Below are 54,649 nucleotides of genomic sequence, written 5' to 3' on the forward strand. Positions count from 1 at the left end.
CCAGTCCGAGGCGGTCGCGGAGGAAGGCGAAGTCGATATCCGCTGCACCGGCGGGCTGATCTGCCCGGCCCAGCGGCTCGAACGGCTCAAGCATTTCGTCAGCCGCGGTGCGCTCGATATCGAGGGGCTGGGCGAGAAGACCCTGGCCGAATTCCTCGATCTCGGCTGGATCGCCGAGCCGGCGGACATCTTCCGCCTCGCCGCGCACCGCGAGGAACTGCTCGGCCGCGAAGGCTGGCAGGAAAAGTCGGTCGAGGCGCTGCTCGCGGCGATCGAGGCCAAGCGCCAGCCCGATGCCGCCCGCCTGCTCTTCGGCCTCGGCATCCGCCATATCGGCGCGATCACCGCGCGAGACCTGCTGAAACGCTATGCGACCTTGCCGGCGCTCCAGGCGCTTGCCGACCAGGTCATCGCGATGCGTGATGCAACCCCGCCACAGATCGGCGAGACCGAGGCGAAGCACCGCGCGCGGCTCGACAAGGCCATCGCCGAGCATATCGGCGTCGAGAATGTCGGCGGCGCGGTCGGCCAGGCGCTGGCCGATTTCTTCCACGAGCCGCACAATCGCGCGGTGTGGGACGATCTGCTGGGCGAAGTCGCACCGCCACCGTTCATCGTCGAGACCCGCGAATCCGAAGTCTCGGGAAAGACGCTGGTTTTCACCGGCACGCTGGAGGCGGTGAGTCGCGACGAGGCCAAGGCGCAGGCCGAGTCGCTGGGCGCCCGAGTCGCGGGATCGGTGTCCGCGAAGACCGATCTGGTCATTGCAGGCCCCGGCGCCGGGTCGAAGCTCAAAAAGGCCGCGGATCTCGGAATTCGCGTAATTACGGAGAGCGATTGGCTGCAAATCGTCGGAAACACTGAGTGACTTTTTTGCAACGCAACAATCCTGAATCGTGGATTAACAGCCTGCCCCCGCAGGACTCGGATTGACTGTCACAGGACCGACATAAATTAATCGCATGGGCGGCGACGACGGTGAACCACACCGCGTCAGTGCAGACGACAAGCACACACCGAAAGGGAAACACCTCTAATGCGCACCAAGCTTTTTGCGGGCGTGGCTTTTGCCGCGCTGATGGTTCCGGGGGCGGCGTTCGCGCAGTCGACCGGCACGCAGGACTTCGAGGGCGAAACCGAAATCGTCGTGACCGGCTCACGCGCCGACAATGGCGTTGGCGGCATCATCGTTCCGGACACCTCGAAGGCCAAGGGTGTTCTCACCCAGGAATTCATCCAGCGTCAGGCGCCGGGCGCCACGGTCAACGACCTGATCAACCAGCTGCCGGGCGTCAGCTTCCAGAACAACGACGCGTTCGGTTCGTCGGGCGGCTCGATGAACATCCGCGGCTTCGACGCTTCGCGTATCTCGCAGACCTTTGACGGCGTTCCGCTGAACGACTCGGGTAACTATGCGATCTACTCGAACCAGCAGATGGATCCGGAGCTGATCGAGCAGGTCAACGTCAACCTCGGCACCACCGATGTCGACTCGCCGACCGCCGCCGCGACCGGTTCGACCGTCAACTACCGCACCCGCCTCCCGGGCAAGGACTTCGGCGTCAAGCTGGTCGGCTCGGTCGGTCAGTTCGGCTTCTTCCGTACCTTCGGCATGGTCGACACCGGCGAGTTCACCTCGTTCGGCACCCGCGCCTTCTTCGCGGCCAGCCACGCCGAGAACTACCAGCCTTGGAACCGCAACGCGCGGGTCAACAAGGACCAGTACAACGCCCGCATCTATCAGCCGCTGGGCGACAATGGCGACTTCCTGTCGGTCGCCGGCAACTGGAACGAGAACCGCAACAACTTCCAGGGCTCGGTTCCGCTGCGTTGGGACACCGTGCAGCGCTCGGTCACCGGCACCGCGCCGAACCAGGTGGTCTCCACCACCCCGCGCAACGTCGGCCCGAACTCGAGCGACCGCTTCCCGCTGAGCCGCGACGAAGCGTTCTACAACGTCCCGTCCTGCACCATCAACACGGTGGCCCGCGCCGGCATCGCCGACACGGCGAACAGCTGCGGCTCGGTCTTCGACGAGCGCTTCAACCCGTCGAACACCGGCAACATCCGTGGCTCGTCGCGCTTCACCCTGTCGGACGGCCTCGTCCTCACGGTCGATCCGTCGTACCAGTATGTGAAGGCCAATGGCGGCGGCACCGTCGTCGCGCAGGAAGCACGTCGTGACGTCAACCCGTCGGGCGGCAACGCGAACTGCAACACCACCGCCAACAGCGCGACCGTGAGCTGCCAGTCGGGCTATTGGGGCGGCACGCCCTATTTCGGCCGCGACCTGAACGGTGACGGCGATCTGCTCGACACCGTCCGCGTGCTCGCGCCGAGCCAGACCCAGACGCACCGCATCAGCGTCACCGCGTCGCTGCGCTACGACCTGTCGCCGGACCAGACGATCCGCGTCGCCTACACCTATGACCGTGCACGTCACCGTCAGACCGGTGAGACCGGCTTCCTCCAGCTGAACGGCAAGCCGTACGACGTCTTCCCGGTGAACAGCCCGATCCTCGACGTGAACGGCCGCGCGCTCGAAAAGCGTGACCGCCTGTCCTTCGCGATCCTGCAGCAGGGCGCGGTCGAGTATCGCGGCGAGTTCTTCGACGGCACCCTGAAGATCAATGCCGGCTTGGCCGCGAAGTTCTTCCGTCGCAACCTGACCAACTACTGCGCCACCTCGAGCGCGGCCGGCTTCGTCGAGTGCTACGGTGACGACACGGCGGCTGGTGCGGCCTGGCTCGCAGCCAACGGTACCCAGACCGTGGTGCCGAGCGCAGCGGCTGCCGCGGGCGCGACCTGCGTCGCCGGCGTCTGCACCTTCCCGACCCAGGGCGCGCAGCAGCGCATCCTGAACTACAAGAAGCTGCTCCCGAACGTCGGCTATACCTGGTCGCTGACCCCGCAGGTCGATGTCTTCGGCAACTACTCGCAGGGCATCCAGGTCCCGGGTACGGACAACCTGTACAACTCGTTCTACTTCCCGGCGACTTCGGAGCGTGCCACGCCGAAGCCGGAAACGACCGACAATTTCGACCTCGGTCTGCGCTATCGTTCGTCGACGCTGCAGGCGCAGCTCGGCGGCTGGTACACCAACTACAAGAACCGTCTGGCTTCGTCCTACGATCCCGAGCTGGACAAGTCGGTGTATCGTAACCTCGGCACCGTGAAGAAGTACGGCTTCGACGGCAGCGTGACCTATCAGCCCATCCGTGAGCTGAGCGTCTATGCCTTCGGTTCGTACCTCCACTCGGAGATCCAGAACAACGTCGAGGCGTTCCGCACCACCGCCGCTGGCCCGCTCGGCCCGATCGGCACGATCGTCTACGCCCCCACCAAGGGCAAGCGTGAGTCGAACGCACCGGTCTACATGTTCGGCGGCGGCGCCACGGTCGACCTCGCGCCGGTGTCGTTCGGCATCGACGTGAAGCGCACCGGTCCGCGCTACCTGTACGACACCAACGAGCCGGCCCGTCAGGCGCTGACCGTCAATGGTGCGGTGCAGACCTGGGAGATCTTCCCGGCCAAGACCCCGTCCTACACGCTGGTGGACCTCAACGCCCGCGTCGACCTCACCTGGGCGGGTCTCAACAAGAAGACCTATTTCCAGGTCAACGTCCGCAACCTGTTCAACGAGTATTGGGTTGGCTCGATGAACAGCGGCAACGGCTCGCTGAACCAGGGCCCGACCTACAATGCCCAGGGTGCGATCACCGGCTACGGCTCGGCGCTGAACACCCAGATCGGCTATCCGCGCACCGTCATCGGTACGCTGGTGGTGGGCTTCTAAGCCCAACGCCGACAAGGCAAGACGAAGCCGCCGCCCTGGGCAACCAGGGCGGCGGTTTTCGTTTGGAGCGGGCTGGTGCCGAAGCTCAGCGCAGCATCAACGAACTACACCTTGGCGTAGATGCTGTTGATCGGCCGCGCGAACACCCGGCGGACCATCGGCTCGAAGAAGTCGAGCGGCGCGCTCTCATAGGCCGGGTCGAACGCCGCCTGGTCGTACTGCTCGCAGAATTCCGCACAGGCCTCGAAATGCGCATGCCCGCGAAAATTCTCGCGGATGTCGCGGTCCATCCCGAGATGGTGGAAGAAATAATAGCCCTGGAAGGCGCCGTGCTTGTCGGCGATCCAGTGCAGCTCCTCGCTGACGAAGGGTCGCAGGATCGCCGCGGCGATCTCGGGATGGTTGTAGCTGCCCAGCGTGTCTCCGATGTCGTGGAGCAGCGCCATCACCACATAGTCCTCGCCCCGCCCGTCGCGGTGCGCCCGTGTGGCGGTCTGCAGCGAATGCTGGAGCCGGTCGATCGCGAAGCCGCCGAAATCGCCGTCGAGCAGCCTGAGGTGGGTCAGCACCCGATCGGGCAGCCCGCCCGCAAAGCCGCGGAACGCCCCGCCGATGATCGCCCAGTCCTCGGCCGTGCCATCGGCCATCGCATGGAATTTCGCCCGCTCGCCGCCGGTTTCCATCTCGCTCTCCATTTCCGCCACCGGTCTGCCGCCGGCGCCGCGAGCCTACCCCTCTTTGCCCCGGCCTGTCAGCGGTGTTAGAGGCAAGGCGTGGCTACCCTGGATCCCAGATCTCCCTTCCTCGCGCAGCCGTCGAAGCCGCCGGCCGCGCTGTCGCGCCCGTTCTTCGAGGACAAGAACCGCGCCTTCTGGATGCTGCAGGCCGGCGGCTGGACCGGCTATCTGCTCCTGCGCACGGTCTCGGTGGTGTCGAACTCGCAGCCGATCCAGAGCGCGATCGCCGGCATCGTCGAGACGATCATCGGCTATTGCCTGACGCTGCTGCTCTCGGCGCTCTATCGCACCTATCGCAAGCTGCCGCGCTTCTCGTCGATCCTGCTGACGCTCGCCACGCTCGGCATCGCCACCACCATCTATGCGATGCTCGACGCCTTCACCTATTCCTTCGTCCGCGGCACGCCGGGGATCACCCTGTCGCTGGTCACCGGCACGGTGTTCATCAACTTCACCGTGCTCGCCGGCTGGTCGGCGCTCTATTTCGCGGTGAATTTCTACCTCGTCGTCGAGGACCAGATCGACCAGATGCAGGCGCTGGAGATCCAGGCGAGCCAGGCGCAGCTGGCGATGCTGCGCTACCAGCTCAACCCGCATTTCCTGTTCAACACGCTCAACTCGATCTCGACTTTGGTGCTGCTCAAGCAGACCGAGCGGGCGAACATCATGCTCTCCCGCCTCAGTTCGTTCCTGCGATACACGCTGGCCAACGAGCCGACCGCGCACGTCACGCTCCAGCAGGAGGCGGAGACGCTCAAGCTCTATCTCGAGATCGAGAAGATGCGCTTCGACGAGCGGCTGCGCACCCATTTCGAGATCGACGAGCGCGTCACCAAGGCGCGGCTGCCGTCGCTGCTGCTCCAGCCGCTCGTCGAAAACGCGATCAAATATGCCGTCACGCCCCAGGAAGAGGGCGCCGATATCACCGTCTCCGCTCGGCTCGCCGGAGAACGAGTGCAGATCGCCGTATCCGATACGGGTCCGGGATTGATCGAAGTCAAGCAGCGGCCGACCCTTTCAACCGGCGTGGGGCTCGCCAATATCAAGGAGCGGTTGGCCCAGGCTTATGGGCCTGACCATCGATTTGAGACGCGTTCGGACCCAGGGAAGGGGTTCAGCGTTGAGATCGAGATACCGTTCCAGATCGAGGAACCTAATCGAGAGGCCGCATGACCATTCGGACCATCCTGGTAGACGACGAATCCCTGGCAATTCAGGGGCTCGAACTGAGGCTCCAGGAACATGAAGATGTCGAGATCATCGACAAATGCTCGAACGGGCGCGAGGCCATCCGTTCGATCAAGACCCATAAACCCGACCTTGTTTTCCTCGACATCCAGATGCCCGGCTTCGACGGTTTCTCCGTCGTCCAGGGCCTGATGGAAGTCGAGCCGCCGCTGTTCGTGTTCGTGACCGCGTACAGCGATCACGCGATCCGCGCCTTCGAGGCGCAGGCGGTGGATTACCTCATGAAGCCGGTCGAACCCGCCCGGCTCGCCGACACGATCGAGCGGGTGCGCCAGCGCCTGAGCGAGAAGCGCGGCGTCGAGGAAGTCGAGAAGCTGAAGGAAGTGCTCGCCGAAGTCGCGCCCGACACGGCCGACGAGATGGCCGCCTCCGCCACCGATGGCGAAATGGCATCCAGCCGCTTCGAGAAGCTGATCAACATCAAGGATCGCGGCCAGATCTTCCGCGTCGACGTCGATACGATCGAGCGGATCGACGCCGCGGGCGATTACATGTGCATCTATACCGGCGACAACACGCTGATCCTGCGCGAGACGATGAAGGACCTCGAGAAGCGCCTCGATCCGCGCCGCTTCCAGCGCGTCCACCGTTCGACCATCGTGAATCTCGACCTGGTCCGCCAGGTCAAGCCGCACACCAATGGCGAATGCTTCCTGGTGCTCGATTCGGGCGCCCAGGTGAAGGTGAGCCGCAGCTACCGCGACGTGGTCGCCCGCTTCGTGCACTAAGCTCTTCTCCCTCTCCCCGCTCGCGGGGAGAGGGCCGGGGAGAGGGGTGTGACGCTCCTCCGTATAGTCCCCAGGCGCAGCTCCGTCGGCCCGCAACCCTTTCTATAATAAGGGGTGCACCCGCCCCCGGCCCTTTCCGCGCCCAGCAAGCTGCGCCCGCGCCTGTCGATCGCGATGGTCTGGCAGATAGCGCTGCTGCTCGCCCCAGGCCTGCTCGTCCTCGCCCCGCCGGTACGCGGCACGATGCTGCTCGTCCCGATCCTCCCGGCCAGCGCTGCCACGGTCGAGGATGTCGGCCTCGCCGCCGGCGCAACCCTGGGCGGCGTCGGACCGCTTCCTCGCTCGCGCTTCGTCGATGGTGACCGCGCGCGCCTGCTCCCTGCCGCGCTGCGCCAGGGCATGATCCTCGTCAGCATTTCGCCGCAGATCTGCGGCGAATTCCGGATGGAACCCCAGCAATGACCGAATTGTCCCTCGATGCGATGCGCCGCACCGGCATGAAGCTGCTCGCCGCACTGATGGGCGTGATGGCGCTCGCCACCGTCGCCGGCACCTTCTTCACCGAAGTGCGCAACGAATCCGTCGCCCTCTTCCTTGCCCTGGCGCTGCCCGCCTGGCCGATCTGGCTGGCGCTGAACGGCCGGACCGACGCGACCGCACGCATGGCCGTGACGATGACGATGGTCGCCCAGCCCGCGGTGATGCTGTTCGTGTTCCAGGGCCAGCCCTGGCAGGTCGACCTGCACATGCTGTTCTTCGCCTCGCTCGCTACCACGGCAATGCTGTGCGACTGGCGCGCGCTGGTCGCAGGCGCCGGCGTGGTCGCGCTCCACCATCTCGGCCTGGGCATGCTGGTACCGAGCTGGGTGTTCCTGAACGGCGGCGGCCTTGGCCGCATCCTGCTCCATGCGGTGATCCTGATCGCCGAGACCGGCGCGCTCGTCTTTCTCTCGGCCCGCCTCGCCGGGCTGATCGACGCGCTCAACGTCCAGACCCGCCAGCGTGCCGAGATCGAAGCGCAGACCGCCCGCGAGCGTGCCCGGCACGAGGCCGAGCTCACCGCCGTCATCGAGACGGTCAGCACCAACCTCGCCGCGCTCGCCAAGGGGGATCTGCGCGGCGGCATCGCCGGCCGCCTGCCCGCTGCCTATGCCGCGCTCGAGGCCGATTTCACCCAGGCGGTGGAGAGCCTCAGCAAGCTGATCGGCTCGGTCGGCATGGGCACCGAGGCGATCCGCCTCGCCTCGAGCGAGATCGCCGCCGCCTCCGAGGACCTGGCCCGCCGCACCGAGAGCACCGCCCACAGCCTCGAGCAGACCAGCGAGGCGATCGGCCAGATGGATCATCGATTGAAGGCGATCGCGATCAGCGCCGATGGCGTCGTCGCCCGCGCCGACGAGGCGATCCTCACCGTGCGCGAGAGCCGCGGCGTCGCGGACGAAGTGGTCAGCGCGATGGGCCGCGTGTCGGACAGCGCCAAGGGCATCGACGACGTCATCGAGGGCCTCGACAAGATCGCCTTCCAGACCCGGGTGCTCGCGATGAACGCCGCGGTCGAGGCCGGCCGGGCCGGCGAGGCAGGCCGCGGCTTCGCGGTGGTCGCCGACCTGGTCTCCGCGCTCGCCATGCGCGCCGAGGAGGAAGCCCAGCGGGCCCGCGAGCAGCTCACCGTCACCCAGGTGGACATCCAGAACGCGGTCGGCGCGGTCGGCAAGGTCGATGGCGCGCTGGGCAGCATCTCCGAGCATGTCGCCCAGGTCCATGAACTGCTCGGCGCCATGGCCGAGGACAACCAGACCCAGGCGGCCGCGATCGGCCAGATCAGCAGCGCGGTGAGCACGATGGACGCCACCACCCGCCAGAACGCCGCGATGGTCGAGGAGACCTCCGCCACTGCGCGCAAGCTCAGCGACGAAGTCGAAGTGCTGGCCGACAGCGCCGCGCAGTTCCAGGTCACCGACGCGATGCCGGCCCGCACCGCGCGTCTCGCTTCGGCAGGCGCGCGGCTGCACTAGGCTTCCTTCAATCCTCCCCCGCCAGGGGGAGGGGGACCAGCGAAGCTGGTGGGGGGAGGATTGAAAATGGCGCGCCCAAGCCGCTCCCAAACCACCCCGGCATCACCGCGAGCGCCGGAACCCGTCTCCCAAGCCGTCCGCGAGCGCTTCGGACGCGGATAGATAACCCAAGAAATGGATCGCCGTTTTCGCGGGTGAAACTGGCGGCATTTGTCAGCAGCATGGCAAAGCGACGCTACGGCCCCCTTGCCCCGATGAACTTACCCTTCTAGAACAATCCGTGAACGAGAGGGGTTCCCGTATGTCCAAGTATCAGAGCTTCGCCGCGCTGCACGTTCCCGGCGATCCGGTCATCCTGTTCAACGTCTGGGACGCGGGCAGCGCCCGCGCCGCCGAGCGCGCCGGAGCGAAGGCGATCGCCACCGGCAGCGCATCGGTCTCCACCGCGCACGGTTTCGACGATGCCGAGTCGCTGCCGCTCGAACTCGCGCTGGCGAACGCGCGGCGCACCGTAGGCGCGGTGGCACTGCCGGTCAGCGTCGATTTCGAGGGCGGCTATGCGGTCGATCCCGACGCGGTCGCCGCCAATGTCGAGAAGCTCGCCGCCACCGGCGCGATCGGTTGCAATTTCGAGGACCAGGTCGTCGCCAGCCACGGCACCGCGGCACGCGTCATGCACACGATCGAGGACCAGTCCGCCCGCATCGCCGCGATCCGCTGGACCGTCGGCCCGGACTTCTTCCTCAACGCCCGCACCGACATCTTCCTGATCGCCAGCGGCGACACGCATGACGCGACGATGGCCGATCAGGCGATCGAGCGCGGCAAGGCCTATGCCGATGCCGGGGCCAGCGGCTTCTTCGTGCCGGGCCTGGCCGATCTCGCGCTGCTCGAGCGGGTGGCGAAGGCAGTGCCGCTGCCGGTGAACTTCATGGCCTTCCCCGGCGCGCCCGAGGCAAAGGCGGTCGCGGAAACCGGCGTGGCCCGCATCAGCCACGGCCCCTTCCCCCACATGGCCGCCCTCAAGGCCTTCGAGGACGCGGCAAGGGCGGTGTTCGCGGGATAAGCCCGACTTCTCAACCGTCATCCCCGCGAAGGCGGGGATCCAGGGTCGCAGGCGATGTCGCTTTTGGGCTCTGGATCCCCGCCTTCGCGGGGATGACGATTAATGGGAAGGGACTGGAAATGTAGGATTTCGCCTGTCACCGTCGACAGGCTCTTTCTCAGCGTCGAACCCCATCCCGGGCGCACGAAGCCGTGCCCCCGCGCACGCGTGGGAGATTCAAGGGATTCAACGAATCGCTCAACCGGTCGGTTGAACGTCAGCCCTCGCTGGTCTCTTCCGCCTCGCCGCCGGCTGCCGGACGCTCGAACCAGGCCTCGACCGGGCCGTTCAGCTTGATGGTCAGCGGATTGCCCTTGCGGTCGACCTTGTTGCCGAGCGCGGCGCGGATCCAGCCTTCGGAAATGCAATATTCCTCGACGTCGCGACGCTCGACGCCCTTGAAGCGGATGCCGATGCCGCGCTCCAGCAGTTCGCGCTGGAAATAGGGGCTGCTCTGGTTGACCGACAGGCGGTCCGGGGGCGTGTCACTCATGGCGCAGCCCTTTGCCGCTATTGGCGCAGGCTTTCAAGGTAGCGGTGGATCGAGGAGACCACCACCGATCCTTCGCCCACCCCGGAGGCGACCCGCTTGACCGAGCCCGAGCGGACATCGCCGACCGCGAAGATACCCGGCTTGGACGAGCAGAAGAAGGTCTCGCCGCTGCCGGTCTTGACGAAGCCGGTGGTGTCGAGCTCCAGGCAGCCATCGAGCCAGTCGGTCGAAGGTACCGCGCCGATCATCACGAACAGCGCGCCCGCCGAGCGTCGGCTGGTCTCGCCGGTCCTGCGGTCGGTCCAGCGCAGCCCCTCCAGGTGCCGCTCGCCCTCCAGCTCGGTCACTTCGGTGAAGGGATGCAGCGTGATCCGGTCCGACGCCTCGATCCGCTCGATCAGGTAGCGCGACATGGTGTCGGCCAGCCCCTTGCCGCGCACCAGGATATGGACGTGCCCGGCGCTGCGGGCGAGGTAGATCGCCGCCTGCCCCGCCGAATTGCCCCCGCCGACGACCACCACTTCCTGCCCGGCGCAGAGCCCGGCCTCCATGTTCGTCGCGGCGTAGTAGATGCCGTTGCCCTCCAGCTCGGCATAGCGCGGCAGGTCGAGCTTGCGGTAGCGGGCACCGGTGGCGACGACCACGGCGCGCGACTTGATCTCGGTGCCGTCGTCGAGCCGGACGGTGAACGGCACGCCCGAGCAGTCGAGCCCAACCGCGCCGCGCGAAATCAGCAGCCGCGCCCCGAATTTCTGTGCCTGTACCTGGGCGCGCCCCGCCAGCGCCTGGCCCGAGATACCGGTCGGGAAGCCGAGATAATTCTCGATCTTGGAACTGGTCCCCGCCTGCCCGCCCGGCGCGATCGATTCGATGACGATCGTGTCGAGGCCTTCGGAGGCGGCGTACACGGCCGAGGCCAGCCCCGCCGGCCCACCGCCGACCACCGCGACGTCATGGACATGATCCGGATCGAGCTCGACGGTCAGGCCCAGCGCATCGGCGACCTGGCCGTTGCTCGGCCGGCGCAGCGTCTGGCCGCGGACAACCACGACCGGCAGGTCCTCGGAGGTGAGCCGGAAGCATTCGAGGAAGCCGCCGGCATCGGCGTCGGTCTCAGTGTCGATCTGACGGTGCGGCAGGCCGTTGCGGCGCAGGAAGCTCTCGATGCGCGCAGTGGCGGCGGCATGGGCCGGCCCGATCAGCGCGATGCCCGCCTCGCCGTGGAGCATCATCCCCACCCGGCGCAGGATGAACGCGCGCATCACCACTTCGCCGATATCGGGCTCGGCGGAGATCAGCCGGCGGAACTCGAGCCGCCCGACCCGGGCGACGCGGGTGCCGGGCTTCGCTCTCGCGGAGACCAGGATCTTGCGGTCGTTGAACAGGTCGAGCTCGCCGGTGAACTGGCGGGCGCCATGGACATGGACGATGCGCTCATGCCCCTTGGCGTCGATGTCGAGCACCTCGACCGCACCTTCGAGGATGAGGAAGAAGTCGACGCTGCGGTCGCCCCGATCGAACAGCGGACCGCCCTCGGGCAGTTCCTCGACGCTGCCGAATGCGGCGACGCGCCCGGCCATGTCGTCATTGAGTTCCGGAAAGGTCTGGGCCTCCCGCTTGTACGGATCGGAAGGATCGGCGGTCAGCTGCGGCTGAAAATGCGAATCGGTGCCCATGCCCCCAGCGTAACGAGGGGGACCGGCGAGGCCAGCCCCCCAAAAGTGTTATCGGCAGTAACGGACGCGCACCGGCCGATCGAGATACGGATCCCAGACGCGGCGGGTCTCGCAATAGCCGCGATAGGAGCGGTAGTCGTTGCGATAGTAATAGCCGTCCGTCGGGTAATAGCCGTGATCGCGGTAATAGCGGCGATCATAGTCGTAGCGCCGATCATAGCGGCGGTCGTTGTTGCTGGCGATCGCGGCGCCAATGGCCAGGCCGGCGATACCCGCGACGATCGCAGTGCCGGTATCGTCATGGCCGCGATAATGGCGGTCGCCATAATAGCCGCCGCGATAGCGCTGCGCCTCGGCCGACGGGGCGAAGGCGGTGAGCGCCGCGGCGCCCATTGCGAAGCCGAGCACGACCCTCTGCGTAAACTTGAACATCATATCCTCCTCAACTGCTGGCGCCCGGCTGCCCGAGGAGGGACGAGTCGCGACGCTGAGGTTATGGAGATAACGCTCGGCGCCTGAACTGGTTCGGAATCGGCTGTTAAGCCGCGGTTTAGCTGGTTAAGGACCCCGCATGCACTACTGGCTCCTCCGCTCCGAACCCGATGTCTATGGCTGGGATGACCTGATCAAGGAGGGCGCCACCGAGTGGAACGGCGTGCGCAACTACACCGCACGCAATTTCCTCAAGGAGATGCAGCCGGGCGACCAGGCGATCTTCTACCATTCGAACACCGAAAAGGCCGCAGTCGGGATCATGGAGATCACCCGCGCCTGGCAGCCCGACGGAGACGACGGCAAATGGGCCAGCGTCGCGGTGAAACCGGTGCGCAAGCTCGCCAAACCGGTGACGCTCGCCATGCTCAAGGCCGAACCACGCCTCGCCAGGCTCGAGGTGCTTCGCCAGTCGCGCCTCTCGGTGACGCCGGTGCGCGACGACGAATGGGCGGTGATCCTGGAGTTGGGCGAAAGCCCGGATAACGGCTAATCGGCCAGGAAGGGCGCCGCCACTTCGGCCGGCACGCGGATCAGCCTGCCGCTCGCCCGTTCGATGATCGCCCAGGTGGTCTTGGCTTCCACCCGCACCTTTCCATCCGCGCCGGTAAACTTCATGTGCCGGTCGAACCGCGCACCGCGCGGGGCCTCGGGAACCCAGGTTTCCGCAACCACCGTCTCGCCAACGGTCACGTTGCCGCGATAGTCGATCTCGTGCCGGGTCACGACCCACATATAGGCGTCGCTATGTTCCGGTGCGGCGACGGCATACCAATGCGCCACCGCGACGTCCTGGATCCACTTCACCCAGACGGCATTGTTGACATGGCCGAGTTCGTCGATGTCCTCGGGCCCGGCGGTGATGGTGGCGGTGTAGCTGGCCATGCGTGCTTTCTAGCGTAACCAGATCCGGAAGCGCAGCCTTGATCGGCCGCGCTCGAGGACGCGGCCGGCACCGACATCGGCAGCAGCGGCCTCGCGGTGCCGGAGAATTGCGTCAGCGGATGACGGTGCAGGCGATCGGCGGCTGGCCCGGCGCCTCGAACGACATGTTGTCGCCCTTGCCCTGGAACACCGTGCCCCCGTCGGAATAGCGGATGCCCGAGGCCATGCGCTCCTGTTTCAACCCGATCGTCCGGCCGGCGCGGGTGAGCGTGGCGGTGCCCTTGGCCGGATCGAAGCGCGCGGCGATCCGCACCCCGTCCATGCAGCGGAAGCGCGCCACCGCCAGCTTTTCCCCTTCCCTGGCAACAGGTGCCTTGTCGAGCGGCGCAGGCGACGCATCGTCGGTGATGTTGGTCTGCTCGCTCTGCACGATATTGGTGTCGGCAGCCGGTGGCTGGCTGGAGCAGGCGGCGAGGGCAAGCAGGGCGATCAGGGTCAGGCGCATCCGGGAGTCCTTGTTCGTCGGGAGCGAAACGAACGTCTAGCCGGATGCGCCTGTTCCGTCAGTCCTCCAACGGACGATTGCCGACGAATCCGAGCTTGGTGATGCCCGCACGCTTCACCACGGCGAGAATGCCGTCGAACCGCTCGTAGCGCGCCTCGGGATCGGTCTGGAGATGGAGCGCCGCGCCCGACTGCCGAAGCCCGGCCAGCCGGTCGGGCAGCGCGGCATCGCGCACCGCCTCGCCGTTCCAGGTCAGCGTGCCCTGCCTGTCGATGGCAAGGACGGTCGGCGGCAGCGGATCGACGACTCGGCTGGGGCCGACGGGCAGATCGACCGGCACCTCATGGCTGGCGATCGGAATGGCGATGATGATCACGACGAGGAGCACCAGCATCACGTCGATCAGCGGGGTGATGTTGATCGCACCGATCGGAGCGGTATCGGGGATGCGACGAGCACGGACGACACGGGCCATGGCACTTCTCCTCGTTATGATGTTGTAACATCACATAGAGAATTGAGGATGGCAATGCCCTTCTCCCTCTCCCCGCGAGCAGGGAGAGGGAGTTGCATTCAGCAATTCTCGTATTTCCAGTTCCGCCGCTTGCCCTCGCGCATCCAGGCCACGGCCTCGGCCACGCGCTTCGCTTTGGTCTCCGGGCGCTTCGCCTCGGCGATCCACTCGCAATATTCGCGGCGGCAACCGGGCGGGAAGGCGTTGAAGCTGGCGGCGGCGGCATCGTCGGCCGCCAGCGCCTCGGCCAGCTCGGCCGGCACCTCGGCCTCGGGCCTGGGCGCGGCGCGGGGACGGGTCGGCTTCGCTTCGCCGAGCAGCGCGACGGCTTCGCGGATCAGCCGCTCGACTTCGTCCGCCGGCGGCAGGTCATCCAGCGATTCGATCCGGCCGAACTGGCCCATCGCCTCGCCTTCCTTGCCGGTTTCATTGCCTTGCCGGTTCCAGAAGCCGAAGCTCGCATGCCCCTTGAACGCAGCCATGTTGGCCAGCGGCTTGCCGTCGAGCGTGAAGAAGGGGTGCGACCATTTGATCGTCTCCTCCACCGCCGGCACCGCGACGTGGAAGCGCTCGCGGATCCACGAAAGGATCGGCCGCGCGAATTCGGCGCGGCCTTCGATATAGGTGTCTACCCTGGAGTCCCTGGCCATGGGACGGCATGTTCCGCCGCCCCGTGGCACAGGTCAATACGCAGCTGCCTCAGGGCTCGAGCGCATCCTCGTCGGCATCGTCGAGGTCGTCGTCATCCTCGAGGTCGTCCTCATCGAAATCCTCCTGGACCTCGTCCTCGGCAATGGCGCGCGCGTCCTCGTCGGCGTCTTCATCCTCCTCGCCGATCTCGTCGTCGACCATACGGAGGTCGTCGGCGTCATCGTCGTCGTCATCGCCATAATCGGGCGCGATGTCGGTCAGGAGGTTGCCGTCGCTCGGGCCGTCATTGGTCGCTTCGAGGATCTCGGCGCGCTGGCTCTCGTCATAGCCTTCCTCGTCGAAACCGTCGTCGCCCGGACCACGACCCGGAACCTGATAGCCACCCATCATCTACCTCGCGCTTTGTGCCCGCCACAGCGGCGAACTTTTCCGAAAGTGCGAACGGCGGGAAGACCCCGAGCGTTCCCTCAGCTGGGCCGGAACATCCGTCCGCGCTCGGTGACCAGCACTACCACGAAAGCGATCAGGCCCATAAGCAGGAATCCGGCGTAGAGCGGCACGGTGGTGCCGTCGAACGCCTGGCCGATCGCCGCGCCGATCAGCGCCGAGCCGAGCGTGGTGACGAAACCCTGCAGGCTCGAGGCGGTCCCGGCGATCTCGCCCATCTTCTCCATCGCCATCGCCGAGAAGTTCGAGGTGGAAAGGCCCACACAGCCCATCATCAGCGCCTGGAGGATGGTGAAGCTCCAGATCGATTCGAGATCGGCCCAGGCAATGGCGAGGTGGATCGCGGCGAACAGGATCATGCCGATCAGCGCGGTGTGCGAGATCCGCCGCATGCCGACCTTCATCACCAGCCGCGAATTGAGGAACGAGCCGAGCGCCATGGTCGAGGCGACGCAGGGGAAGACCACCGCGAGCAGCTGCGGCGCGTGGAACACGTCCTCCATCACCTGCTGCACCGATCCGATGAAGCCGAACATGCCGCCGGAGAGCAGCATGATCCCGATCGTATAGCCCACCGCCTGGCGATCGCGCAGCATCAGGCCATAGTCGCCGAGCACGCGCACCGGGTTAAGCGACAGCCGTGCATCCTGCCCCAGCGTCTCGGGCATGCGCAGCCAGAACCACAGCACCACCAAGGTGGCGACGCCGCCGATCGCCCAGAAGATCAGCCGCCAGGACCCGGCATAGAGGATCAGCTGGCCCAGGCTGGGTGCTACGATCGGCGCCGCCATGAAGACGATGAAGGCCAGGCTCATCACCCGCGCCATCGAGCGCCCGGCGAAACAGTCTCGCACCAGCGCCACCGAAACGACACGCGCGCCGGCGGCTGATGCGCCCATCGCCGCGCGGGCGATCAGCAGCAGCGTGAAGCTGCCCGATGCCGCCGCCACCACGCTGGTCACCACATAGGAGACCAGCGCGATCGCCAGCACCGGGCGCCGGCCGAACCGGTCCGACAGCGGACCATAGATCAGCTGCGCGAAGGCGAAGCCGATCAGGAACGCGGTGATCACGTACTGGCGATGATTGGGCTCGTCGACGCCCAGGCTGGCGCCGATCGCCGGCAGGGCAGGCAGCATCGAATCGATGCCGAGCGCGGTGAGCGCCATCATCGCGGCGATCAGGCTGACGAACTCGCCGAACGCGAGCGGCGCCTTGTTCTGCGAGTCTGCGGTAAGGTGCGGCTCTTCCATCGGGCGCAAATGGCGCATCCCGGCCGCTGCGTCACCCCCAAAGCCTGCGCCATTGTTGCGCTGGCCATGCGCTTGGGTTAGTGTATTGTATTAATGACACACTGCCGGAGAGTGAAGATGCGTCGTCTGTCCCTGCTGCTGGTCCTTCCCCTCGCGCTCGCCGCCTGTGACGGCAAGGGCGGCACCTCGGTCTCGATCAACGCCACTTCCGACGATGGAGACAATTCCACCTTCGCGATGAACAACGGCACCGTGGCGATCAAGGGCGACGGCTTCGAAGGCAGCTTCAAGGTTCCGCAAATCAAGATGACTGCCGAGAATTTCGACATGAACGGGGTGAAGCTCTATCCCGGTTCGGAGATCGGCAACTTCCACATCGACGCCAACGACAAGCCGGGCAACGCCAAGGACGAGGGCAAGGTGACGGTGGACTTCACCAGCCCCGCCGATCTCGCCAAGGTGCAGGGCTGGTTCCAGGAGAAGCTGACCGGCAAGGGCTTCAAGTTCGCCGCGAAGGGCAATGGCTTCGCCGGCACCACCGACGACGGCGATCCCTTCACGCTCGACCTTTCGGCGGATGGCGGAGCGAAGACCAAGGGCCGCATCGAGATCAGCGGGAGCTGAGGCCGAACGCGCGATCCCTCTCCTCCACCGGCGCGCCCCTTGTCGCGCCGGTGCCAGCGGGTCTAACTGGCCGGCAAGGAGACTCGTAACATGGCAATAGTTCTCGACGAGGTGCCTCTCGTCTCGATGGCCGAGCAGGCGAACGACCCGGAGGGGTTTGCGCAGAAGTTCGGCCAGTCGTTCCGCCGCTTCGGCTTCGCGATGGTTTCGGATCACGGCGTGCCGCAGGAACTGATCGACCGCGCCTGGGCCAAGACCAAGGAATTCTTCGCCCTTCCCGAGGAAGAGAAGCGCCAGTACCACATTCCCGGCGGCGGCGGCGCGCGTGGCCTGACGCCGTTCAAGACCGAAATCGCCAAGGGCGCGACGCATGTCGACCTGAAGGAATTCTGGCATATCGGCCGCGAGCTGGCCAAGGGCCACCGCTTCGAGGCGCAGATGGCGCCGAACATCTGGCCGCACGCGCCGGAGGGCTTCAAGGAGACCTTCCTCGAGCTGTTCCAGGCGCTGGACGATGCCGGTGACCGGCTGCTCTCGGCGATCGCGGTCTATCTCGGCCTCGAGCCCCACTGGTTCGACCGCGCGGTGAAGGACGGCAACTCCGTGCTGCGCCTGCTCCACTATCCGCCGGTGCCCGCCAACGCCCCCGAAGTGCGCGCCGGCGCGCATGAGGACATCAACCTGATCACGCTGCTGCTCGGCGCCGAGGAAGCAGGCCTCGAGCTGCTCGACAAGGACGGCCGTTGGCTGCCGGTCAAGCCGCCCGAAGGCGCGATGGTGGTCAATGTCGGCGACATGCTGCAGCGCCTGACCAACCACTACCTGCCCTCGACGACGCACCGCGTGGTCAACCCGCCGGTCGAGCGCCGCGGCACACCGCGCTACTCGATGCCCTTCTTCCTGCATCCCGCGCCGGACTTCCTGATCGAGACGCTGCCGTCGACGATCACGAACGAGAGCCCCAACCGCTATCCGACGCCGATCACCGCGCACGACTATCTGTTCGAGCGGCTGGTCGAGATCGGGCTGATCAAGAAGTAATGTGGAAATGGCTGGCGATCGGCATCGGCGTACTGTCGATGTTGATCGCCTTCATCCTTTCGCAGTCCTGGATGCATGGCACGACGTTGCATGAAGCGGTCGGCTGGGTGCTCACCGGAATCCTGGCGGCCCAGCTGACCGCGCTGGTGCTGCGCAAGTGGCGCGTTTCGCTGATCGCCCCGCTGCTATGCTTCGTCCTCATAGTCGTCGACTCCCAGTGGCTGGGTCCCTGTCGCGACGGCTGCTCGGTCACCATCCAGGTCCCCGTGTCATCCCGATGAAGAAAAGCTTCTTCCCCTCCCCCGAAAGCTGGGGTTAGGGGTGAGCGGTTCCATTCTTCGGGGGATATCGTGACCGAACCGCTTCGTATCGCACTTGCAGGCCTTGGCACCGTCGGCGCGGGCGTCATTCGCCTGATCGACGCGAATGGCGAGCTGATCGCCCGCCGCGCTGGCCGGCCGATCGAAGTGGTCGCCGTCTCCGCCCGCGACCGCGCCAAGGATCGCGGCGTCGACATCACCCGCTTCGACTGGGTGGATGACACCGCCGAACTCGCGCGCCACCCCAGGGCCGATGTTGTGGTCGAGCTGGTCGGCGGCTCGGACGGCCCCGCCCTCGCGCTCGCCCGCGCCTCGCTCGCCGGCGGCAAGAGCTTCGTCACCGCCAACAAGGCGATGATCGCGCATCACGGCCTGGAACTGGCGAACGCCGCCGAGACTGCCGGCCTCGCGCTCAAGTTCGAAGCCGCGGTCGCCGGCGGCGTGCCCGTGATCAAGGGCCTGCGCGAAGGCGCTGCCGCCAACGAGATCGCCCGGGTCTATGGCATCCTCAACGGCACCTGCAATTTCATCCTGTCGAAGATGGAAGCCGAAGGCCGCGACTTCGCCGACATCCTCGCCGAAGCGCAGCGGCTCGGATACGCGGAAGCCGATCCGAGCTTCGACATCGACGGCGTCGATGCCGCACACAAGCTGTCGATCCTCGCCAGCCTCGCCTTCGGCACGCAGCCAGCCTTCGAGCAGGTCGCGATCGCCGGCGTGCGCCACATCCTGGCCGCCGACATCGCCGAGGCGGCCGCGCTCGGCTACCGCGTCCGCCTGCTCGGCCTGTCCGAAGCCAATGGGCACGGCCTGTTTCAGCGCGTCCATCCGCATCTCGTGCCACTCAGCCACCCGCTGGCGCACGTCACCGGCTCTACTAACGCCGTAGTCGCCGAGGGCAATTTCGTCGGCCGGCTGCTGTTCCAGGGCGCAGGTGCCGGCGACGGCCCGACCGCCTCGGCGGTGGTCGCCGACCTTATCGACATCGCCCGCGGCGAATTCGGCCCGCCCTATGCAATGCCCGCCGCCGCGCTCGCCCAGCCGGGTGCCGCCGATACCGGCGAGCGGATCGGCCGCGCCTATGTGCGCTTCACGGTCGCGGACAAGGTGGGCGTACTCGCCGAGATCGCGGCGGCGATGCGCGACGCCGGCGTCTCGATCGAAAGCCTGATGCAGCGCGGCGCCAGCGCCGATGGCAGCGTGCTGGTGGCGATCGTCACGCACGAGGGCCCGGAACGCGCGGTCGCCCAGGCACTCGACAAGCTGCGCGGCTCGTCAAGCCTGACCGGCGAGCCGATGTGGATGCATATCCTGGGGTGAAAACCTCCCTCTCTCCGCCAGCGGGGAGAGGGTGGCCAGGCGAAGCCGACGCCGGGAGAGGGGCATGACCTGGAGGAGGCGCCTGCCCCTAGGTCATGCTCCCGCTCCCCCGCAGGAGAGAGGGAGCATCAGTCGTTCAAGCTGGTCTTCAGCACCTGGCGCCCCTTGCGCGGGCACCAGGGCGCGCCGGTGGTGCCGCAGGCCATGCCAGTGCTCTTCACCGCTTCGCTCTTGGCATCGACGAGCTCGGTGCTCGGCAGCGGCAGGCGGTAGCGTTGCGCGGGATCGGCCTGCACGATCGGCAGGCGCTGCGCCGGCGCGGCGCGCGCCGGGATCCGCGTCATCCGCACCGTCTTCGCCCTGCGACGCTGCGGATCGATCGCAGGAGTGGCACCGGACAAGGTGAGGGCAACGAGCAGCAGCATCGGGGTCTCCGAAAGAAGTTCACCGCGCTCAACGCACGCGCCCCCGCCGGTTTCCCTGCTGCCTCCGGTTTCGCTTCAGGGCGCCAGTTCGCGCCGGCTCGTCCGCACGCCCCGCGAGCTGACCGTGACGCCCACCCCGACAGAGCCGCAGCGGACCGTGAAGGCACCCTGGCCGCACGGCATGTGCCCATCGGCACCGTCGAACACCCGATCGAGCCGGCCCTGATCGGTATCCGGCCCGCTATAGCTCGTTACCAGCGGCACGCGAAATTTGTCGGCATCGCGCCGCGAGCAGACGACGATCTCGCTCTCGTCGCGGGCGCGCTGGCACTTCGGATTGGCCGACCAGCGCGCGCGGTGCATCTCCATCACCTCGGCCGGCGTCATGTCGCGCGGCGGCGCATCGTCCTGGCCGAGCAGAAGCAAGGCGAAAAGCAGCATTTGCACATCCCTCCGCCCCCGGTTTCGTTGCGATAGCGGCATGTTGTGGCGGAATTGGGAGCAGCGCCGGGCTGACAACGTTAGCGGCATCGACAAGAGCCACGGTGCTGCCTAATCGCCGCCGCAAGTCCAACCACCGGGGTACCCCATGACTCAGCCCAGCCACGCCCTCGACCGTGTCCTCGTCCTCGAAATGGTGCGGGTGACCGAAGCGGCGGCGATCGCTGCTTCCACCCTGGTCGGGCGCGGCGACGAGAAGGCGGCCGATGCCGCCGCGGTCGAGGCGATGCGCGACGCGCTCAACAAGCTCTATCTCGATGGCACCGTGGTGATCGGCGAGGGCGAGCGCGACGAGGCGCCGATGCTGTTCATCGGCGAGAAGGTCGGCGCGGCGCAGGGCAAGGGCCCGGCGATCGACATCGCGCTCGATCCGCTCGAGGGCACCACCATCTGCGCCAAGGCCGGCCCCAATGCGCTGGCGGTGCTCGCCGTCGCCGAAAAGGGTGGGCTGCTCAACGCGCCCGACGTGTACATGGACAAGATCGCCGTCGGCCCGGGCTATCCCGAGGGCGTGATCGACCTCACCAAGTCGCCGACCGAGAACGTCCATGCGATCGCCAAGGCCAAGGGTGTGCAGCCGCATGAGATCATCGCCTGCGTGCTCGATCGCCCGCGCCACGAGAAGCTGATCGCCGAGCTGCGCGAAGTCGGCTGCGGCGTGGTGCTGATCGGCGACGGCGACGTGGCCGGCGTGATCGCCACCACCGATCCCGAGACGACGATCGACGTCTATATGGGCCAGGGCGGCGCCCCGGAGGGCGTGCTCGCCTGCGCGGCGCTGCGCTGCGTCGGCGGCCAGTTCAAGGGCCGGCTGATCTTCCGCAACGAGGACGAGCGCCAGCGCGCACGCAAATGGGGCATCGAGGATCTCGACAAGATCTACGACCTCACCGAGCTGGCCAAGGGCGACTGCATCTTCGCGGCGACCGGCGTGACCGACGGCTCGCTGCTCGAAGGCGTGAAGCGCTTCGCCACCAAGATGACCACCGAGAGCGTGGTGATGCGCGCCCATTCGGGCACGGTGCGCTGGGTGAAGGGCGAGCATCGGCTCTGATTTCAATTCCTCCCTCGGAGCGCAGCTCCGGGGGAGGAGTCCCAGACCTTGCAATGTAGGATTCCGCATGGCCTGCTCGCGCGGCCGGCCTCGCTGTCCGGCCGCTCTTTGACCCGTAGGAAATATAGGACGCGCACCGCGCTTCGCCCGGCAACGAAGTTGCGAAAGCCCCGTTCGACAGCGAGCCGTTGGGTGTCGGGACTTTTGTGACTTTCCAGGTGATTCGCGGCGGTGCCGTGTAGGAAGAGCCTATCCCGCCGCCGCCAGCCCCTGCGCCACCGCAAAGGGGAGCCAGCTTGCGACCCGCGCATCGGCCGGCACCGCCTGTGCTGGATCCCCGGGCAGCAGCGCCAGCCAGTCATATTGCCAGGGCTCGAGCGGCAGGCAGGAAACGCGGTAGTTCGCGCGCGCCACGGCGAGCAGCATCGGCTCGGGCCGGGGCGGCACGGGTTCGCCGCTGGCGAGCATCTCGCTGAAATCGAAGGGCAGAGCGAGCAGGCGGACGCTGTCCGGCCGGTACCAGCGCCGCGCGGCGGCCATGGCGAGCAGCTCGGCGATCATCGGATCGATCCCCGGCCAGGCCGGCGCGGCGCCTTCGATGCCGTGGGCGCGGTGCACTTCCGCCTTGGTCCGCTCGATCCGCGCCAGCGCGCCCGGAATCGCCTCGACCGCCTGCGCGCTGCCCGGCGGCCGCGCCGCATCGAGCCAGTCGGCGAAGCGCGCGCCGAAATCGTAGAGCGTGTAGCTGCGCGACGGGTAAGCCGCGATATAGCCCTGGGCGAAAAGCTGGAACGCGGTCGGCCCGGCCAGCGCCGCGAGCAGCGGATATTCGCTCTCCAGGCATTCGAGCAGGCGCTGGCGATAGCCTCTCGCATAGACCTGGATACGGTCCTCGGCGGTGAGACGGTTGTCGCCGTGCACGAAGTCGCGTGCGTCCGCACCCGATGCCGCCAGGATCGCCTCCTGCATCCAGTCCTGCAGTGCGGCGAGGTCAGGCGGCAAGCGGCAGCCCCTCGCGTACCCGCCGGGCCTTGGCGAGCTCGGCGGCGACCACCTCGAATGCCGGGATGCTCGCATCCCATTCGACCATCGTCGCGACCGGTCCGCAACGCTCCCAGACCTGGGCATAGAGCGGCCACACCGCATCGGGCACCGGCGCGTCATGCGTGTCGATCAGGTGGGTGCCGTGATCGCTCGGCCCGGCGAGATGGACCTGGACGACATGGCTAGCCGGGATCGCCTCGATATAGGCCATCGGATCGAGCGCATGGTTGAAGCTCGAGACATGGACATTGTTGACGTCGAGCAGCAGACCGCAGCCGGTCAGCTCGCACAGCCGGGCGAGGAACTCGGCCTCGGGCATCTGGCTGGCGCGGAATTCGAGATAGGTGCTGGGATTCTCGACGATCAGCGGCCGGCCGAGGAAATCCTGCACCGCGCGGACCCGCTCCGCGACATGGGCCAACGCCGCCTCGGTCAGCGGCAGGGGCAGCAGATCGTGGCTGTTCACCCCCTGCACCCCCGTCCAGCAGAGATGGTCCGAGACCCAGAGCGGCCGAAAACGCTCGGCCAGGTCGCGCAGCTTGCCGAGATAGGCCAGGTCGAGCGGCGCGGTGCTGCCGATCGACAGCGACACCCCGTGCAGCACCACCGGCCGGTGTGCCGCGACATGCTCGAACACCCGCATGCCCCAGCCGTGATTGTCGAGCAGGTTCTCGGTGATCGCCTCGAACCAGTCGACGCCCCAGGCTTCGGGGGGCGTCGACATCAGGTGCGGGAAATGCTCCTCGCGCAGCCCCAGGCCGTCACCGGGATTGGGCAGGCCGAGCCGGGGCTGCGTCATTCGATCCGTCCCTAGGTCGAGGGCGGATAGGCGAGGCGCAGGTCGTTCGGCGCCTGCTGGACCAGCCCTTCGACGGGCTTGTCCGGATCGCCGTTGACCTTGAAGGCCACCACCTTGGCGAATGCCTGGAAGGCGATGTCCTCGACCTTATCGCCTTCCTTGAAGTCGATCGTGGCGATCTTCTTCGAGGAAGGCGCGCCGCAGCCTGAGGGGGTAGGCGACGGCGAGGGGGACGGCGTGCCGCACAGATTCTTGTCGGCATCCGCCTTTGGCGCGCCGCACAGCACCGGCTTGGTGCTGCCGACCAGGGCCCAGACTTCCATCGTGCCCGACTTGGGATAGAGCTGCATCGCCGAGATCGGCACCGCGCAACCGCCGAAGCCGCCACAGATATTGTCGCTGGGCGCGGTGTACATCGGACCGCTCGGCGTGGGCGTCGGAGTGGGCGAAGGCGTCGGCGTGCCGCACAGCCCGCCATAGGCGCGCAAGCTCACCGCCGAGCAGCCGCCGCCCTTGATCGTGGTCGGCGTGCCGCAGCCGCCGCTCGCCACCGGGCTCGCCTTGGGCGCATTCGAGGTCTTGGACGATGCCGAACCGCAGCCGCTGCTCGCCCCGCCACAGCTGCCGCCGCCGCTGGTGAGCTGGACGAAGCCGCAGCCGCCCTGGCCCTTGCACAGGTTCGAGCCGCGACAGGTATGGTAGATCGAGGTTTCGGCGCAACTGTTCGCACCCCACTTCCCGCCGGTTTCCCCGACATCCAGGCCCTGGCACGCGTGGTTGACGATATACTTGTCCGGCTCGCCGACGCCCACCGACAGGTCCGGCGTCGCGCCGAACACCGCCCAGGCGGTCGACATGCGGTCGCCCGACCCGGCCATCGACGGGAAGGGGAAGGACACGGTGGCGCCGGCCGGGTTCCAGTAGCTGTCGAGCACGGTGGTGACGCCCTTGATCGCGCCGCACACCGCCTGGCTCATCTTCTGGAAATTGGCCGCCGCGTCGCCGCCATTCTTGAGCGCGTTGAGCGCGCCCGCGATCGCCTCGGGCGCGGGCAGGCCATAGGGATTGTCGTTCGGATCATAGCCCTCGGTGGTCAGGTCCGACGCGGCCCATTTGCCGATCTTGGGCGACTGGTCCCAGGTCTCGAGCCCGCCGCTGCCGCGGATGTCCTCGATCTCGCGGAAGCGGGTATAGTGATCGACACCGTCATTGTCGGAACGCGCCGCCGCATCCGCCGACGGGACCAGCTTCCCCTCCATCGAATAGCTCGGATAGTCGGAGGCGAGCGCGTCGCGGTTCGGGCAGTAGCTCGGGTTCACGTCGCCTTGGACGAGCTTGGTCTTCCCGTCGTTGAGCCGCTGGCCCTTCTCGTCATAGCGCGCGCCGAGCGTGGCACCTTCGCCCTGGTCGGTGATCGCGTTCATCATGTTGAGCGCCTGCTTCAGCGCGATCTCGGGATCGGTGAGCGCGATCGTGGTCTCGAAGCCCATGAACTCGCGCATCGGATGGCCGGGGAAGCTGAAGCTGTTGAACAGGTCGTTCTGCTGGCCCGATGCGTTCATCACATGGTCCCAGAGGCGCGTGCCGTCCTCGTAGCGGATCAGCAGATAGTCGCGGTAGCACTGGTACATATAGCCGATCGAGCCGAACATGATCTTGGCATCGAGCTGCTCGACCGTGGTTTCGGCGAAGGGCACCTTGGGGAAATAGCGGTCCTTGTTGCGGACGATGTCCTGCTCCGCCGTCTCCTGCGGCTGCTCGATCGCAAGGAACAGCTTGATCCGCTCCTCGTCGAGCGGGCCGACATTGACCTTCACGTCCTTGAACCGGTTGGTGTCGGTCAGGTCGACGATGCCGGGGATCGCGGTCAGCTTGGGGCCGTAGCAGGTCCAGCCATGGTCGCCGCTCTGCAGCGCGGTGGCGGTGAAGCTGGGCACCGCGCCGACCGCGGTGGCGAGGTTCGCCGCCATCTGGAGGTGGAGCATCTCCTGGATGAACACCGAGAAGACGATGTTGAACGCCTTCTTGTTGCCCCAGCCCTTCTTGCCCGGCTTGTAGTCGGTGAAGGCGCTGGTCTTGGCGCCGGGCCATTGCCGGCCCTTGTAGAAGCTGTTCCCCTGGCTGGTGATGGGATGCATGCCGGTGATCGAATAGAGCGAGGTCATGTAGAGCGGGACGGTGAACAGCTCGACGTTCACCGCCGCCTGCGCGATCCAGCGCACCACCAGCGTATCGGTGTCGAGGAACTTCAATGGGCGCGCGGAGAGCTCGCCTTCCTTGTGCGTCAGATGCATGCCAATTTCCCCCAAGCTTCGCAGGAGACTGCGATGGCAATGGGTTCCACCAACTATAGTTTCGCGTCAATCGAGGATGGCACCAATATAGTGTCATGCACTATTTGTTACGGCTTACACTCGATTTACCTTCATCTTTGCGCACTACTCCATCCTTGCCTGGCGCGCGGCTCCCGCTATGCCACCGTGCATGCTCGCACCCTTGCTGCTGATCGCCACCCTCGCACTGCTCCTCTGGGCCCAGCGCAACGACCGGCGCGGCTTCGAGCGCTTCCGCACGATCGAGGACACAAGCGAACGCCAGCGCGTCTTCCGGCGCTGGGCGATCCGCGGTTGCGCGCTCTATCTGGGCATGCCGCTGGCCGGCCTGGCGCTACTCGGCCGGATTCATGCGCTCTGGATCTTCCCGCATGAGTTCGCACCGCTGCTTCCCTACGCCCCCGTCTTCTCCCTTGAGGACAGCGCCTTTCTCGCCCCTCTGCTGATCGGCGCGTTCGGCGGCCTGGTGCTGGGCGGGGGGATACTCATCCTGCGGAGCCGCCGGCCGGCCAAGGCGAAGCGCGCACTCGACATCTCGCCAATGGTGCCGCGCAATCGCGCCGAGAGGCTCCACATCCTGCCGGTGATCCTCAATGCCGGGGTGAGCGAGGAAGTCTGCTTCCGGCTCTACGTCCCGCTGCTCGCAACCCTGTGCGGCGCGCCGGCCTGGGCCGCTTTCCTCGCCGCAGCTTTGCTCTTCGGCTGGCTGCACCGCTATCAGGGCTGGCTCGGCGTCCTGCTGTCCGGCGCAGTCGGGACGGCATTGGCAGTCTTCTATGTCGGCGCGATGGAGCTCACCCTGCCGATCGTCGTGCATCTGGCGCTCAATCTGAATGCGCTGCTCCTGCGCCCCGCGATCCAGCGGCACTTCCGGCCCCGCACGGCGATTGACACCGACAACACACCGGTTACGCCCTCCCCCAATTGAATTTTAGGGAGATGCGCATGCGGTTGGTCAGTCTGTTCGCCCTGGCGGTCGCCGCCGCCCCGCTTGCGGCACTTCCCGCGAAGCAGGCGGCGCCCGCGCCCCAGGCCGCCGACAGCGCCTTCACCTTCGAGGAGGCGATGATCCCGATGCGCGACGGAGCGAAGCTGCACACCGTCATCATCCGCCCCAAGGGCCAGACCGGCCCATTGCCGATCCTGTTCCAACGCACCCCCTATGGCGCACCCGGCGCAGCGCCGCGCAGCATGCCGGGCAACTGGTCCGCGCTCGGCAAGGACGGCTATATCTTCGTGTTCCAGGACATGCGCGGCCGCTTCGCGTCCGAAGGCGGCCCCTTCACCCTCTCCACCGAGATCAAGACCGGCAAGGGCGAGACCGACGAATCGACCGACGCCTATGATTCGATCGACTGGCTGGTGAAGAATGTGAAGCCGAACAACGGCAAGGTCGGCATGTGGGGCGTGTCGTACCCCGGCTTCACCGCCGCGATCGCCGTCGCCCGCCCGCACCCGGCGCTCAAGGCCGTCAGCCCCCAGGCGGCCTGGATCGACTATTGGAAGAATGACGATTTGCACCGCTGGGGTGCGATGCGCCTGACCTATGCCAGCGACTGGGTGAACAGCCTCCAGGCCGACAAGACCAATGACGGCATCGACCTGTACGACCGCTACGACACGTACGAGTGGTTCCTGAAGGCAGGCTCGCCGGCGGACATCGAGGCGAAATACTTCAAGGGCCGGGTGCCGCTGTACAAGCAGATGATCGAGCATCCCGACTATGACGATTTCTGGAAGAAGCAGGTCTGGTCGAACACGCTGAAGAAGACGACCGTGCCGACGCTCAACGTCGCCGGTTACTGGGACCAGGAGGACCCCTGGGGCAGCTGGCAGATCTTCGACAAGCAGCGCGAGAATGATCCGAACAACCTGTCCCTGATGGTCGCCGGCCCATGGAACCATGGCAGCTGGCGCTCGGCGGGCAACATGCTCGGCCGCATTCCGATCGGCACCGACAGCGGCGCCCAGTTCATGGAGCAGGTGGAGGCGCCGTTCTTCGCCTATTGGCTGCACGGCAAGGGTGCCAAGCCCGATTACCGGATGAAGAGCTTCCAGTCCGGCAGCTGGCAGTGGAAGACCTACAACCAGTGGCCGCTCACCACGGCGAGCAGCAAGAGCATCTATCTCCACGCCGATGGCAGCCTGTCGTTCACCGCGCCGGCGGCGGGTGAAGGCTGCCGCGAATATCTCTCCGATCCGGCCAATCCGGTGCCGTTCCGCGCTCGCCCGATGTCGGCCACCTATGCCACGCCGGACTGGCGCTGGTGGGAGACCGAGGACCAGCGCTTCGCCGATTATCGCCCGGACGTGCTGAGCTACACCAGCGCCCCGCTCGATGCCGACCTGACCGTGACCGGCGCGATCACCGCCGCGCTGGAGGCCGCGACCAGCGGGACCGACAGCGACTTCATCGTCAAGCTGATCGACGTCTATCCGGAGGATTTCGAGAAGGCGCCAACCGCGATCGGCGCCTATGCCAAGGGACTGAACGGCTATCAGCTGCCGGTCGCCATGGAGGTCAAGCGCGGCCGCTACCTGCAATCGTTCGAGAAGGCGACGCCGCTGGTGCCGAACCAGGTGAACGACTGGACGATCCCGCTGCGGAACCACGACCACGTCTTCAAGAAGGGCCACCGGATCATGGTCCAGGTCCAGTCGAGCTGGTTCCCGATGATCGACCGCAACCCGCAGACCTTCGTGCCGAACATCTACAAGGCCAAGCCGGCGGACTATCAGAAGGCTACGCAGAAGGTCTGCGCCGGCTCGGCGATCATGCTGCCGGTGGTGGGGAACTAGCAGCCCACCATCTCTTTCGTCATCCCCGCGAAAGCGGGGACCCAGCTCCGACACTGTCGGCAATTACGACCGGTGCGTCGATGGATAGTCCGGGAGATGGGCCCCCGCTTTCGCGGGGGTGACGGCTTGGATTACCCCTGCCCCTTCGCCGCGAGGATCTGCACCCAGGGGTTCGGCTTCGCCACCCCCACCCGCTTCAGCGTGTTGCGGTCGTGATGGTCGAACGGCCCCTGGCCCTTCACCTCCAGCGTGGTGTGGATGTCGTAGCTCCAGCCGCCATCCTCGGCGAAGGCGATGTCGATCGTATAGGCATCGGTGCGGAAGGCATATTCGAGGAAGTCGGTCGAGCAGATGCCGTAGCTGGTCTCGCCGCGCTTCGCCTCTACATGGATCGCCTTGTCGCCCGGCGCGCCCTTGCCGCTGGCGAGCAGCACTTGGCCGCGGGGGATCGCCAGCGTCTGCAGGATCAGGCCGGTCGCCGGCTCCCACAGCCAGTACCCCACCTGGTCGTGGAAGGTGATGTCCTCTTCCTCGGTGGTGATGTGGATATGGTAGCGCAGCCCGTAGAAGAGCTGCGGGCCGTTGGCCTGGGGATCGATCGGCACGCACTCGATCCGCTCGATGAACTCGCGCCGCTCAGGTCCTTCGGCCTTGGGGTTGAGGTCGATGCCCTTCTTGCCCTCCCAGCGCCCGGCAAGCGGTGCCAGCGGGCCGAGATTGGCGAGCGTGTGGGGATCGACGTCCTCGGGCTCGGTGAAGATATCCAGGGGAAAGGGTGTCATCAGTTCTTGAGCCTGTAGCCGGTCCGGAAGATCGTGACGATTAGACCAAGGCATAGGGCGAGGAACAGGGCGACGAAGCCCAGGCTCCAGCGCACGTCGATGTCGCCGACATCGCCGAAGAACGCCCAGCGGAAGCCGCTGATCAGATAGGCGACCGGGTTGAACAGGCTCACCGTGCGCCACGGCTCGGGCAGGAAGCTCAGCGGATAGAAGGAACCGCCCAGGAAAGTGAGCGGAGTCAGGATCAGCGCCGGCACCACGTTGAGCTGCTCAAAGCCCTTGGCCCAGATGCCGATGATGAAACCGAACATCGAGAAGCTGATCGAGGTTAGCAGCAGGAAGGCGAGCATCGCCAGCGGGTGATCGACGCGCAACGGCACGAACAGGCCCGAGGTGAGCAGGATGATCAGGCCGATCACCACCGACTTGGTCGCCGCCGCGCCGACGAAGCCGATCACCAGCTCCACCGCCGAGATCGGCGCCGAGAGCAGCTCGAACACCGTGCCGGTGAACTTGGGGAAATAGATGCCGATCGAGGCATTGGCGACGCTCTGGGTGAGCAGCGACAGCATGATCAGCCCCGGCACGATGAAGCTGCCATAGGGCACGCCTTCGATCGAGGGGATGCGGCTGCCCATGCCGCTGCCGAACACGATGAAATAGAGCGCGGTGGTGATCACCGGGGTGACGATCGACTGCCAGAGCGTGCGCAGCGTGCGCGCCATCTCGAACTTGTAGATCGCCCAGATGCCGTGGAAGTTCATGCCCGGGCCTCCTTATGTTCGACGAGGCCGACGAAGATGTCCTCGAGGCTGGATTTGCTGGTGTCGAGATCCTTGAACCCGATGCCCATCTCGCCGAGCTTGCGCAGCAGCGAGGGAATGCCGGTGCGCTCGGCCTGGGCGTCGAAGGTGTAGCGCAGGCGCGTGCCTTCGTCCTCGAGGCTAAGGTGCCATTCCTCGAGGCCCGCCGGGATCGCGACCATCGGCTCGACCAGGCTGAGGTCGAGCTCGCGCTTGCCGAGCTTCTTCATCAGCTCGGCCTTGTCCTCGACGAGAAGCAGCTGGCCCTTGTCGATCACGCCGACCCGGTCGGCCATCTCCTCGGCCTCTTCGATATAATGGGTGGTCAGGATGATGGTGACGCCGCGTTCCCGCAGCTTGCCGATCATCTTCCACATGTCGCGGCGGAGCGACACGTCGACGCCGGCGGTGGGTTCGTCGAGGAACAGGATGTCGGGCTCGTGGCTCAGCGCCTTGGCGATCATCACGCGGCGTTTCATGCCGCCCGACAGCTCCATGATCTTGGAGTTGCGCTTATCCCACAGCGACAGGTCCCTGAGGATCTGGTCGCAAAACTCCTGATTGGGCGCCTTGCCGAACAGCCCGCGCGAAAAGCGCAGCGCGCTGCCCACGGTGGAGAACATGTCGACCGCGATCTCCTGCGGCACCAGCCCGATCTTCGAGCGGGCGGCGCGCGGCTCGCGCACCGCGTCGTGCCCGTCGACCAGGATCGTGCCGGTGCTCGGCGTGACGATCCCGCAGATGATCGAGATCAGCGTGGTCTTGCCTGCCCCATTGGGACCTAGCAGCGCGAAGATCTCGCCGCGGCGGATCTCCAGGTCGACATGATCGAGCGCCTTGTGGCCTGAGCCATAGGTCTTGCTCACGCCGTTTATCGAAAGAATGGATGTCATGATGCCCCCGGCCGGGAAAGGACCCGCTAATTAGGCACGGCGATGCGACGCGGCAACCGCTCGGTACAAAATAGGACGACTTAAATCCTCCCCTGGCTCGCCAAGGGAGGATTATGGGTCACTTGCCCTTGCGCGCTTCCGCTACCGCCGCGGCGAGCCCGTCATAGTCGCGCATGCCGTAGAGCAGCTTGCCGCCAACCACCCAGCTCGGCGTGCCGGTCATCGCAAGCTTCTGGCCGAACTTGTGGTTGGCGACGATCTCGCCTTCCACCGGCTTCGATCCGATCACCTGCTTCGCCTTGGCCATGTCGAGCCCGGCCTTCCCGGCGGCCGCCTCGATATTGGCCGCGCTCGGCCCGTCCATCGCGAACAGCGCGTCATGGAACGCACGGAACTTGTCCTGCTCCGCCGCCGCCAGCGCCCAGCGCGCCGCGACCAGGCTGTCCGGCCCGAGCACCGGATATTCGCGGTACACCACCTTCACATTGGGATCGCGCTTCAGCAGCTCCTGGATCGCCGGCAGGCTGGCACGGCAATAGCCACAGGCATAGTCCATGAAGGCAACCACGGTTACGTCGCCCCTGGGATTGCCCGCCCAGCCGCCGGCATAGGGCGTCTCGAGCTTGGCGCGCTCGGCGGGAAGGGTCTTCTCCGCAGCTGCGACTGCCTCCGCCTGTGCCTTGTCGGCATTGGCGCTCTGCTTCTGGTTGTAGCGCTCGACCGATTCGAGCAGCACCTCGGGATGGGCAAGCACCCAGTCGTGGACCACCCGCTCGGCCTGGCCGCGCGGCCCCATGCCGGGCACCAGCGCCTGGATGGCCGCGAAGATTCCCGCCCCCGCCACTGCGCACAGCACGAAGGCGCCGGCCAGCGCCAGCCTGTTACCCAACAAACGCTCGATCACTGCCGCCCCTTCTTCTTCCGCATTTCGTCCCAGGCGGTCTGCGAGACCATGTTGATGTCCTGCGCGCGCACCCAGTCGGCCGAGCCCTGGGGCAGGCGCGCCATCGCCGCGCGCGAGCTCATCAGCGCGGTGCCGACATCGCCCATCATGTGCGCACGCTCGGCGGTGGCGAGCGCGGTGCGCGCCTCGTCGCCCTTGCGGTCATAGACCGTGCCGAGATTCAGCCAGGCGAAGGGATTGTCGTTGTCACGCGCCACGGATTGCTTGAGCACGCGCTCGGCCTCGTCGAGATTGGCCTTGTCCTCGGTGGCGAGCAGCGCATGGCCCAGCGTGCTCGCGATCAGCGGCGCGTTGTTCGACAGTGCCGTCGCCTCGCGCAGCGGCGCGATCGCGCCCTTGGGATCGCCCGATTCGAGCAGGATCTGCCCTTCGAGCTCCAGGAAATAGGGGTCCTTGGGCTCCGCCTTGACCAGTGCCTGGGTCTCGGCCGCCGCCTGCTCGGGATAGCCCGATTTGTGATAGGCATAGGCGCGGGCGTAATGCGCCTCGACCGACTGGTTGCTGAGCGGATATTTGGCCAGCGTATCCTTGGCGTCGCTCACATAGCCGCGCAGCTTGGCCTGGACGCGCTTGAAGCGGACCTCGAGATTGGGGTCGAGCGGCTTGTTCCAGCTCGGCGCGTTCATAAGGTCGGCCTTGAGCGTCTCGACGCGATCCTGCGACATCGGGTGGGTCTGCGCGAACGGATCGACCTCGGGATTGCTAGTGTAATAGCCATAGCGGTGCATCTGGGCGGTGAGCTTGTCGAAGAAGCTCAGCATGCCCTTGCCGCTGATCCCGGCGCTATTGATGAACTTGGCGCCGGCGGCGTCGGCCGAGCTTTCCTGAACGCGGCTGAAGGCGAGATACTTGCCGATCGCGGCGCGCTGTCCGGCCATCAGGATGCCGGTGCCCGCCTCGCCGCTGCCCGCGGCCATCGCCGCCACGCCGAGCAGCAGGCTGAGGATCGAGATGTTGGTATAGCCGCCATCGCCCTGGAACACGGCATGGCCGCCGACGATGTGGCCGATTTCGTGTGCGATCACGCCCTGCACCTCATTGGCGCTCGACGCCGCGTCGATCAGGCCCGAATGGACATAGACGATCTGCCCGCCGGCGACGAAGGCGTTGATCGAGCCGTCGTTGATCAGCACCACCTTGGCATTGGCGGGCGAGAGACCGGCCGCGATGAACAGCGGCTTTGCCATGTCGTTGAGCAGTGCCTCGGTCTCGGCATCGCGCAGGATCGACTGGGCGGCGGCAGGCTGGACCCAGAGCAGCAAGGCGGCCGAGAGCAGGGCGAGGATACGCTTCATGCCCGTTCGTATCCTCCGAATTCCACCCGCGATCAATGGCATTGGCCGTGCGCCTGCACCGATGAACCGCGAGTGAAGCGCCTCGAGGGCAAGCCCATGAAAAAGGGCGCCGATCCCTGCGGACCGGCGCCCCTTTTTCTCAGGCTTGGAGGATCAGGCCCCGAAGGTGCGCTGCCACCAGCCGCGACGCGGCGAGCCGTCGGCGTTCTCACCCTCGCCCTCTTCGCCGTCGGCCGCTTCGGCCGGTGCGGCGTCCGCCGCAACCGGAGCGGCTTCCACCGCCGGAGCCGCCTCGTTCACCGACTCGGCCTCGACAACCTCGACCTTCTTCTTGCGCGTGCGCTTCGGCTTGGCCGGAGCGGCTTCCTCGGCGATCGGCTCGGGTGCCGCCTCGACCGGCGCTTCCACCGCAGGCGCGGCTTCGGCCTCGACGGCCTCGACCTTCTTCTTGCGCGTGCGCTTCGGCTTGGCCGGAGCGGCTTCCTCGGCAACAGGCTCGGGTGCCGCCTCGACCGGCGCCTCTACCGCGGGAGCAGCCTCGGCCTCGACAGCCTCGACCTTCTTCTTGCGGGTGCGCTTCGGCTTGGCCGGAGCGGCTTCCTCGGCAACAGGCTCGGGTGCCGCCTCGACCGCCGCGGCGACTTCGGTCACCTCCTCGGCAGCGTCTTCGCCGGCATCCTCACCACCCTCGGCGCGATCGCCACGGCGACCGCCGCGACGGCCACGACGGCGGCGCTTGCGGCCACCTTCACGGCCTTCGCCTTCGCCCTCGGCAGCGGCGGACGCTTCCTCGCCCTCGGCAACGTCAGCTTCGCCTTCGGCCTCGACATCGGCCTCCTCGCCGGCTTCGGCCTCACCCTCGGCGCCTTCGCCTTCCTCGCGGCGGCCACGGCCACGCCCACGGCGACGACGGCGACGCTTGCCGCGGCCCTCGCCATCCTCGTCGCGCTCCCGACGCTCGCTACGGCCCTCGCGGCGATTGCCGGCCTCGGCCTCCTCCTCGAGCTCCTCTTCCTCCTCGTCGATCTCCTCGACGTAGTCGTCGTCCTCGGGCTCTTCGATCAGCTTCTCGAACTTCGGTGCATGCGCCGGCGGCGGGCCCGAAGCCTCGACCGACATGCGCGCGCCCTCGAGCTCGCCGTCCGACAGGATCTCGACGGTCACGCCGTAGCGGTCCTCGATCTCGGCGATGTCGGCGCGCTTCTTGTTGAGCACGTAGAAGGCGGCTTCCTGGCTGGCGCGCAGCGTGATCACCGAGCCGCGGCCACGGGCGGCTTCGTCCTCGATCAGGCGCAGCGCGGACAGGCCGGCCGACGAGGCGGTGCGGACCAGGCCGGTGCCTTCGCAATGCGGGCACTGCACGGTCGACGCTTCGAGCACGCCGGTGCGCAGGCGCTGGCGGCTCATCTCCATCAGGCCGAAGGCCGAGATGCGACCGACCTGGATGCGGGCGCGATCGTTCTTCAGCGCCTCCTTCATCGCCTTCTCGACCTTACGGACGTTCGACGAGTGATCCATGTCGATGAAGTCGATCACGACGAGGCCGGCCATGTCGCGCAGGCGCAGCTGGCGCGCGATCTCGTGCGCCGCTTCCAGGTTGGTCGCGGTCGCGGTCTGCTCGATATTGTGCTCGCGCGTCGAGCGGCCCGAGTTGATGTCGATCGACACCAGCGCCTCGGTCGGGTTGATCACCAGGTAACCGCCGCTCTTCAGCTGGACGACGGGATTGTACATCGCCGACAGCTGATCCTCGACGCCGGCGCGCTGGAACAGCGGCACCGCGTCGGCATATTGCTTCACCTTCTTGGCATGGCTCGGCATCAGGAGCTTCATGAAGTCCTTGGCCTGGCGATAGCCGTCCTCGCCCTCGACGATCACCTCGTCGATGTCGCGATTATAGATGTCGCGGATCGCGCGCTTGAGCAGATCCGAATCGCCATAGACCAAAGCCGGCGCGGTCGACTTGAGCGTCTCCTCGCGGATCCCGTCCCACAGGCGCGCCAGATAGTCGAAGTCGCGCTTGATCTCGACCTTGGTGCGCTGGAGGCCCGCGGTGCGGACGATGCAGCCCATCGACGGCGGCAGCTTCAGGTCCGCCATGATCGTCTTGAGGCGCTTGCGATCGGCGGCCGAGCTGATCTTGCGCGAGATACCGCCGCCATGCGCGGTGTTCGGCATCAGCACGCAGTAGCGGCCGGCGAGCGACAGATAGGTGGTGAGGGCCGCACCCTTGTTGCCGCGCTCTTCCTTGACGACCTGGACGAGCAGCACCTGGCGGCGGCGGATCACGTCCTGGATCTTGTAGCGGCGGCGCAGGTTCATGCGGCGCTGGCGCAGCGCCTCGGCCGGGCTGTCCTCGCCACCATTGCCGCCACGGCGCTTGCCGCGACGACCGCGACCACGGCCTTCCTCGCCCTCGCCACCTTCCGAGGTTTCGCCTTCGGCTTCCTCGGACTCGTGGTCGTGGTCTTCCTCGTCGTCGTGCGGACGCTCGAGCACCTCGACGCCGTCATCGCCGTCGAGATGATCCTCGTCGCCATCCTCCTCGGCGCGCAGCGCGGCTTCCTCGGCCGCATGCTCGGCTTCCTCGCGGAGCAGCGCTTCGCGATCTTCCTTGGGAATCTGGTAATAGTCGGGATGGATTTCGCTAAAGGCCAGGAAGCCGTGGCGGTTGCCACCGTAATCCACGAAAGCCGCCTGGAGCGACGGCTCCACGCGGGTCACCTTGGCCAAATAGATATTGCCCTTGAGCTGCTTGCGCTCGGCGGACTCGAAATCAAACTCCTCGATTCGGCTTCCCTTGACGACGGCCACGCGGGTTTCCTCCCGGTGGCGTGCGTCGATCAGCATACGCATGGTCATTTATTGTTCTCCGGGCGCGCCGGCCCAGGCCCTCTAGATTTGTGTTGCGGAGGGCTCGCGCAGGCGCGCGACATACAATGCGGCCCTGGCCGGCGGATTCGCCGGCTGCGGTCTCGCGGGTTTCGAAAACTGCTGCTGCTCGCAGGGCACGCGCGAACCGGTGGTCCGCAGACTCCGCCGCCATCACGCGGCCGGCCATCGGGGCCGGTCGGTGCAGACGTTGCGGAAATTGCCTCATGTGAGCGTCAACCTGAACTGTCGCGGCGAATGTGGCCGCGGGAAGGTCCGGCGCAAGGGCCGGTAAAAGCTGACTAGCATTACCGTAACGGCGCGGCAACCTTGGCCCCATCCGGCTAATAGCCCGGCAAGCATTTGCCGCTTTGCCGGCAAAAATATGCCGAATCGGAAATTAACCGCATCGCTTCACGTCAATTTGAAGCGCGCCGTCTAGTCCGGTCACGTCAGGGCAGACGTGTAGTCAGAGTATCAATCTATGGTTTTGGGCTGGACCCCCGGAGCCCCGGCGCGGCATAGCGTCAGGGTGCTGTTCCTGCTCGCCTTGCTCTCCGGCTGGTTGACCGGAGTTCCAAGCTGGGCGGGCGTCGTGCAGGAAGTGCGCGTCAAGGGTGACCGTGTGATCGTCAAATTCGACGAGCCGGTATCCCAGGCGAGCGCTTTCGTGCTGGCTGGACCGCAGCGTATCGTGCTGGACGCCAAGGGCGCCGAGCCGGGCAATCGCGCATATGCAGACGGACCCGTGACGAGCATCCGACAGGGCTCGCAAGGGACCGAGGGCGCGCGAATCGTGCTCGACCTCGCGCGGCCGGCAATCGTGACCGAAGGCAGCTTCGGGCGCGACGGGCGCACGCTCACGCTACAGCTGCGTACCGTGGACGACGCGCAGTTCGCCCGCGCCGCGGCCGAACGGCGAATGAGCTTCCTGCCGCCCTTCTCCTATGTGCAGCCTGCGGGCCACAGCCGCTACAGCGAGACGATCGCACTGCCACGGCGCGCGCCGCCGGCATCGTTGCCGCGTGTCTATGGTGCCTCCGATCGCCCGCTGGTGGTGATCGATGCCGGCCATGGCGGGCATGATCCCGGCGCGATCGGCGCGAACGGCCTGCGCGAGAAGGACCTTACCCTCAAGGCCGCGCTCGCCATGAAGGACGCGCTGCTCGCCTCGGGCCGGGTGCGCGTGGCGCTCACCCGCGAGGACGATCGCTTCCTGGTGCTCCAGGAACGCTATGGCCTGGCACGCAAGCTGGGCGCGGACCTGTTCATCTCGGTACACTGCGACAGCGCCGGCAATGCCGATGCCTCGGGTGCCACCGTCTATACACTCTCCGAAGTCGCCTCCGACAAGGAAGCCGCACGGCTGGCCGCGCGCGAAAACAAGGCCGACATCATCGCCGGCGTCGATCTCGGCTCGCAGAATCCGGACATCTCCTCGATCCTCATCGACCTCACCCAGCGCGAGACGATGAACATGTCGGCGAGCTTTGCCCGCCTGCTCGGGCGCGAGGCCCAGCCGCTCATCCCGATCAAGGCGAACTACCACCGCATGGCCTCGCTGATGGTCCTCAAGGCACCGGACATGCCCTCCGTGCTGTTCGAGACGGGCTATATCTCGAACGACGGCGACGCCGCCTTCCTCGCCTCGGACGAAGGACGCAGGAAAGTGGCGCAGAGCGTGCGCAAGGCCGTGGAAATCCATTTCGCGACGCGCATGGCGACGCGGACGCTGGCGTCTCGCTGAAAAACTCTCCTCATCAATCCCCTTGTGCCCTCATTATAGAGGGTATGGGGGGATGTGGTTTCACTTAGGGAATAATCCCATTTCGGGAGCGATCCTGCCGCACGACGAGCCGCCGAGACTCCGGCTGGCATCCGTGTTCAATCCTGCTAAACCGCGACCCGCATGTCCGACGGTTCCACTTCCAGCGTAAAGATGCGCATCAAGCGCGAGATCGGGGGCTTCACAGGGCTGTTCGGTCGCGTCCGCCACCGCTGGTGGTTCCGGATCCTCGCGGTACTGGCGCTGCTCTCCGGCGTCTTCGTCTTCCTCGTCTGGCTGTTCATCGCGCGCAACCTGCCCTCGGTCGACACGCTGAAGAACTACGAACCACCGCTGCCGACCAATGTCCGCTCGGCAGAGGGGCTGCCGATCCTCAGCTATGCGCGCGAGCGCCGCGTGCAGCTGAGCTTCGAGGAATATCCCAAGCTCCTCGTCGAGGCGTACATGTCCGCCGAGGACAAGACCTTCTTCGAGCATCACGGCGTCGATTTCCCCGGCCTGGTACGCGCCGCGTTCCAGGGGCTGGTGAGCGGCTCGACGCCGCGCGGCACCTCGACGATCACCCAACAGGTCGCCAAGAATCTGCTGGTCGGCAACGAGACGAGCTATCTGCGCAAGGCCAAGGAGGGCATCCTCGCCTGGCGCATGGAGGATGTGCTCACCAAGCAGCAGATCATGGAGCTGTACCTCAACTCGATCGAGCTGGGGCGCAACGCCGGCGGGGTCGAGGCGGCGAGCCAGGCCTATTTCGGCAAGGAGCTGGATCAGCTCACCCTGCCACAGATGGCCTATCTGGCGATCCTGCCCAAGGGCCCGTCCAACTATGATCCCGATCGCCACACCCAGCGCGCGCTCGATCGCCGCAACTGGGTTCTCGGGCAGATGCTCGAGAACGGCTTCATCGACCAGGCCCAGCATGATTCGGCGGTCGCGTCCCCCCTCGGCACCGTGCCGCGCCAGACGCCCAAGTTCGAGCGCGTCGGCGGCTATTTCACCGAGGAGGTCCGCCGCCAGCTGATCGACAAGTTCGGAGAGACCGACGAGACCGGCCCGTACAGCGTCTATTCCGGCGGCCTGTGGGTGCGCACCTCGCTCGATCCCAGGCTGCAGCAATACGCCCAGAAGGCACTGCGCGACGGCCTGCTGCGCTATGATCGCGGCCGCGGCTGGTCGGGTCCGATCGGCCATGCCGATATCGGCAGGAGCTGGCTCCAGTCCTTCCTCAACACCAATATCGGCGTCGACTATGAGGATTGGCGCGCCGGCGTGCTGATCGAACGCACCGGCGACAGCTGGCAGGTCGGGTTCGACGACGGCTCGACCGGCACGCTGCCCAAATGGGCCGCGACCATGCCGGTGCGCGGCCAGGGCGGCCACGCATTCGACGCCTTCAAGCCCGGCGACATCGTCGCGGTGGCCCCCGAGAGCGGCCAATGGGCGCTGCGCTCGATCCCCAAGGTCTCGGGCGGCATGGTGGTCGAGGATCCGCGCACCGGGCGCATCCTGGCGATGCAGGGCGGCTTCGATTCGCGCATCCAGAGCTTCAACCGCGCCACCCAGGCGCAGCGCCAGCCGGGCTCGACGATCAAGCCGATCGTCTATGCCGCCGCGCTCGAGCAGGGCATGACCCCCGCCTCGATCGTGGTCGATGGCCCGTTCTGCGTGTGGCAGGGCGCCAATCTCGGCCAGAAGTGCTTCCGCAACTTCGGCAATGCGCGCGGCGCCGGCCCCAAGACGCTGCGCTGGGGCATCGAGCAGTCACGCAACCTGATGACGGTGCAGATCGCCAACCAGACCGGCATGGACCACGTCGTCGACCTGATCCAGCGGATCGGCGTGTCGCGGCAGAAATTCCCGCCCTATCTCAGCTACGCGCTGGGCGCCGGCGAGACGACCGTGACCCGCATGGTCAACGCCTATTCGATCCTGGTGAACCATGGCCGGGCGCTCAACCCGTCGCTGATCGACTTCGTCCAGAACCGGAAGGGCGCGGTGGTCTGGCCCGAGAACTGGCGCCCCTGCGAAGGCTGCAACGCGCCGGACTGGAAGGGCGGCGCGATGCCGCGCCCGGTCACCCGCGCCAAGCAGGTGATCGACGCGCTCTCTGCCTATCAGATGGTCCATATCGCGGAGGGCGTGGTCCAGCGCGGCACCGCCACCGTTCTGCGCGACCTGGGCCGCCCGATGATGGGCAAGACCGGCACCACCTCGGGCCCGACCGACGTGTGGTTCGTCGGCGGCACTCCGCAGATGATCGGCGGCCTCTATATCGGCTATGACACGCCGACCAACCTGGGCGGCTATGCCCAGGGCGGCTCGATCGCCGCGCCGATCTTCAAGCAGTTCGCCATCCCCGCGTTCGAAGGCATGGAGAAGGTCCCCTTCACCGCGCCCCAGGGCATCCGCATGGTCCGCATCGATCGTGCGTCGGGCAAGCCGGTCACCGGCGGCTGGCCGTCGAGCGACCCGCTCTCCGGCATAATCTGGGAAGCGTTCAAGCCCGAGACCGAGCAGCGCCGCGGCCGCCGGGACCAGGAAGAACAGCCCGAAACCAAGGCCGTCGAGAAGAAGGCAGCCCCCAAGAAGCAGGAGGGCGACAGCGACTTCTTGCAACGCGAGGGCGGAATCTACTAGCGCGGCGCATTATATACCCCGTCATCCCCGCGAAGGCGGGGATCCAGGGTAACGAGCGACGCCGCTCTTGGCTGTGGATCCCCGCCTTCGCGGGGATGACGAATTGAATAGTTCGAAAGGTAAAACCCATGCGCGCCGAAGCGCAGGCTCATGTCGACAACATCAAGGAGTCGCTCGCGCTACTCCGCCGCTTCCTCGATTGGGACCGCGCGCTGCGCCGGCTCGACGAGCTGAACGCGCGCGTCGAGGATCCGACTCTCTGGAACGACGCCAAGAAGGCCCAGGACGTGATGCGCGAGCGTCGCCGCCTCGACGAATCGATCGGCGCCACCCGCGCGATCGAGACCGAGCTCAACGACACCGCCGAGCTGATCGAGATGGCCGAGGCCGAAGGCGACGAGGAAATGGCGGTCGAAGGCACCGCCAGCCTCGCCGCGCTGGCCGAGCGTGCCGAGAAGGACAAGGTCATGGCCCTGCTCTCGGGCGAGGCCGATGCCAACGACACCTATATCGAGATCAACTCGGGCGCCGGCGGCACCGAGAGCAACGACTGGGCCGGCATGCTCCAGCGCATGTACACGCGCTGGGCCGAGCGCCATGGCCTCAAGGTCGAGCTGGTCGACTATCACGCCGGCGAACAGGCGGGCATCAAGTCGGCGACGCTGCTGGTGAAAGGCGAGAACGCCTACGGCTATGCCAAGACCGAGAGCGGCGTGCACCGCCTGGTCCGCATCTCGCCGTACGACAGCGCCGCGCGCCGCCACACCAGCTTCTCCTCGATCTGGGTCTATCCGGTGATCGACGACGACATCGCGATCGAGATCAACGAGAGCGAGCTGCGCATCGACACCTATCGCGCATCGGGCGCGGGCGGCCAGCACATCAACACCACCGATTCGGCAGTGCGTATCACCCACTTGCCCACCGGCATCGTCGTGCAGTGCCAGAACCAGCGCTCGCAGCACAAGAACAAGGCCGAGGCCTATAACCAGCTGCGCGCCCGCCTCTACGAGCGCGAGCTGGCCGAGCGCGAGGCCGCGGCCAACGCGACCAACGCCACCAAGACCGATATCGGCTGGGGCCACCAGATCCGCTCCTATGTCCTCCAGCCGTACCAGCTGGTGAAGGACCTGCGCACCGGTGTGACTTCCACTGCGCCCGGCGATGTGCTCGATGGGGACCTCGACGCGTTCATGGCCGCCGCGCTATCCCAGCGCGTGACCGGCGAGACCGTCGAAGTGGAGGATGTCGATTGAGATCGGGCCTCGCCCTGCTGCTGACCATGGCGCTCGCCGCGTGCGGCGGGGCGGCGATGATCGACAACAAGGCGCAGGATGACGACGCGCCTGCGTCGCACAGCGGCTTCCCCGCCGCCGACCGGCCCGTCGCCACCATCCTCTCGCCGCGCTGGTCCACCGAGGAAGCGCGCGACCGGCTGAACGAAGCGGGCCAGGTGATGGACCTGGCGGGCATCAGGCCGGACATGACCGTCGCCGATATCGGCGCGGGCGAAGGCTATTACACCGTCCGCCTGGCCACCCGCGTCGGCAGGAAGGGCCGCGTCGTCGCCGAGGACATCGTGCCCGAGACGCGCGACTATCTCGCCACCCGCGTGTTGCGCGAGAAGCTCGACAATGTCAGCGTGCGCCTCGGCCTGCCCGCCGATCCGCGCCTGCCGGAGAACAGCTTCGACCGCGTCCTCATGGTCCACATGTACCATGAGATCGAGAGCCCCTACGAGTTCCTCTGGCGCCTGCGCCCCGCGCTCGCGCCCGGCGGCCAAGCAGTGGTGGTCGACGCCAATCGCCCGACCCAGGATCACGGCACCCCGCCCGAGCTGCTCAAATGCGAGTTCGCCGCGGTCGGCTATTCGCTCGTGTCGATCAAGCCCATGCCCTCGGCAGGCGGCTATATCGCGATCTTCGAGGCGCGCGGCGACCGGCCCGAGCCGAGCGCGATCCGCGCCTGCAAGAGCGGCAAGACCGCCAAGCCGGCGGTCCTGCCCCGGGAAGAATCAAAGGAACCCTAGGCTGCGAAAGCTGGTGGTGCCGCCCGTCGCCACCACCAGGTGATCGAGCAGCCGCACGCCCAGCGCATCGAGCGCGCGGGCGAGCCGGTCGGTCGCCTCGCGATCGGCGCGGCTCGGTGTCGGGTCGCCGCTCGGATGGTTGTGCCCCATCACCACCGCGGCAGCATGGAAGGCGATGGCGTCCGCCGCCACGTCGCGGATCGGCAGGTCGGCCGCGTCGCGATGCGCGGAGCGGGCATGGCGCATGCCGAGTATCTGCTGGTGCCGGTCGAGATAGACGAAGGCGAGCACCTCCACTTGCTCCAGCGCGAGCGGCGCGAACAATAGCCCCGCCTCCTGCGGATCGTGCAGCCGCATCGGGCGGTGGGGCACATCGAACAACACGGTCCAGCGCCTGCCACTGCCGGCCGCCCCGCCGAAGCGCGACCGCATCCGCTCCGGACAAAGCTTTTCTCCACAATGGAGATGTTCCGCCTGCTTGGCGCCGCCCGGGCGCGGGGCTACGCTGCACATATGCAGCAATATCTCGACCTGATGGACCGCGCGCTCAACCATGGCGCCGAGCAGATGGACCGCACCGGCACCGGCACGCGGAGCGTGTTCGGCCACCAGATGCGCTTCGATCTGAGGCAGGGCTTCCCGCTGCTCACCACCAAGAAGCTGCACCTGCGCTCGATCATCATCGAGCTGCTCTGGTTCCTGCGCGGCGACACCAATGTGCAGTGGCTGCAGGAGCGCAAGGTCAGCATCTGGGACGAATGGGCCGACGAGAATGGCGATCTCGGCCCGGTCTATGGCAAGCAGTGGCGCGACTGGGAGGCCGCGGACGGCCGCCATATCGACCAGATCAGGGAGCTGATCGAAACGCTGAAGACCAATCCGGGCTCGCGCCGCATGGTCGTCTCCGCCTGGAACCCGGGCGAGCTCCACGCCATGGCGCTGGCCCCCTGCCACTGCCTGTTCCAGTGCTATGTGGCCAACGGCAAGCTGAGCCTCCAGCTTTACCAGCGCTCGGCCGACATCTTCCTCGGCGTGCCGTTCAACATCGCCAGCTATGCGCTGCTCACCCATATCCTCGCCCAGCAGGCAGGTCTGGAAGTCGGCGACTTCGTCTGGACCGGCGGCGATTGCCACCTCTATTCGAACCATCTCGACCAGGCCCGCGAGCAGCTCAACCGTACGCCGGGGCCGATCCCGCAGCTGGAGATCCTGCGCAACCCGGGCTCGATCGACGCGTATGAATATGAGGACTTCGTGATCCACGATTACGTCGCCCAGCCGCATATCAAGGCGCCGGTGGCGGTTTAGAAGCGGCCCATTTTGTTAGCCGGGCTCCCCTGCCCGGCGGTATCACGGAGAAAGAATATGGCCGCACCGCAGGACAAGGCATGGCAGGAAGGCTATGGGGCCGGAAAGAACGGCAAGCCGGAATCGGCTAACCCCTACAAGAGCGGCACGCTCATGGCCGCGTGGCAGAAAGGCTGGAGCAACGGCGCCAAGGCGCAGGCCGGCGGAAATGCCTGACCGCGCCGGCGGAGGCCGTGGATGCAGGTAATTTCCTTCCATCTCGCCCGTGCCGACAATGGCGTGATCGGCGTCGACGGCCAGCTGCCCTGGCGCCTGCCGGCCGACCTCAAGCGCTTCAAGGCGCAGACCATGGGCAAGCCGATGATCATGGGCCGCAAGACCTTCGACAGCTTCCCCGCGCCCCTGCCCGGCCGCCGCCACATCGTGCTGACCCGCGATCGCAACTGGCATGCCGAGGGCGCCGAAGTGGCCCACACGCCGGCCGAGGCGCTCGCGCTGGCCGGCCCCGGCGAGGTCGCAGTTATCGGCGGGGCGGAGGTGTTCGCGCTGTTCACGCCGGACCGGATCGAGCTCACCGAAGTCCATGCCGCGCCAAAGGGGGACGCGGTCGTTCCCGCTTTCGGGGTTGAATGGCGCGAAGTTGCGCGCGAGGATTTCCCGGAAGAAGCGGGGCGCCCTGCCTACAGCTTCGTGACGCTGGAGCGGACAGGATGAAGAAGAAGATCCTTTGGGGCGTGCTGATCGTGCTGGCGCTGGCCGCGGTCGGGTTCTTCGGCTTCGCCCCTGGGATCATCGAAGGCAGCATGAACAAGGTGGTGCCGGCCAAGCTGGCCAAGCCGAGCGACGCGGCGAAGCAGCTCCACGCCTCGCTGCAGATCGCCGACATGCACGCCGATACGCTGATGTGGCGCCGCAGCCTGCTCGATCGCTCGAACACCGGCCAGGTCGATCTGCCCCGGCTGATCGAGGGCAATGTCGCGCTCCAGGTCTTCTCGTCGGTCACCAAGACCCCGAAGCATCAGAATTACGACGCCAATACCGGCGACACCGACAACATCACCCTGCTCACCATCGCCCAGCTCCAGCCGCCCAAGACCTGGTCCTCGCTGCTCGAGCGCTCGCTGTTCCACGCCCGCAAGCTCGATCGCGCCGCCGCCGGATCGAACGGCAAGCTGCGCGTGATCCACACCCCCGCCGAACTCGACCAGCTGCTCGCCGATCGCGCGCGCGGCAGGAAAGTGGTCGGCGGCATGCTCTCGATCGAGGGGCTGCAGGACCTGGAAGGCCAGCTCGGCAACCTCGACAAGCTCCACGCCGCCGGCTTCCGCATGGCCGGCATGGCGCATTTCTTCGACAATGACGTCGCCGGATCGATGCACGGCGTGAAGAAGGGCGGACTCACGCCGCTCGGCCGCCAGGTGCTGGCGCGGATGGAGCAGCTCGGCATGATCGTCGACATCGCCCATTCGAGCCACGAATCGGTCGCCGAGATCCTCAGGCTGGCGAAGCGCCCGGTGGTCTCCAGCCATGGCGGCGTCCAGGCGACCTGCAAGGTCAACCGCAACCTGACCGACGAGGAGATCAAGGGCGTCGCCGCCACCGGTGGTGTGATCGGCATCGGCTATTGGGACGCGGCGGTGTGCGGCACCGAGCCGGCGAACGTGGTACGCGCGATCCTCCATGTCCGCGACCTGGTCGGCATCGACCATGTCGGCCTGGGTTCCGATTTCGACGGCGCGGTGACCACCGGCTGGGACACGTCGAAGCTGATCGCGATCACCGGCGCGCTGCTCGATGCCGGCCTCTCGCCCGACGATATCCGCAAGGTGATGGGCGGCAATGTCCTGCGCGTGATCCGCGCGGGGATTGTGCCTGCCAAATAATTCCTCCCCCAGCTCGCTGGGAGCGTCGGGTTGGATTGCCCCCGGCAATCCAAGCTCGTGCCGGGGGCACGAGCGACCGGACGCTGGGACCGCCGAGCGAAGCTCGGTGGTGGAGGGGCCGGCGCAACGCGCCGGTGCCCGGCGCGCCCCTCCACCCCGACGCTGCGCGTCGCGGTCCCCCTCCCCGAGACAAGCTCGGGGAGGATTTGATTGCGGCAACGCTTCCCCTATAGGCCGCCCCATGGAGCGTCTCGACGGCGGCACGCCGGTCCCCTCCCGTTATCGGGGTGCGATCGTTGCGCTGGGCAATTTCGACGGATTTCACCTGGGGCATCAGGCGGTGGTGGGCCATGCGGTCGAGCGCGCGCGCGCCGAGGGGCGGCCGGCAATCGTCGGCACCTTCGATCCGCACCCGCAGCGCTATTTCCGCCCGGACAGTCCGTGGTTCCGCCTGACCACCATGGACCAGCGCCAGCGCCTGCTCGCAGAAGCCGGCGTCGATGCGATGCTGGTCTTCCCGTTCAACGCCGAGCTGGCCGCGCTCAGCGCCCGCGGCTTCGCCGAGGAACGGCTGGTCGATTTCATCGGCGCGGGCGGCGTGGTCACCGGCGGCGACTTCACCTTCGGCAAGGGGCGTGAGGGCGATGTCTCGACGCTCGCCGCGCTGGGCGCCGAGCTCGGCTATTCGGCCGAGACCGTCGCCGCGGTGCAGCTGGACGGCGAGACCGTCTCGTCGAGCCGCATCCGCGACCATCTGCGCGAAGGCCGCCCGCGCGATGCCGCCCGCCTGCTCACCCGCCCCTTCGCGATCGAAGGCGTCGTCCAGCATGGCGATCAGGTCGGCCGCACGCTCGGCTTCCCCACCGCGAACCTCAGCCTCGCCAACTATCTGCGCCCGGCCTATGGCATCTACGCCGTGCGCGGGCGGCTGGCGGATGGCCGGCTGCTAGGCGGCGTCGCCAGCCTCGGCATCCGCCCCACCTTCGAGCCGCCGGTCGAGCTGCTCGAGCCCTTCTTCTTCGATTTCTCGGGCGACCTGTACGGCCAGGTGATCGAGGTCCAGCTGATCGACTATCTGCGCCCCGAGGCGAAGTTCGATTCGCTCGACGCGCTCAAGCTGCAGATCGACCTGGATGCGGCACGGGCGCGGGAGATCCTCGGCTAGCGCGCCGCGAGCTGGTGCAGCCGGATCAGTCGGAAGCGCACCCGGTGCCATTTGCTGAGGTCGTCCCAGCGCGACTCGTCGGTGGACCGGGCAATCTCGGCATCGATCCGCGCCAGCGCCTCCCGCTCGGGAAGGAGCAGATACTGCCCGGCCAGCTCGGCGATCTCGTCGGGTGCCTCGGGCCCGGAGAGGTTCTGGACCGGAATGTTCATGCCCAGGGGGACGCCCGAAGGCAGCGCGCAGTTCCGAAAATTGAAGGTTAAGCCCGTGATCGGAACATCTGCTTTGCATGGAGCGCGGCTTCCTCTAATTCCGCCCCACGCATGACCGAAGCAAAAGACTATCGCGACACCGTCTTCCTGCCGAAGACCGAGTTCCCCATGAAGGCCGGCCTGGCCCAGAAGGAGCCGGCCATCCTCGCGCGCTGGGCGAAGATCGGGCTGTACGACAAGCTGCGCACGCAGCGTGCCGGCCGCACCCGCTTCATCCTGCACGACGGCCCGCCCTATGCGAATGGCGACATTCACATGGGCCATGCGATGAACAAGGTCCTCAAGGACATCATCGTCCGCTCGCAGAGCCTGATGGGCAAGGACGCGCCCTACATCCCCGGCTGGGACTGCCACGGCCTGCCGATCGAGTGGAAGGTCGAAGAGGCGTACCGCGCCAAGAAGCTCAACAAGGACGAAGTCGACCCCGTCGCCTTCCGCGCCGAATGCCGCGCCTATGCCGAGAAATGGGTCGGCGTGCAGCGCGAGCAGTTCGAGCGCCTCGCCGTGATGGGCGACTGGACCAACCCGTACCTCACAATGAACTTCGAGAGCGAGGCGATCATCGCCGGCGAGCTGCTCAAGTTCGCCGAGAGCGGCCAGCTCTATCGCGGCGCCAAGCCGGTGATGTGGTCGCCAGTCGAGAAGACCGCGCTGGCTGAGGCCGAAGTCGAATATGAGGACATCACCTCGACGCAGATCGACGTGGCGTTCGAGATCGTCGAGGCGCCGAACGCCCCCGAGCTGGTCGGCGCGCATGCGGTGATCTGGACGACCACGCCGTGGACGATCCCGGTGAACCAGGCTTTGGCTTATGGGCCGGAGATTGAGTATCTCGACTGCCAACTCCTGGTGGCCGATCGATTGATTTCGGATAGTGAGCGCGAAGCCGTGTGGGGCTCGGTGCCTTGGGCGGAACGGGGCCGCTACATCGTGGCGGCGAATCTGCGCGAGACGCTTGAGAAGCGTATTTCCAAGTCTCTAGGCGTGACAGCCTTTCTGCGCTCAGATGGCGACTTCGATGGCTCGAGCCTCGCGGGCGCCGTCGCACAGCACCCGATGCACAAGCTCGGCGGTTTCTTCGCCAAGCCGCGTCCGCTGCTCGCCGGCGACTTCGTCACCACCGACGCCGGTACCGGCCTCGTCCATATGGCGCCGGATCACGGCGAAGACGACTTCCTGCTCTGCAAGGCGAACGGCATCGATCCGGTGTTCGCGGTCGATGCGGCGGGTATGTACCGGCCGGACTGGCTGTGGCTCGGCGGCCAGGGATCGGTGATCAACAAGAAGTTCACCGCTTCGGACGGCCCGATCTGCACCGACCTGCGCGAGGCGGGTGCGCTGCTCGCCGCGTCGGACGACTTCACCCACAGCTACCCGCATAGCTGGCGCTCCAAGGCCAAGGTGATCTTCCGCTGCACCCCGCAATGGTTCATCCCGATGGACCGCCCGAACGGCGCGACGCACGATACCAGCTGGGACGACGAATCGCGCGAGGCAAGCGCCTCGAACGGCGCCACCCTGCGCGGGATCGCGCTCGATGCGATCGAGAACACCCGCTGGGTTCCGGAAAAGGCGCAGAACCGCATCCGCGCGATGGTCGAGGGACGCCCGGACTGGGTGATCAGCCGCCAGCGCGCCTGGGGCGTGCCGATCGCGCTCTACGTCCACCGCCAGACCGGCGAATATCTCCGCGATCCGGAGGTCAACGCCCGCATCCTGAACGCCTTCGAGACCGGCGGCGCCGATGCCTGGTTCCAGGCCGATCACCAGGCGCTGCTCGGCGGGAAGTACGACCTCGCCCAGTATGAGGTGATCACCGACATCCTCGACGTCTGGTTCGATTCGGGCTCGACCCACAGCTTCGTGATCGAGGCACGCTACGGCGTCGGCACCCGCGCGAACCTGTATCTCGAAGGGTCGGACCAGCATCGCGGCTGGTTCCAGTCGTCGCTGCTCGAGTCGTCCGGCACCCGCGGCCGCGCGCCCTATGACGCGGTGCTGACCCACGGCTTCGCGCTCGACGGCAATGGCCGCAAGATGTCCAAGTCGCTCGGCAATGTCGTCGATCCGCTCAAGATCATCGGCGAGAGCGGCGCGGACATCCTGCGCCTCTGGGTCGCGCAGACCGACTATTTCGAGGACGTCCGCATCGGCAAGGAAGTGCTCGCCGGCACCGGCGACGCGTATCGCAAGATCCGCAACACCTTCCGCTACCTGCTCGGCGCGCTCGACGGCTTCAGCGAGGCCGAGCGCCTGGCCGTGGCCGAAATGCCCGAGCTGGAACGCTACATCCTGGCGAAGCTGGCCGAGCTCGATGCCGAGCTGCGCAGCGCCACCGAGGCCTTCGAGTTCAACCGCTACAGCCGCGCGCTGACGGATTTCATGAACGAGGACCTGTCGGCCTTCTTCTTCGATATCCGCAAGGACTGCCTCTATTGCGAGGCGGAAAGCTCGGCCAAGCGCCGCGCCTATCGCACCGTGCTCGACATACTGTTCCACGCGCTGGTCCGCTATGCCGCGCCGATCCTCGCCTTCACGGCCGAGGAAGTGTGGCAGGCCCGCTTCCCGAGCGAGGACGAATCGGTCCACCTGCTCGAATGGCCGGTCCTGCCGGAAGGTGCTTCGGTCGAGAGCGACTGGGCGGCGATCCGCCAGCTCCGCCAGCAGGTGACCGAGGCGATCGAGCCCTATCGCCGCGAGAAACAGGTGCGCTCCAGCCTCGAGGCCGAAGTGACCGTGCCGGCGCTGCCCGCGTCGGAGGAGGACCTCACCGAACTGTTCATCGTCTCGAAGGTGACAAAGGGAGACGCGGTCACGGTCGTGCCCACCCAGCGCCATAAATGCGGCCGGTGTTGGCGCCATCTCCCGGAAGTTGCGCAGGACGGCGCCTTGTGCGACCGCTGTGCCGGGGTGGTGGAATGAACGTGACTCGTGGAATCGGCTTCGCCGTGGCGGCTCTGGTTTTCGTCATCGATCAGGTGACGAAGCTGCTGGTCGTGCGCGCGCTCGGCGTCGACCTGGCGTTCGTCCAGACCCTGATCCACCAGAAGCTCGGCCTGGACGGGCTCAACCACGTCCATGAAGTGTTGCCGATCTTCGACCTGCGCTTCGTCGCCAATATCGGCGTGTCGCTCGGCCTCTTCGCCGCGAACAGCGATGCGACCCGCTGGATGCTCGTGCTGCTCACCAGCGCGATCGCCATCGGTGTGTTCGTGTGGATGTTCCGCGAGCGGAAGCTGCCCGAGATCTGCGCGCTCGGGATGGTGCTGGGCGGTGCGCTCGGCAACATCCTCGACCGGGCCCGCCTCGGCTTCGTCGTCGATTTCGCCGACCTGCATTTCGGGACATGGCGCCCGTTTCTGGTCTTCAACGTCGCCGATGCGGCGATTACCATCGGCGTGCTGATCCTGTTGATCCGCGCGCTCCTCGTGCGCGATAAGGCCGATGGCGACAGCCCGGCCGCTGTGGAGAATGAAGTCAATGCGTAAGACCGTTACCATCGTGAGCGCGATCGCGCTCGCGGCCTCGCTCTCCGCTTGCGGCAAGAAGGGTTATGACCGGGCGCGCCCCGACGAGTTCGCCGTCGCCCGCCAGGCGCCGCTGGTGATCCCCCCCGATTTCGCCCTGGTCCCGCCGCAGCCGGGCGCCCCGCGTCCGCAGGAAGGCAACCCGGCCAACCAGGCGCTCGACGCGATGTTCGGCGGCTCGGCGGCGCGCAGCCCCGGCGAGCAGGCGATCATGGACCAGTCGGGCAGCACCGGCGCCGACCAGAGCGCCCGCTCGACCGCTGGCAGCCCCGGCACCAGCGTCATCGACAAGGGCACGACGACGCGTGACATCGTCGCGGCGCCGGAAGGCGACGGCAAGGATGCCAAGGCCAGCACGCCGCAATAACAGCAAGCGGCCGGCCCCACGGGGCCGCCCCTAGCGCACATGAAAAAGCGCCGGCCTGCATCCCCTTGCAGGCCGGCGCTTTGCTATGGAGGGGAGCGCGCGTGGCGCTCCCCGTCCTCCCCAAATTTAGAAAGCGACGCTCACCGAACCGAGGATGCCGCCCTTGGCCGCGTCCTTGCTGCTCGGCGTGATGAAGGTCGTGTCGGTATCGACATAGTTCACGCCGAAGGTGAGCGACTTGTAGGTGAAGGTCGCGCCCACGCCCCAGTCGGTATATTCGTCGGTCGGGCCCGACAGCCAGCTCGGGCCCCAGGTGTGGCCGAGATGGGCGGTGAGGCCGATCGGGGTCTTCGGGATCGCGACCGACAGGTCGCCGGCCAGGTAGAAATTGTCTTCCTTCTTCAGCAGCCCGCTCTGGCCCTGGTCGATCGCCAGCGCCTTCTGCTTCGGCGCGTAGTTGCCCGTCACCTTGGCGGTGACCGGACCGATCGCATAGGCGACCGAGGCATAGGGCTCGACGAAGTCCGAAGCGCTCTTGTCGATGCTGGCACGCGTGCCGGGATAGACATAGTAGAGCGCGCCGACATCGACGGTGACGCCGCCGTCGAAGCTGTGCTTGTAGCCGGCGATCAGGTCGATTTCCTGGTGCGCGGTGCCATGGGCGGTGACGTAGTCGTCAACCGACGAGCCCCAGACCGAGACGTAGAAGCCCGATGCGTGGCTCACGGTGATGCCACCCTGCACGGCGAAATTGCCGTCGGTCTGCGAGATGCCGCGGAACTTGTAGTCGCTGACGACGGCAACGCTGCCGCTGACGGTCACGGCGGGGGCCGGATCGGTCTGGTCCTGGGCCATTGCCGGTGTGGCGGCAACCGCGGCCGCAAGCGCGGCGAGGCTGATCATGGTGTAGCGCATGGAATACCCTTCCCGTTTATTCAAAAGGGTTCCCGCCTGCTGCCCCCGGTGCTGCGTCATTGCCTCATGGGCCTGCGCTGCTTGCGGCGACATGCGTTCCTTGCCGCACGACGCTGCAGCGCACAACATTAATTGCTGTTCCGTCACGGGATCGTGACGAACTGTTGCTGACTCGCCACAGCACCAAAATGGAACCGGCCCGCTCCCCGGGGTTGGAAGCGGGCCGGCATTCGAACCAGAATTGGGAAAATCAGCGGATCTGGACGATCGCGTCGATCTCGACCGCCGCACCCAGCGGCAGGGTGGGCACGCCCACCGCGCTGCGGGCATGCTTGCCGTCATCGCCGAACAGCGCCTGCATCAGCTCGGAGGCGCCATTGGCGACCTTGGGCTGGTCGGTGAAGTCGGCGGCGGAGTTGACGAACACGCCCAGCTTCACGATCCGCGCGACCCGCGCGGTGTCGCCGTTCAGATACTTCTTGATCTGCGCGACCAGCATCAGCGCGCAGCGCTGCGCGGCCTCGGCGCCGAATTCCAGGTCGCGATCCTCGCCGAGCCGGCCGGTCATCAGCGCGCCGTCCTTGAACGGCAGCTGGCCCGAGATGTGGAGCAGGCCGCCGGCCTCCACCACGGGGACGTAGGCGGCAACGGGCGCCGCGGCTTCGGGAAGGGTGAGGCCGAGCTCTTCGAGCTTGCGATCGATTGCAGTGGTCATGGTCCTCGCTCAATCAGTGGTGGTTCAAAGGGTCAAGCCCGCGAAACGGGCCTCGATCCAGCCCTGGGCGTCGCGCCAGTCGTCGATTCGGGCATGGGCATGCGGCGCCTTCGCTACGCTGGGCGCCAGGCTGGGCTCGGCGACCATGTGCAGCCGGAACACGTCCGGCGCGTGCTTGGCGACCGATTCGTGGTGCACGGCGAGATCGTCGACGAACACCGTGACGCTCGGCGAGAATTCCTCGATCAGCCGCACGACCGGCGATCCCTTCCCGCCCTGGTTGCACTCGACGCGATGTTCGATCCCGTGATTCGCCAGCTGGGCGATGCGGTGCTCGCGGCAATGATCCTGGAGATTGGTGAGCACGACGATATTGGCCTGCCCGGCAAGCGCGGCCAGTGCCTCGCGGGCGTGCGGCACCAGCGTCTGGCGCTCCATCTCGGCCGGGAAGAAGCCGTCGAGCAGCCCCCACATCTCCTCGCGCTCGACCACCGACGAATCGCCGCGGCGGCGCATCGAATTGGCGAAATCGCTGCCGTCGGGGTTGAAGTCGATGTCATGGGTCTCGCCCAGCCACACACCGAAATGGCGGACCATGTGGAGCAGGACTTCGTCGCAATCGGTGATCAGCAGCGGTTTCATGATCTTTCCAGTATCGCCCGGGCGGCGACCAGTTGTTCGGGGCTGATATCGAGCGCCTCGGCGCAGGCGACAAGGTCGGGCTCGTAGGCTTCGAGGAAGCTCAGCGTGGCGGCGAGGGTGGCGGCCTCCCCGGCCCGCACGCGCAGCTCAGACGGATCGAGCCCGGTCAGGTCGAGCAGGCGCCGGGCCCGCGATTCGTCGCCCAGCGTCCAGACAAGTGCCTGCAGCGCCAGCGCTTCCGCATTTGTTTCCGCGCTCGCCATACCCTACATCACTCGAATTGGATCCGGGGGTTAGCGCGTGGCAAAAAGGGTGCTCGTTGTCGAGGACAACGAACTCAATCTGAAGCTGTTCTGCGATCTGCTGCGCGCGCACCAGTTCGAAGTCGAGCCGGTGCGCGACGGGCGCGAGGCGGTGGCACGGGCCCGCGACTTCGATCCGCAGCTGGTGGTGATGGACATCCAGATGCCGCACATCACCGGCCTCGAGATCATCCAGCACATGAAGCTCGACCCCAGGCTGCGCACCATCCCGATCATGGCGGTGACCGCCTATGCCGGCCGCGACGACGAGGATCGGATCCGCGCGGCAGGCGCCAACGCCTATGTCTCCAAGCCGATCGGCCTGGTCCGCTTCATGGAGGAAGTGCGCGCGCTGATGCCGGCCGAATCGCCGGCACCCGAACCCGTCCCGGCGCCCGAGACCCCGGAAGCGGGCACAGAAGAAGCCCCGCAGCCCAAGGGCCCGGGGCTTCTCTTCTGATCAATCCCCGCGCGAAGCGGGGATGCAAGTCAGGCCGAAGCCTGGCTTACTTGATCTTCGCTTCCTTGAACTCGACATGCTTGCGCACGACCGGGTCGTACTTGCGGAACGAGAACTTCTCGGTCTGGGTGCGCGGATTCTTCTTCGTGACGTAGAAGAAACCCGTGTCCGCCGTGCTGACGAGCTTGATCTTGACAGTGGTCGGCTTGGCCATGACCCAACAACCCTTGA

The 54,649-nt window shown here is 66.7% G+C and carries 55 protein-coding genes and 1 pseudogene (1 of these 56 only partly in view); 28 read left to right on the forward strand and 28 right to left on the reverse strand.

Annotated elements, in window-relative coordinates; genetic code table 11:
* Window positions 1-868: the final stretch of an NAD-dependent DNA ligase LigA gene (ligA, locus tag GGR46_RS22035; RefSeq protein WP_184000231.1), read on the forward strand. 1,262 nt of this gene lie to the left of the window's left edge; only the last 868 of its 2,130 coding nucleotides appear in the window; the start codon falls outside the window, past its left edge; it ends in the stop codon at window positions 866-868.
* Between the two features lie 168 nt (window positions 869-1,036).
* Window positions 1,037-3,796 carry a TonB-dependent receptor gene (locus GGR46_RS22040; protein ID WP_184000232.1) on the forward strand — a complete coding sequence of 920 codons (2,760 nt, stop codon included), beginning with the start codon at window positions 1,037-1,039 and terminating at the stop codon, window positions 3,794-3,796.
* A gap of 104 nt (window positions 3,797-3,900) precedes the next feature.
* Here the strand turns inward: GGR46_RS22040 and GGR46_RS22045 are convergent, their stop codons facing one another.
* Window positions 3,901-4,479: an HD domain-containing protein gene (locus GGR46_RS22045; protein ID WP_184000233.1), complete on the reverse strand. Its 579-nt coding sequence runs from the start codon at window positions 4,477-4,479 to the stop codon at window positions 3,901-3,903.
* A 192-nt stretch (window positions 4,480-4,671) separates the two neighbouring features.
* On the opposite strand from GGR46_RS22045, the gene GGR46_RS22050 reads away from it, so the two are divergent.
* From GGR46_RS22050 to GGR46_RS22070, 5 genes are all read left to right on the forward strand, one after another.
* Entirely contained in the window at window positions 4,672-5,706 is a 1,035-nt protein-coding gene (locus tag GGR46_RS22050; protein ID WP_184000411.1) for a sensor histidine kinase, read from the forward strand.
* Complete coding sequence (locus GGR46_RS22055; RefSeq protein ID WP_184000234.1) at window positions 5,703-6,509, forward strand: LytR/AlgR family response regulator transcription factor; 807 nt, start codon at window positions 5,703-5,705, stop codon at window positions 6,507-6,509. The genes GGR46_RS22050 and GGR46_RS22055 overlap by 4 nt, the downstream gene beginning before the upstream one ends.
* Window positions 6,510-6,623: 114 nt before the next feature.
* On the forward strand, window positions 6,624-6,971 hold the full coding sequence (locus GGR46_RS22060) for a hypothetical protein (protein ID WP_184000235.1): 348 nt from the start codon (window positions 6,624-6,626) through the stop codon (window positions 6,969-6,971).
* Window positions 6,968-8,524 carry a methyl-accepting chemotaxis protein gene (locus GGR46_RS22065; RefSeq protein WP_184000236.1) on the forward strand — a complete coding sequence of 519 codons (1,557 nt, stop codon included), beginning with the start codon at window positions 6,968-6,970 and terminating at the stop codon, window positions 8,522-8,524. The genes GGR46_RS22060 and GGR46_RS22065 overlap by 4 nt, the downstream gene beginning before the upstream one ends.
* A gap of 301 nt (window positions 8,525-8,825) precedes the next feature.
* Window positions 8,826-9,590, forward strand: a complete 765-nt coding sequence (locus GGR46_RS22070; RefSeq protein WP_184000237.1) for an isocitrate lyase/PEP mutase family protein — start codon at window positions 8,826-8,828, stop codon at window positions 9,588-9,590.
* 256 nt (window positions 9,591-9,846) lie between these two features.
* Here GGR46_RS22070 and GGR46_RS22075 read toward each other — a convergent pair whose 3' ends face one another.
* The 3 genes from GGR46_RS22075 to GGR46_RS22085 are packed head-to-tail and all read right to left on the reverse strand — an operon-like array spanning window position 9,847 to window position 12,230.
* Window positions 9,847-10,122, reverse strand: a complete 276-nt coding sequence (locus GGR46_RS22075; RefSeq protein WP_184000238.1) for a DUF3297 family protein — start codon at window positions 10,120-10,122, stop codon at window positions 9,847-9,849.
* Between the two features lie 17 nt (window positions 10,123-10,139).
* On the reverse strand, window positions 10,140-11,798 hold the full coding sequence (locus GGR46_RS22080) for an FAD-dependent oxidoreductase (protein ID WP_184000239.1): 1,659 nt from the start codon (window positions 11,796-11,798) through the stop codon (window positions 10,140-10,142).
* A 48-nt stretch (window positions 11,799-11,846) separates the two neighbouring features.
* Window positions 11,847-12,230, reverse strand: coding sequence for a hypothetical protein (locus GGR46_RS22085; protein ID WP_184000240.1), 384 nt, complete (start codon window positions 12,228-12,230; stop codon window positions 11,847-11,849).
* 139 nt (window positions 12,231-12,369) lie between these two features.
* Here GGR46_RS22085 and GGR46_RS22090 point away from each other — a divergent pair, with 139 nt between their 5' ends.
* Window positions 12,370-12,783: an EVE domain-containing protein gene (locus tag GGR46_RS22090; protein WP_184000241.1), complete on the forward strand. Its 414-nt coding sequence runs from the start codon at window positions 12,370-12,372 to the stop codon at window positions 12,781-12,783.
* Here the strand turns inward: GGR46_RS22090 and GGR46_RS22095 are convergent.
* From GGR46_RS22095 to GGR46_RS22120, 6 genes are all read right to left on the reverse strand, one after another.
* Complete coding sequence (locus tag GGR46_RS22095; RefSeq protein ID WP_184000242.1) at window positions 12,780-13,175, reverse strand: acyl-CoA thioesterase; 396 nt, start codon at window positions 13,173-13,175, stop codon at window positions 12,780-12,782. The two genes, GGR46_RS22090 and GGR46_RS22095, sit on opposite strands and share 4 nt — an antisense overlap.
* 112 nt (window positions 13,176-13,287) lie before the next feature.
* The gene (locus GGR46_RS22100) at window positions 13,288-13,680 is read right to left on the reverse strand and encodes an MliC family protein (protein ID WP_184000243.1); all 393 of its coding nucleotides are present in this window, start codon (window positions 13,678-13,680) and stop codon (window positions 13,288-13,290) included.
* Between the two features lie 58 nt (window positions 13,681-13,738).
* Window positions 13,739-14,155, reverse strand: coding sequence for an ExbD/TolR family protein (locus GGR46_RS22105; RefSeq protein ID WP_184000244.1), 417 nt, complete (start codon window positions 14,153-14,155; stop codon window positions 13,739-13,741).
* Between the two features lie 98 nt (window positions 14,156-14,253).
* The gene (locus tag GGR46_RS22110) at window positions 14,254-14,844 is read right to left on the reverse strand and encodes a YdeI/OmpD-associated family protein (RefSeq protein WP_184000245.1); all 591 of its coding nucleotides are present in this window, start codon (window positions 14,842-14,844) and stop codon (window positions 14,254-14,256) included.
* 49 nt (window positions 14,845-14,893) lie between these two features.
* Complete coding sequence (locus GGR46_RS22115) at window positions 14,894-15,232, reverse strand: DNA primase (RefSeq protein WP_184000412.1); 339 nt, start codon at window positions 15,230-15,232, stop codon at window positions 14,894-14,896.
* Between the two features lie 80 nt (window positions 15,233-15,312).
* The gene (locus GGR46_RS22120; RefSeq protein ID WP_246426306.1) at window positions 15,313-16,563 is read right to left on the reverse strand and encodes a multidrug effflux MFS transporter; all 1,251 of its coding nucleotides are present in this window, start codon (window positions 16,561-16,563) and stop codon (window positions 15,313-15,315) included.
* Window positions 16,564-16,662: 99 nt separating this feature from the next.
* Here GGR46_RS22120 and GGR46_RS22125 point away from each other — a divergent pair, with 99 nt between their 5' ends.
* From GGR46_RS22125 to GGR46_RS22140, 4 genes are all read left to right on the forward strand, one after another.
* A complete protein-coding gene (locus GGR46_RS22125; RefSeq protein ID WP_184000246.1) occupies window positions 16,663-17,169 on the forward strand; it encodes a hypothetical protein in 507 nt (168 codons plus the stop codon).
* Window positions 17,170-17,259: 90 nt separating this feature from the next.
* Window positions 17,260-18,210: an isopenicillin N synthase family dioxygenase gene (locus GGR46_RS22130; RefSeq protein ID WP_184000247.1), complete on the forward strand. Its 951-nt coding sequence runs from the start codon at window positions 17,260-17,262 to the stop codon at window positions 18,208-18,210.
* A complete protein-coding gene (locus GGR46_RS22135) occupies window positions 18,210-18,491 on the forward strand; it encodes a hypothetical protein (protein WP_184000248.1) in 282 nt (93 codons plus the stop codon). The genes GGR46_RS22130 and GGR46_RS22135 overlap by 1 nt, the downstream gene beginning before the upstream one ends.
* 69 nt (window positions 18,492-18,560) lie before the next feature.
* Window positions 18,561-19,850, forward strand: a complete 1,290-nt coding sequence (locus GGR46_RS22140; RefSeq protein WP_184000249.1) for a homoserine dehydrogenase — start codon at window positions 18,561-18,563, stop codon at window positions 19,848-19,850.
* 128 nt (window positions 19,851-19,978) lie between these two features.
* Here GGR46_RS22140 and GGR46_RS22145 read toward each other — a convergent pair whose 3' ends face one another.
* Both GGR46_RS22145 and GGR46_RS22150 read right to left on the reverse strand, forming a co-directional pair.
* Window positions 19,979-20,275 carry a hypothetical protein gene (locus tag GGR46_RS22145; protein ID WP_184000250.1) on the reverse strand — a complete coding sequence of 99 codons (297 nt, stop codon included), beginning with the start codon at window positions 20,273-20,275 and terminating at the stop codon, window positions 19,979-19,981.
* Between the two features lie 75 nt (window positions 20,276-20,350).
* Window positions 20,351-20,716, reverse strand: coding sequence for a hypothetical protein (locus GGR46_RS22150; protein WP_184000251.1), 366 nt, complete (start codon window positions 20,714-20,716; stop codon window positions 20,351-20,353).
* Between the two features lie 148 nt (window positions 20,717-20,864).
* On the opposite strand from GGR46_RS22150, the gene glpX reads away from it, so the two are divergent.
* Window positions 20,865-21,830: a class II fructose-bisphosphatase gene (gene glpX, locus GGR46_RS22155; protein WP_184000252.1), complete on the forward strand. Its 966-nt coding sequence runs from the start codon at window positions 20,865-20,867 to the stop codon at window positions 21,828-21,830.
* A gap of 249 nt (window positions 21,831-22,079) precedes the next feature.
* On the opposite strand, the gene GGR46_RS22160 is transcribed toward glpX, so the two are convergent.
* Genes GGR46_RS22160 through GGR46_RS22170 form a run of 3 tightly spaced genes read right to left on the reverse strand, consistent with a single transcriptional unit; the run spans window position 22,080 to window position 25,967 of the window.
* Window positions 22,080-22,832 (reverse strand): HvfC/BufC N-terminal domain-containing protein, encoded by a 753-nt coding sequence (locus GGR46_RS22160; protein WP_184000253.1) that lies wholly within the window; start codon window positions 22,830-22,832, stop codon window positions 22,080-22,082.
* The gene (gene bufB / locus GGR46_RS22165) at window positions 22,822-23,673 is read right to left on the reverse strand and encodes an MNIO family bufferin maturase (protein WP_184000254.1); all 852 of its coding nucleotides are present in this window, start codon (window positions 23,671-23,673) and stop codon (window positions 22,822-22,824) included. Before bufB ends, GGR46_RS22160 begins: the two co-directional genes overlap by 11 nt.
* Window positions 23,674-23,684: 11 nt before the next feature.
* Window positions 23,685-25,967: a ferritin-like domain-containing protein gene (locus GGR46_RS22170; protein ID WP_184000255.1), complete on the reverse strand. Its 2,283-nt coding sequence runs from the start codon at window positions 25,965-25,967 to the stop codon at window positions 23,685-23,687.
* 190 nt (window positions 25,968-26,157) lie between these two features.
* On the opposite strand from GGR46_RS22170, the gene GGR46_RS22175 reads away from it, so the two are divergent.
* Complete coding sequence (locus GGR46_RS22175) at window positions 26,158-26,934, forward strand: CPBP family glutamic-type intramembrane protease (protein WP_184000256.1); 777 nt, start codon at window positions 26,158-26,160, stop codon at window positions 26,932-26,934.
* Window positions 26,935-26,951: 17 nt separating this feature from the next.
* Window positions 26,952-28,805: a CocE/NonD family hydrolase gene (locus tag GGR46_RS22180; RefSeq protein WP_246426307.1), complete on the forward strand. Its 1,854-nt coding sequence runs from the start codon at window positions 26,952-26,954 to the stop codon at window positions 28,803-28,805.
* A 131-nt stretch (window positions 28,806-28,936) separates the two neighbouring features.
* Here the strand turns inward: GGR46_RS22180 and GGR46_RS22185 are convergent, their stop codons facing one another.
* The 6 genes from GGR46_RS22185 to GGR46_RS22210 form a co-directional block, all read right to left on the reverse strand.
* On the reverse strand, window positions 28,937-29,587 hold the full coding sequence (locus GGR46_RS22185; protein WP_184000258.1) for an FABP family protein: 651 nt from the start codon (window positions 29,585-29,587) through the stop codon (window positions 28,937-28,939).
* A complete protein-coding gene (locus tag GGR46_RS22190) occupies window positions 29,587-30,351 on the reverse strand; it encodes an ABC transporter permease (RefSeq protein WP_184000259.1) in 765 nt (254 codons plus the stop codon). The genes GGR46_RS22185 and GGR46_RS22190 overlap by 1 nt, the downstream gene beginning before the upstream one ends.
* The gene (locus GGR46_RS22195) at window positions 30,348-31,283 is read right to left on the reverse strand and encodes an ABC transporter ATP-binding protein (protein WP_184000260.1); all 936 of its coding nucleotides are present in this window, start codon (window positions 31,281-31,283) and stop codon (window positions 30,348-30,350) included. Before GGR46_RS22195 ends, GGR46_RS22190 begins: the two co-directional genes overlap by 4 nt.
* Window positions 31,284-31,401: 118 nt before the next feature.
* The gene (locus GGR46_RS22200; protein WP_343058298.1) at window positions 31,402-32,187 is read right to left on the reverse strand and encodes a DsbA family protein; all 786 of its coding nucleotides are present in this window, start codon (window positions 32,185-32,187) and stop codon (window positions 31,402-31,404) included.
* Entirely contained in the window at window positions 32,184-33,542 is a 1,359-nt protein-coding gene (locus GGR46_RS22205; protein ID WP_184000261.1) for a M48 family metalloprotease, read from the reverse strand. The genes GGR46_RS22200 and GGR46_RS22205 overlap by 4 nt, the downstream gene beginning before the upstream one ends.
* A gap of 153 nt (window positions 33,543-33,695) precedes the next feature.
* On the reverse strand, window positions 33,696-36,404 hold the full coding sequence (locus GGR46_RS22210; protein WP_184000262.1) for an Rne/Rng family ribonuclease: 2,709 nt from the start codon (window positions 36,402-36,404) through the stop codon (window positions 33,696-33,698).
* Window positions 36,405-36,897: 493 nt separating this feature from the next.
* Here GGR46_RS22210 and GGR46_RS22215 point away from each other — a divergent pair, with 493 nt between their 5' ends.
* The 4 genes from GGR46_RS22215 (at window position 36,898) to GGR46_RS22230 (ending at window position 42,862) form a co-directional block, all read left to right on the forward strand.
* Window positions 36,898-38,160 (forward strand): N-acetylmuramoyl-L-alanine amidase, encoded by a 1,263-nt coding sequence (locus tag GGR46_RS22215; protein ID WP_184000263.1) that lies wholly within the window; start codon window positions 36,898-36,900, stop codon window positions 38,158-38,160.
* A gap of 162 nt (window positions 38,161-38,322) precedes the next feature.
* Window positions 38,323-40,833, forward strand: a complete 2,511-nt coding sequence (locus GGR46_RS22220) for a penicillin-binding protein 1A (protein ID WP_184000264.1) — start codon at window positions 38,323-38,325, stop codon at window positions 40,831-40,833.
* A gap of 128 nt (window positions 40,834-40,961) precedes the next feature.
* A complete protein-coding gene (gene prfB / locus GGR46_RS22225) occupies window positions 40,962-42,089 on the forward strand; it encodes a peptide chain release factor 2 (protein WP_184000265.1) in 1,128 nt (375 codons plus the stop codon).
* A 56-nt stretch (window positions 42,090-42,145) separates the two neighbouring features.
* The gene (locus GGR46_RS22230) at window positions 42,146-42,862 is read left to right on the forward strand and encodes a class I SAM-dependent methyltransferase (protein ID WP_246426319.1); all 717 of its coding nucleotides are present in this window, start codon (window positions 42,146-42,148) and stop codon (window positions 42,860-42,862) included.
* Here the strand turns inward: GGR46_RS22230 and GGR46_RS22235 are convergent.
* A complete protein-coding gene (locus GGR46_RS22235; protein WP_184000266.1) occupies window positions 42,848-43,294 on the reverse strand; it encodes a JAB domain-containing protein in 447 nt (148 codons plus the stop codon). The genes GGR46_RS22230 and GGR46_RS22235 overlap by 15 nt on opposite strands.
* An 81-nt stretch (window positions 43,295-43,375) precedes the next feature.
* Here GGR46_RS22235 and GGR46_RS22240 point away from each other — a divergent pair, with 81 nt between their 5' ends.
* From GGR46_RS22240 to GGR46_RS22260, 5 genes are all read left to right on the forward strand, one after another.
* A complete protein-coding gene (locus GGR46_RS22240) occupies window positions 43,376-44,170 on the forward strand; it encodes a thymidylate synthase (RefSeq protein ID WP_184000416.1) in 795 nt (264 codons plus the stop codon).
* 57 nt (window positions 44,171-44,227) lie between these two features.
* A complete protein-coding gene (locus tag GGR46_RS22245; protein ID WP_184000267.1) occupies window positions 44,228-44,386 on the forward strand; it encodes a ribosome modulation factor in 159 nt (52 codons plus the stop codon).
* Between the two features lie 21 nt (window positions 44,387-44,407).
* On the forward strand, window positions 44,408-44,884 hold the full coding sequence (locus GGR46_RS22250; protein ID WP_184000268.1) for a dihydrofolate reductase: 477 nt from the start codon (window positions 44,408-44,410) through the stop codon (window positions 44,882-44,884).
* Window positions 44,881-46,053, forward strand: coding sequence for a dipeptidase (locus tag GGR46_RS22255; RefSeq protein ID WP_184000269.1), 1,173 nt, complete (start codon window positions 44,881-44,883; stop codon window positions 46,051-46,053). The genes GGR46_RS22250 and GGR46_RS22255 overlap by 4 nt, the downstream gene beginning before the upstream one ends.
* 241 nt (window positions 46,054-46,294) lie before the next feature.
* Window positions 46,295-47,218, forward strand: a complete 924-nt coding sequence (locus GGR46_RS22260; protein WP_184000270.1) for a bifunctional riboflavin kinase/FAD synthetase — start codon at window positions 46,295-46,297, stop codon at window positions 47,216-47,218.
* Here the strand turns inward: GGR46_RS22260 and GGR46_RS22265 are convergent.
* Entirely contained in the window at window positions 47,215-47,430 is a 216-nt protein-coding gene (locus tag GGR46_RS22265; protein ID WP_184000271.1) for a hypothetical protein, read from the reverse strand. The two genes, GGR46_RS22260 and GGR46_RS22265, sit on opposite strands and share 4 nt — an antisense overlap.
* Before the next feature lie 111 nt (window positions 47,431-47,541).
* Here GGR46_RS22265 and ileS point away from each other — a divergent pair, with 111 nt between their 5' ends.
* From ileS to GGR46_RS22280, 3 genes are read left to right on the forward strand one after another with little or no spacing between them, the layout of a single operon-like run.
* Window positions 47,542-50,412, forward strand: a complete 2,871-nt coding sequence (ileS, locus tag GGR46_RS22270; RefSeq protein ID WP_184000272.1) for an isoleucine--tRNA ligase — start codon at window positions 47,542-47,544, stop codon at window positions 50,410-50,412.
* The gene (lspA, locus tag GGR46_RS22275) at window positions 50,409-50,978 is read left to right on the forward strand and encodes a signal peptidase II (protein WP_184000273.1); all 570 of its coding nucleotides are present in this window, start codon (window positions 50,409-50,411) and stop codon (window positions 50,976-50,978) included. Before ileS ends, lspA begins: the two co-directional genes overlap by 4 nt.
* Window positions 50,971-51,384, forward strand: a complete 414-nt coding sequence (locus tag GGR46_RS22280) for a DUF3035 domain-containing protein (protein ID WP_184000274.1) — start codon at window positions 50,971-50,973, stop codon at window positions 51,382-51,384. Before lspA ends, GGR46_RS22280 begins: the two co-directional genes overlap by 8 nt.
* Before the next feature lie 126 nt (window positions 51,385-51,510).
* Here GGR46_RS22280 and GGR46_RS22285 read toward each other — a convergent pair whose 3' ends face one another.
* From GGR46_RS22285 to GGR46_RS22300, 4 genes are all read right to left on the reverse strand, one after another.
* Complete coding sequence (locus GGR46_RS22285) at window positions 51,511-52,299, reverse strand: TorF family putative porin (RefSeq protein WP_184000275.1); 789 nt, start codon at window positions 52,297-52,299, stop codon at window positions 51,511-51,513.
* A 250-nt stretch (window positions 52,300-52,549) separates the two neighbouring features.
* Entirely contained in the window at window positions 52,550-53,014 is a 465-nt protein-coding gene (locus tag GGR46_RS22290) for a RidA family protein (protein ID WP_184000276.1), read from the reverse strand.
* A 24-nt stretch (window positions 53,015-53,038) separates the two neighbouring features.
* On the reverse strand, window positions 53,039-53,656 hold the full coding sequence (locus GGR46_RS22295) for an HAD family hydrolase (protein WP_184000277.1): 618 nt from the start codon (window positions 53,654-53,656) through the stop codon (window positions 53,039-53,041).
* Window positions 53,653-53,919, reverse strand: a complete 267-nt coding sequence (locus GGR46_RS22300; protein ID WP_184000278.1) for a DUF3572 family protein — start codon at window positions 53,917-53,919, stop codon at window positions 53,653-53,655. The genes GGR46_RS22295 and GGR46_RS22300 overlap by 4 nt, the downstream gene beginning before the upstream one ends.
* A 37-nt stretch (window positions 53,920-53,956) precedes the next feature.
* Between GGR46_RS22300 and GGR46_RS22305 the strand changes: the two are divergent.
* Window positions 53,957-54,316, forward strand: a pseudogene (locus GGR46_RS22305) (response regulator); the annotation flags it as partial.
* A gap of 148 nt (window positions 54,317-54,464) precedes the next feature.
* On the opposite strand, the gene rpmG reads toward GGR46_RS22305, so the two are convergent.
* Complete coding sequence (gene rpmG / locus GGR46_RS22310) at window positions 54,465-54,632, reverse strand: 50S ribosomal protein L33 (protein WP_025560997.1); 168 nt, start codon at window positions 54,630-54,632, stop codon at window positions 54,465-54,467.
* Window positions 54,633-54,649 lie beyond the last annotated feature (17 nt).

Source organism: Sphingomonas kyeonggiensis, assembly GCF_014196745.1.
Lineage (GTDB): Bacteria > Pseudomonadota > Alphaproteobacteria > Sphingomonadales > Sphingomonadaceae > Sphingomonas > Sphingomonas kyeonggiensis.

What these genes read in the sequence shown, in the direction of transcription:
- GGR46_RS22040 (WP_184000232.1), top strand. Translation starts at nt 1,037, where the DNA reads ATGCGCACCAAGCTTTTTGCGGGCGTGGCTTTTGCCGCGCTGATGGTT.
- GGR46_RS22045 (WP_184000233.1), bottom strand. Translation starts at nt 4,479, where the DNA reads ATGGAAACCGGCGGCGAGCGGGCGAAATTCCATGCGATGGCCGATGGC.
- GGR46_RS22050 (WP_184000411.1), top strand. Translation starts at nt 4,672, where the DNA reads ATGCTGCAGGCCGGCGGCTGGACCGGCTATCTGCTCCTGCGCACGGTC.
- GGR46_RS22055 (WP_184000234.1), top strand. Translation starts at nt 5,703, where the DNA reads ATGACCATTCGGACCATCCTGGTAGACGACGAATCCCTGGCAATTCAG.
- GGR46_RS22065 (WP_184000236.1), top strand. Translation starts at nt 6,968, where the DNA reads ATGACCGAATTGTCCCTCGATGCGATGCGCCGCACCGGCATGAAGCTG.
- GGR46_RS22070 (WP_184000237.1), top strand. Translation starts at nt 8,826, where the DNA reads ATGTCCAAGTATCAGAGCTTCGCCGCGCTGCACGTTCCCGGCGATCCG.
- GGR46_RS22075 (WP_184000238.1), bottom strand. Translation starts at nt 10,122, where the DNA reads ATGAGTGACACGCCCCCGGACCGCCTGTCGGTCAACCAGAGCAGCCCC.
- GGR46_RS22080 (WP_184000239.1), bottom strand. Translation starts at nt 11,798, where the DNA reads ATGGGCACCGATTCGCATTTTCAGCCGCAGCTGACCGCCGATCCTTCC.
- GGR46_RS22085 (WP_184000240.1), bottom strand. Translation starts at nt 12,230, where the DNA reads ATGTTCAAGTTTACGCAGAGGGTCGTGCTCGGCTTCGCAATGGGCGCC.
- GGR46_RS22090 (WP_184000241.1), top strand. Translation starts at nt 12,370, where the DNA reads ATGCACTACTGGCTCCTCCGCTCCGAACCCGATGTCTATGGCTGGGAT.
- GGR46_RS22095 (WP_184000242.1), bottom strand. Translation starts at nt 13,175, where the DNA reads ATGGCCAGCTACACCGCCACCATCACCGCCGGGCCCGAGGACATCGAC.
- GGR46_RS22100 (WP_184000243.1), bottom strand. Translation starts at nt 13,680, where the DNA reads ATGCGCCTGACCCTGATCGCCCTGCTTGCCCTCGCCGCCTGCTCCAGC.
- GGR46_RS22105 (WP_184000244.1), bottom strand. Translation starts at nt 14,155, where the DNA reads ATGGCCCGTGTCGTCCGTGCTCGTCGCATCCCCGATACCGCTCCGATC.
- GGR46_RS22110 (WP_184000245.1), bottom strand. Translation starts at nt 14,844, where the DNA reads ATGGCCAGGGACTCCAGGGTAGACACCTATATCGAAGGCCGCGCCGAA.
- GGR46_RS22115 (WP_184000412.1), bottom strand. Translation starts at nt 15,232, where the DNA reads ATGGGTGGCTATCAGGTTCCGGGTCGTGGTCCGGGCGACGACGGTTTC.
- GGR46_RS22120 (WP_246426306.1), bottom strand. Translation starts at nt 16,563, where the DNA reads ATGCGCCATTTGCGCCCGATGGAAGAGCCGCACCTTACCGCAGACTCG.
- GGR46_RS22125 (WP_184000246.1), top strand. Translation starts at nt 16,663, where the DNA reads ATGCGTCGTCTGTCCCTGCTGCTGGTCCTTCCCCTCGCGCTCGCCGCC.
- GGR46_RS22130 (WP_184000247.1), top strand. Translation starts at nt 17,260, where the DNA reads ATGGCAATAGTTCTCGACGAGGTGCCTCTCGTCTCGATGGCCGAGCAG.
- GGR46_RS22135 (WP_184000248.1), top strand. Translation starts at nt 18,210, where the DNA reads ATGTGGAAATGGCTGGCGATCGGCATCGGCGTACTGTCGATGTTGATC.
- GGR46_RS22145 (WP_184000250.1), bottom strand. Translation starts at nt 20,275, where the DNA reads ATGCTGCTGCTCGTTGCCCTCACCTTGTCCGGTGCCACTCCTGCGATC.
- GGR46_RS22150 (WP_184000251.1), bottom strand. Translation starts at nt 20,716, where the DNA reads ATGCTGCTTTTCGCCTTGCTTCTGCTCGGCCAGGACGATGCGCCGCCG.
- glpX (WP_184000252.1), top strand. Translation starts at nt 20,865, where the DNA reads ATGACTCAGCCCAGCCACGCCCTCGACCGTGTCCTCGTCCTCGAAATG.
- bufB (WP_184000254.1), bottom strand. Translation starts at nt 23,673, where the DNA reads ATGACGCAGCCCCGGCTCGGCCTGCCCAATCCCGGTGACGGCCTGGGG.
- GGR46_RS22170 (WP_184000255.1), bottom strand. Translation starts at nt 25,967, where the DNA reads ATGCATCTGACGCACAAGGAAGGCGAGCTCTCCGCGCGCCCATTGAAG.
- GGR46_RS22175 (WP_184000256.1), top strand. Translation starts at nt 26,158, where the DNA reads ATGCTCGCACCCTTGCTGCTGATCGCCACCCTCGCACTGCTCCTCTGG.
- GGR46_RS22180 (WP_246426307.1), top strand. Translation starts at nt 26,952, where the DNA reads ATGCGGTTGGTCAGTCTGTTCGCCCTGGCGGTCGCCGCCGCCCCGCTT.
- GGR46_RS22185 (WP_184000258.1), bottom strand. Translation starts at nt 29,587, where the DNA reads ATGACACCCTTTCCCCTGGATATCTTCACCGAGCCCGAGGACGTCGAT.
- GGR46_RS22190 (WP_184000259.1), bottom strand. Translation starts at nt 30,351, where the DNA reads ATGAACTTCCACGGCATCTGGGCGATCTACAAGTTCGAGATGGCGCGC.
- GGR46_RS22195 (WP_184000260.1), bottom strand. Translation starts at nt 31,283, where the DNA reads ATGACATCCATTCTTTCGATAAACGGCGTGAGCAAGACCTATGGCTCA.
- GGR46_RS22205 (WP_184000261.1), bottom strand. Translation starts at nt 33,542, where the DNA reads ATGAAGCGTATCCTCGCCCTGCTCTCGGCCGCCTTGCTGCTCTGGGTC.
- GGR46_RS22210 (WP_184000262.1), bottom strand. Translation starts at nt 36,404, where the DNA reads ATGACCATGCGTATGCTGATCGACGCACGCCACCGGGAGGAAACCCGC.
- GGR46_RS22215 (WP_184000263.1), top strand. Translation starts at nt 36,898, where the DNA reads ATGGTTTTGGGCTGGACCCCCGGAGCCCCGGCGCGGCATAGCGTCAGG.
- GGR46_RS22220 (WP_184000264.1), top strand. Translation starts at nt 38,323, where the DNA reads ATGTCCGACGGTTCCACTTCCAGCGTAAAGATGCGCATCAAGCGCGAG.
- prfB (WP_184000265.1), top strand. Translation starts at nt 40,962, where the DNA reads ATGCGCGCCGAAGCGCAGGCTCATGTCGACAACATCAAGGAGTCGCTC.
- GGR46_RS22230 (WP_246426319.1), top strand. Translation starts at nt 42,146, where the DNA reads ATGATCGACAACAAGGCGCAGGATGACGACGCGCCTGCGTCGCACAGC.
- GGR46_RS22235 (WP_184000266.1), bottom strand. Translation starts at nt 43,294, where the DNA reads ATGCGGTCGCGCTTCGGCGGGGCGGCCGGCAGTGGCAGGCGCTGGACC.
- GGR46_RS22240 (WP_184000416.1), top strand. Translation starts at nt 43,376, where the DNA reads ATGCAGCAATATCTCGACCTGATGGACCGCGCGCTCAACCATGGCGCC.
- GGR46_RS22245 (WP_184000267.1), top strand. Translation starts at nt 44,228, where the DNA reads ATGGCCGCACCGCAGGACAAGGCATGGCAGGAAGGCTATGGGGCCGGA.
- GGR46_RS22250 (WP_184000268.1), top strand. Translation starts at nt 44,408, where the DNA reads ATGCAGGTAATTTCCTTCCATCTCGCCCGTGCCGACAATGGCGTGATC.
- GGR46_RS22255 (WP_184000269.1), top strand. Translation starts at nt 44,881, where the DNA reads ATGAAGAAGAAGATCCTTTGGGGCGTGCTGATCGTGCTGGCGCTGGCC.
- GGR46_RS22260 (WP_184000270.1), top strand. Translation starts at nt 46,295, where the DNA reads ATGGAGCGTCTCGACGGCGGCACGCCGGTCCCCTCCCGTTATCGGGGT.
- GGR46_RS22265 (WP_184000271.1), bottom strand. Translation starts at nt 47,430, where the DNA reads ATGAACATTCCGGTCCAGAACCTCTCCGGGCCCGAGGCACCCGACGAG.
- ileS (WP_184000272.1), top strand. Translation starts at nt 47,542, where the DNA reads ATGACCGAAGCAAAAGACTATCGCGACACCGTCTTCCTGCCGAAGACC.
- lspA (WP_184000273.1), top strand. Translation starts at nt 50,409, where the DNA reads ATGAACGTGACTCGTGGAATCGGCTTCGCCGTGGCGGCTCTGGTTTTC.
- GGR46_RS22280 (WP_184000274.1), top strand. Translation starts at nt 50,971, where the DNA reads ATGCGTAAGACCGTTACCATCGTGAGCGCGATCGCGCTCGCGGCCTCG.
- GGR46_RS22285 (WP_184000275.1), bottom strand. Translation starts at nt 52,299, where the DNA reads ATGCGCTACACCATGATCAGCCTCGCCGCGCTTGCGGCCGCGGTTGCC.
- GGR46_RS22290 (WP_184000276.1), bottom strand. Translation starts at nt 53,014, where the DNA reads ATGACCACTGCAATCGATCGCAAGCTCGAAGAGCTCGGCCTCACCCTT.
- GGR46_RS22295 (WP_184000277.1), bottom strand. Translation starts at nt 53,656, where the DNA reads ATGAAACCGCTGCTGATCACCGATTGCGACGAAGTCCTGCTCCACATG.
- GGR46_RS22300 (WP_184000278.1), bottom strand. Translation starts at nt 53,919, where the DNA reads ATGGCGAGCGCGGAAACAAATGCGGAAGCGCTGGCGCTGCAGGCACTT.
- rpmG (WP_025560997.1), bottom strand. Translation starts at nt 54,632, where the DNA reads ATGGCCAAGCCGACCACTGTCAAGATCAAGCTCGTCAGCACGGCGGAC.